The organism is Acinetobacter sp. CIP 102529 (genome assembly GCF_000368325.1).
Classification (GTDB): domain Bacteria; phylum Pseudomonadota; class Gammaproteobacteria; order Pseudomonadales; family Moraxellaceae; genus Acinetobacter; species Acinetobacter parvus.
Map to the genome: position 1 here is coordinate 1,042,381 of NZ_KB849355.1, position 41,299 is coordinate 1,083,679.

Genomic DNA, 41,299 nt, shown 5'->3' on the forward strand with positions numbered 1-41,299 from the left:
CATTAAAGTTCTGCCGCATTAGGGGCGTCGCCAAGTGGTAAGGCAGCGGGTTTTGATCCCGCCATCCGTTGGTTCGAATCCAGCCGCCCCTGCCATATAATAGATTATTCTTTAAACTACCCGTTGGGGAAATTTTTAGTTTCCTCTTTGCGCTTGGGTGAGGTGTTGTTTCGCTTAACCTCTATGAGGAAGAGTTATAGATTTTCCATACTTGAATCAAGCGTTGTTTCACTTGATTTCATTTTGAAGAATTATAAATTTTTCCTTTATATTTTGGCAAAGCGTTGCTTCACGTAATCCTCTTTAGAAAAATCATAGATTTTTCACTTGCGCTCGGGTGAAGCGTTGCTTCACGTAATCCTCGCTCAGGTGCTTCATGCCCAATCTCGTCGTTTTTAGTGGAAGTGCTCATCCACAGTTCGCCCAAAAAGTCGTAAGCCATTTGCATATCCCTCTGGGTGCCGCTGCTGTAAGCAAGTTCTCTGATGGTGAAATTTCAGTTGAAATCACTGAAAATGTACGTGGTAAAGACGTATTCATCGTTCAGTCCACTTGTGCCCCAACCAATGATAACCTGATGGAAATCCTGGTAATGGCAGATGCTTTGCGTCGCGCAAGTGCTGGTCGCATCACCGCTGTCATCCCTTACTTCGGTTATGCACGCCAAGACCGTCGTCCACGTTCTGCTCGTGTGCCAATTACCGCCAAGGTTGTTGCAGACATGCTGACCACTGTGGGAATTGACCGCGTGGTTATGATTGACCTGCATGCAGACCAGATTCAGGGTTTCTTCGATATTCCAGTGGACAACATCTACGGTACACCAGCGTTATTGGCTGACCTGCGTCAGCAGCAACATGACAACCTCATGGTGGTTTCACCTGACGTGGGTGGCGTTGTTCGTGCCCGTGCTGTTGCAAAGCAATTGGGTGACATCGACCTGGCTATCATTGACAAACGCCGTCAAAAAGCCAATGAATCTCAAGTGATGCATTTGATCGGTGACGTCAAAGACCGTGACTGTGTCATTGTCGATGATATGGTGGATACCGCTGGTACGCTTTGCAAGGCGGCTGATGCACTGAAACAGTTTGGTGCCCGCCGTGTGATTGCCTATGCAACCCACCCTGTTCTATCTGGCAAGGCACTTGATAACCTGCGCAACTCTGTGATTGATGAACTTGTGGTAACTGACACCATTCCTCTTTCAGATGAAGCATTAACCTTAGGTAAAGTTCGCCAGGTTTCCGTTGCCAGCATGGTTGCTGAAACAATTCGTCGTATTAATAACGAAGAATCTATTAGCGCAATGTTCGATAGTTATCTATAATACCCCAGCTTTTTTCAAGCCCTGCCTTATGGCGGGGTTTTCTATCACTAAACTGGTCGCAAGTTTAGTTTCTTAAATCTCAATGAGGATATGCCCATGGCAAACTTCGTATTAAATGCTCAAGCACGTGAAGCTGCTCAACAAGGGAAAGGTGCGAGCCGCCGCCTTCGTCACGCAGCGCAAATTCCAGCGATTATCTACGGTGGTAGTGCTGAGCCTGTAACTGTTACTTTAGAGCTTCGTGAAATCGTTAAAGCTTTAGAAAGCAATGCTTTCTTTGAAGAAGTAATCGAAATCAAAATCGGTGACAAAGTTGAAAATGTTAAAATCCAGGCATTGCAACGTCACCCAGCTAAAAACACTCCAATGCACGCTGATTTCAAACGCGCATAAGTGTTAAAGGCGTAAATTAGTGTCAAGTATTTCGCTAATTGTTGGTTTGGGCAATCCTGGAAAGGAATATGCCCAAACCCGCCATAATGCAGGTTTCTGGTTTGTTGAACAGCTTGCAGATCGTTATGGCATCAATTTAAAAGCTGACCCCAAGTTTCATGGATATAGTGGTCGTGGCCAAGTTGAGGGCCATGATGTACGTTTGCTCCTCCCTACCACCTTTATGAACCGTTCTGGTCAAAGTGTTGCCCCTTTCGCCAAATTCTATCAAGTTGCACCTGAGTCAATCTTAATTGCCCATGATGAACTGGATATGGACCCTGGCGTGATTCGCTTGAAAACAGGTGGCGGACACGGCGGACATAATGGTCTCCGTGATATCGTTCCCCATATTGGTCCCAATTTCCATCGTTTACGCATTGGAATTGGACATCCTGGTTCAAAAGAACGTGTTTCTGGTCATGTGCTTGGCAAAGCTCCCAGCAGTGAACAAGATTTAATGGATGCCGCAATAGCCCATGCCTTATCACAAGTCAAAATGCTTGTGAGTGGACAGGTTCCACAGGCCATGAATCAAATTAATGCATACAAACCCGCTTAAACTTAAACTGAAATTGTTGATCAATCACGCTTGCCATATTGCAGTTTTAGGCGCAAAATGCGCATCAAACCGCCTATAGCCTGCGGAAACGTGACAAGTCAACCATAAGATATCCGTCTTAGGTCTTACTCAGGAGACGCTAGCCATGCTATCTCGTTTATTAAAATGTAAAATTCACCGCGCGGTTGTGACACATGCGGAACTTCATTATGAAGGTTCCTGTGCAATTGATGGTGTGTTAATGGACTTAGCAGGGATTCGTGAATACGAAGAAATCCACGTATGGAACGTAACCAACGGCAAACGCTTCACAACCTACGCAATTCGTGGTGAAGATGATTCAGGCATTATTTCAGTAAATGGTGGTGCAGCCCATCAGGCTGATGTTGGTGACTTAGTGATTATTGCAACTTTTGGTGATTTCACCGAAGTCGAGGCAAACCTGCACAAACCTCGTTTGGTCTATGCAAACCCAGACAATACAGTGAACCACACTGCAAACTGTATTCCTGTACAAATTGCATAAGCAGAAAACATCACGATTCCTAAAAGCCAGTTTAAAAATAAACTGGCTTTTTTCATGCTATGAGAACATAACAAAATATCTAAAATTAATGCATTATTTTTACGCAACCCAACTTGTAAAGTATGTTGCAGTATTACTTTATTAAATATAGCTGAATACTTAATTTGTCATCACACCTAAAACAGAGGTGGTCCAAAGGTCCAGTCCAGATCAACCTCATCTGCTAAGAGTTGACCCAGTTTTTTTAAAGCATAACGAATTGAACGATGAATCTCCGCTTTCGGGTCAGTTAATGTTCCATCCAAATCTATCAGAATATTTTTGATCGTCATTCGTGCAATCTCTTAAAGCCTTACAACACAGTATCGAGAGTTGCTCAAAACTCCCCTATACTAGCCTAAATGACAACATAAAAGGAAATTGCAGTGCGTCCAACCGTACTTTGTTTTTCAGGTTTAGACCCATCGGGTGGTGCAGGTTTACAGGCAGATATTGAAGCGATTGGGCAGAGTGGTGCGCATGCAGCGATTGCCTGTACTGCCCTTACCATTCAAAACTCGCAACAAGTGTTTGGCTTTGAAGCCACCTCAAAAGAATTATTGCTTGCACAAGCCAATGCTGTGGTGGGTGATTTACCAATTAAATGTGTTAAATCTGGGATGCTCGGTACAACTGACAATATTGCTGCTCTGGCTGAGTTTCTACATGAACATCCTGATTATTTATATGTGCTTGATCCTGTACTTGTCGCCAATAGTGGCGGTTCTTTGGGTGATCAGGCAACATTGGTCAAAGCCTTTGTTGAGTTAATCCCTTTGGCAACAGTGATCACACCAAATACCGTTGAGTTAAGGGCTTTAACGGGCATGGATGATATTGAACAAGCCACTCAAAAATTATTTAAGATGGGCGCAAAAGCTGTACTAGTGAAAGGTGGACATGAAGATACGCCTGATCATATTCGTAATGTACTTTATGCTGACTGCAAAATGATTGCTGAAAGTATTTGTCCTCGTTTAGAGGGACAATATCATGGTTCAGGTTGTTCATTGGCGAGCTTTATTGCAGGTCGTTTGGCTTTGGGAGATTCCCTTAAAATTGCTGTCCAATATGCTGAAACGTGGTTATTTGGTGTATTAAAACAAGCTGAGACCCCTGTACTCAATGGGCAAAAGATTCCAAAGCGGTTTTAAAACTTAAATAATAATGAATAGAAATACATATATTTCTATTCATTTATTCAACATGATCTAACGACAATTCACACCATTATTCAAATCAAATACCTCACCACTTAAACAATTTGGAGCTGCTTGCGCCAGCCAAAAAACTGTTTCTGCAATTTCTTGTGTTTGGCAAAATTGCTGATTTAAAGTCGCTTCTTTTAACCGCTTTTGTCTTTCAATAGGAATCTTTTGCATCATCCGTGTTTCAACAGGGCCAGGTGCGAGACTAAAGGTTTGAATATTATGCTGGGCATGACTACGAGCCAAACTACGCATCCCATTAATTAGCCCCGCTTTTGAAATGCCATACCAGATATCAGGATGCCCAATTTGCCCAGCAATGGATGCCATACTAATAATGCGTCCAAATTTCTGATTTTTAAAAATATTCTCCGCCACATCGATACTCAACTGCATCGTATGAATCAGATTTATATTCATAATTTTTTGCATTTCTTCCCACGTATATGAAGCGGCTGTAAATGTATTCATATAGCCTGCATTATTAATCAGCACATCAAACTGCCCAATCTGCTGAATCACCTTTTCAATTTGATCATATTGCAACATATCCGCTTGCCAATGATGCAAATGAAGATGTGAATATTGTGGAGTATGTCGAGAAATATTATGTACCTCATAATTCTCATCCAAGAATTTTTGAGCAATCGCTTGCCCTATTCCTTGACTTGCTCCAGTAATCAATACTTTTTTCATGCCTAACCTATTATTCATCTAATTCAATAAAACGAGGCAATTGTTGAAAACTTGTTAACCAAGCCTGAACATATGGATATGGGGCTAATTCTATTTTTCCTTGATGCGCTAAAGCGATGTAAGGATAACAAGCAATATCTGCAATCGTGGCTGATTCACCAACCAACCAATTTCTTGTTTTCAAATGTTGATTTACAATTGCTAATGATGCATGTGACATTACAGTCGCATTTTCGATATCAATATTTGGTTTTTTAATCAGATGAAATGCTCGTGCTGCCGATAAAGTAGAAGCAATTCTTTGATTGGCAAAAAATAACCACTCTAAAACATGTGTCATTGCAATTGTTTCTTGAGGAAACCAAAGCTGATGAGCATCATATGTTCTAGCGAGATAGCACAAGATTGCTTGAGAATCATGGATATGCCTCCCCTGATCTTCTAGCACAGGAATCTGCCCTAAAGGATTCAGTTTTAGAAAATGTTCTGTCTTTTGCTCTTGGTCAGCTAAATTTATAGAGACTTTTTCGTAGTCTAAATTCAGAAATGAAAGTAATAATCTGATTTTGTAACAATTTCCTGAGATTACAGTATTATAAAGTTTCATTGTCATCTTCTTTTGTGGTTATATAATTTTAATGTACCGAACGATCGGTACAAAATCAAGTGGTATGAGTAATTTTATGGATAAACCGACTTTAATTCGATCTTTATTAAGTATTTTCAGAGAATATGGCTATGAAGGTGCTTCTTTATCCAAAATTTCTGAACGAACAGGTCTAGGTAAAGCCAGTTTGTATCATCACTTTCCAAATGGAAAACAACAAATGGCACAAGATGTTTTGAGCTATTTAGAACAATGGCGCGAAGATCATATTTTTATTCACCTACAAAGCAACGCATCACCTATTGAACGTTTAGAAGCTCTGACCTATTCATTAAAGCAAGTTTATGAAAATGGCCATGTAGCGTGTATTTTGGCAGTTTTAACCTTAAGTGAAGCGCACCAAATCTTTTTGCCTCAAATTCAACCCGTATTTACAAGACTGATTGAAAGTATCTCTGTCGTTTTACAAGATGCGGGAATATCAGAAGAACAAGCTTTCGAGCGAGCACAAGATACTGTGATACGTATTCAAGGATCTTTAATCCTATCTAGAGCATTACAAAGTCCAAAACCTTTTTTACAATTAATGGATAAGCTGCCTAAACAATTATTATCTTAAGATTATTTACCACCATTACTTGCATTTAAGCTTAATGTTGTTTTGACATTTTTTAATTGATTATGTGGTTGTAAATTAACAACTTCAATCACATAAAGATCTTGAGATAAAGGAATCCAGCCAATACTTCTGTAACTTTTATTTTTACCATCATGTCCTGTTGAGCATAAAGACTGAAATTGCTGATTAAAAACAATTTTATGATTTTCTTACAATAACCTGCAAGGTTATTGGTTGACCTAATTCTTTTCTCTTCTCTACAGGGATGTTGTTATATTTTATAGTCCCATCACAATATTGGTTAAAAGTATTTCCAACAACAAGATCATCAACTCGCTTTTGTGCTGATTCAAATTCAACAGTTAGGCTTAAGTGGTAAGACTTTGGTACATTTACCTTAAATTCAGTAGTTGCTAATGCTCCTGTATGAGTTAAATCAATCGGCAGATTTGAAAATAATGGAGGAAATACACAAAGATCTGTCATCCACATTGCCACACTTAAAACGGGCTTTTGACATAAAGCATAAGTAAATGAATTCATTTTTTTAATGTTTTAGTAATTTCAATTTTATAGATTTTATCTTTTATTTTTAAATAAAAAAGGCGCAATACGCGCCTCTTCTGTCACATTACAATTTATTCAGGGATACGTAAAACTTGTCCAGGAAAAATATCATCCGCATTTTTGAGTAATGGTCTATTCGCTTCAAAAATTTTATTGTATTGGTTTGGATCGCCATAATATTCTTTAGAAATCTTTGATAAATTATCACCTGATTTTACGGTATAAAATTTACTTTCTGGTTCAGGTACCTCAACCGTCATCTGATCATCGACCTGAGCAACGTGATCAATATTACCAACGGCAAGAACTATCTTTTCTTTATCTGCTTGGCTTTTGACTTGTCCTTTAATGATGGCTGTATCGGTATTTCCATTGTAGGTTACTGATAAACCTTCAATACCAAGACCTAAACTTTTAATCAAACCTAATAATTTATTGGCAATCTCTTGAGCTGAAGGCTCAACAGGTGTGGCTGGAGCAGGCTGAGGTTCTGCTGGTGCTGTATTTTTTTTACCGATGCCTTTAACAAAATCAAAAAGACCCATTTTTTATTTCCTCTGTAATTATTGATTAAGCATAGTCAAAACAGACTTACAATTAGTTATACCGAAAAAATAAAGCATGCGAGTTTCAATTTAACGAGGTCTTGTAAATATATGTATATGCAGTAAAACTGATTTTAAGCTTTCACATTTATATATTTTAAATATAAAAAGCCACCTTACGGCGGCTTTCAATTCGTTCAAAACTTGAAGCAATTTAAACATTTTCTCCCACAATATTGGTCATATAATCAATTGCAGATTGAACGGTAATAATTTTCTCAGCCTCTTCATAAGGAATTTGAGTACCAAATTCTCCCTCAAAAGCCATAATGAGCTCAACTACAGCCAATGAATCAGCGCCTAAATCATCTGTAAAGGATGCATTTGGTAAAACATCTTCTTCATTTACACGAAGTTGCTCAATAATGATCTCTTTAATACGGTTTGCTATATTCATAAAATTCCCTTTTGTTGTTATGGTTTAATACATTATTTTAAATAGCATAAAATTTATACACTCAAATAAATTATTTTCATATTTATAGTTTATTTTTTTGTAAGATATTTTTACATCTATTCATATGAAAAGTTGAACATATAAAAAAGCCACCGAAAAAGGTGGCTTTTAATCATGTGATATGATTAACCAAGTTTCTTAGTTACATAATCAATTGCAGATTGAACAGTCGTGATTTCATTAGAATCTTCGTCTGGAATCGTGATGTCAAAATCATTTTCGAAAGACATTACAAGTTCAACCAAATCTAAAGAGTCAGCACCTAAGTCATCCATGAAAGATGCTTCGTTTTTAATCTCTTCAGCACGCATACCTAATTGTTCAGCTACAGCTTGTTTGATGCGTTGTTCGATATCGCTCACAGGAATTCTCCTCATTGCTTGTGGCGTTTTAATTTGCCACTAGTTTAATTGAATATAAAAACTTTTAAAAGTTTATACATCACCACTTAGGCCATGTATAGACCACCATTTACGTGTAAAACTGTACCAGTAATGTAACTAGCCTTATCGCTAGCCAGGAAACTCACTGCATCAGCAATATCTTGAGGTTCACCTAGACGACTTAAAGCTACTTGATCAGTCATTTTTTTACGAATATCTTCGCTTAACTGATCAGTCATTTCAGTGGCAATGAAACCAGGTGCAACACTGTTCACTGTAATCTGACGACTCCCCATCTCTTTGGCTAAGCTACGACTGAATGCTTCAATCCCTGCTTTTGCTGCTGAGTAGTTCGCCTGTCCAGGGTTTGCAAAATGTGCAACCACTGAACTAATGTTAATAATGCGGCCAAAACGTGCTTTGGTCATACCTTTCAATACGCGCTTAGACAAGCGGTATACGGCTTTTAGGTGAATGTTGAGAATGTCATCCCAATCATCTTCAGACATACGAAGTAGCAAATTATCTTTGGTAATGCCTGCATTGTTGACCAATACCAACACTGAACCATATTTTTGCTCGATGTCTGAAACCAGCGCATCAATGGCCTCACCGTTACGGACATCAAGCACAGCACCTGTTCCGTTTTCAGCAAAGCTTTCTGTCAGTTTTTGTGCGCCTGATTCAGAGGTCGCAGTTCCAACCACAAAAAAACCGTCTTGAATGAGTTGCTGTGCAATTGCTGCGCCAATTCCTCGGCTTGCTCCTGTCACCAACGCAATCTTTCGTTGTTGTGTCATGCAATTTTTCCTTCTGCCACCAAGATCGCGCTTAGGGCATCTTCCATACGTGCTTTGCTATCAATTGCAAATGCTTTTTCTATGTTCGGTAATCGCTTAGCAAGATTGCTGAGCACCGTACCTGGCCCACATTCAACCACATACTGGATACCTTGATCCTGTAGATATTGCATGCTACGTGTCCATTGCACTGACTGGTACAACTGGGCAGTGAGCGCCTGACGTAACTGGGCAACATCCGTTGCGATTTCCGCGTTGACATTTTGTATTACAGGAATGCGGGGTAGCTCAATGGCAGTTTGTTCCAAAGCTTCAGCAAACTTTTCTGCTGCTGGTTTCATCAAGGTACAATGTGATGGTACAGAAACAGGCAATGCAATCGCTTTACCTGATTGCTCTTTTGCTTCAGCCATGACTTGCTGAACCAAAGCTGTACTGCCTGCAATCACCACCTGACCTTGCGCATTATAATTCGCCGCTTCAACTGAACCTTGGCCTACCGCAGATGCATTCGCTTTTTGGCAAAGCTCGATCACTTTGTCATCGGTTAAACCAAGAATTGCCGCCATTGCCCCCTCACCTTGAGGAACTGCACTCTGCATCAATTTACCGCGTAAATTGACCAGTTTCACCGCATCGGCAAGGGTCATGGCTTCTGCTGCAACAAGCGCACTATATTCTCCCAAAGAATGTCCAGCAAGGAATTTTGGTGCAACACCACCCAGTTCCAGCCAGACACGCCATAAGGCAATGCTGGCAGTGAGCAATACAGGCTGGGTATTTTCCGTTTGATCCAGCCCCTCACCACTTTGGGCAATCTGCCAAAGGTCAAAGTCAACTGCTTCTGAAGCTTCTGTGAATGTATCTTTAACGACACTAAACTGCTCTGCGAGTTCAGCCAGCATCCCTACTTTTTGTGAACCCTGACCAGGAAAAACAAATGCTGTTTTTGTTGCTTGAGCAGCCTGCTCAAGTCGCTTAGTCGACATATAAAAATCCTTAAAATGGTCTATCGCCAGTTTTATCAACACTCATGATTCTACATGAGAATGACAACAGACTCTTTCCCGATGCGGCAATTTACCATTGATTAAATCGTTTTTTAATTGCGAAAAACAACAAAAAAGGGAGCTTTCGCTCCCATTTTTCTATACTTTAAGCTAACGCTTAATGCATATAACTCAATTATTCAGCATCAGCTGCTTTAGCGAATAATTGACGACCACGGTAAATACCGTCTTTAGTCACGTGGTGACGACGATGAGTTTCACCAGTAGTTTGGTCTACAGATAATGCATTCTCGGTTAAAGCGTCATGTGAACGGCGCATGTCACGGCGAGAGCGACTTTTACGGTTTTGCTGAACGGCCATGATGGCTCCTTACAAAGATCGAAAAATGGATCAGAACAAATTCAGTTGTCTTAACTCAACATGATAACACAAATTGTGTTATGAGTTAAGTTTGCCTTTCAAACTTGCCAAAACATCAAACGGGTTATCCCGCTTTTCTTCGACAACGTCCTGAACGGCAGGTTGATGTTTATGCTCACAAACACCATGTTTGGGAGACAAAGGCATCAACAATAACAATTCATCTTCTAGCAATGCGAATAAATCAATCGAAGCAGGTGTATCAATACTCCCTTTTTTCGACGATTCACTTTCACCTAAAACGATGAAATCAGCATCCTCATCCAATCGCTCTATCAGTGACTCATCATCAATTAAAGCTAAATGAAATTCTGAGACTAATTCAATTTCAACAGATCCCAAACAACGTTGGCATTCCATTGGAACTTTAGTATCAATATGTCCATCTAACCATACAATACGATGATAGGCATCGATTGATAGCTTACAGTCTATGTTGATCAATTGATCACCAATTGAACCAACAGCTTCTCGAGCAATACGAGCAAAGCGAGACAATGGCAGTATTCCTGACCATGTATAGCCCTGTTCAGCCCATTTAAATGGCTCGATTTGGCTTGGAAAAGTATTTGCTGACATAAGAGGGTCTGTTGACAGTTCAAATATAGTTGCGACAGTGGACATTTTTTAGAGGATACAAGGCACGAATTGCGTAATTTAGCTTTCTAAATAAGCAATGCGTAACGCAGTAGCATCAAAAAATATCCCTGTCCCTACGGGTTGCTAGTAAAATTGCCCTATCCATCGTCATGAAACTTGTTAAGGGAGTCGCCATTAACTACGTTTCATTCCTTGTCTATGACAATTTTACTTTGCAACGCAAGTTACATTTGAACTGTCAGCAGACCCTGTGGGCGGCAATTCTACAAATTCATCGGTACTCTGTCAAAGATTAAGATACAATTTTGCACTTCTTTAGACAGAACTCGTGGTAACACAGCAATGTATCTGTTGCAGCCGCAACTTGAAGTAACAACTTCATCACTTGTTAGCCCCCATTCAATCACTGCTCCTATGTTAACACCAGATCAAGTGCAACGCTCATCTTGGCAAACGTTAACAACAGAACCAGAACAGGTTGATTGGCTTATTTTACACTTTAATCACTGGTTTTCCCACCATAATGTCATGCTTGTTAAAGGTGATTTTGAACCAGAATATTTCCCAGCGATAAATCAACAGCCTGCAAAAATCCAATTTGCACATGGTTTCTTTAACAGTGCCTTACATGAAATTAGTCATTGGAGTATTTCAGGTGAAAAACGTCGCCTTTTACCTGATTTAGGTTATTGGTATGCACCCGATGGTCGTACTGCAGAACAGCAAGCTTTATTTGAACAAGTTGAAATTAAGCCTCAAGCCATTGAATGGTTATTTGCAACAGCCTTTGGTCGAAAGTTTCGTGTCTCTTTAGATAACTTAACGGGTGATAGCGGCAATGGGACACAATTTAAAGATCATGTTTTTGCTCAAGTACAACGTTATTTTTCGGGTGAAGCCACTTTACCACGAGATGCTGCACTTTTTATTCACTATATCTGTGTTTGTACCCGTCATGGCTTACCATTACAACTAAATGAATTTAAACGTGAATTACTTGATTGAATGACAAAATTAACACATCTAAGACTTGCATCTTTAGTAGAACAAGTTTCATACTTAATTCAGCCATAAAGATCAGGGAGTTACAATAATAATGTTACATTTACATATTCATCCTGAAAATCCACAGACTCGCTTAATCACACAAGCCGTTGAACGTATTCGTGCGGGTGATGTGGTGGTTTATCCAACTGATGCAGCCTATGCGATTGGTTGTCAGATTGGAAACAAGAATGCGATGGAGCGGATTGCCCAGATTCGCGGTCTAGGTCCAAAACATCAATATGCGATTATGTGTTGTGATCTATCTGATATTGCGACCTATGCCAAAGTGGACAATGCCATGTATCGGCTGTTAAAAAATAATACGCCTGCTGTCACCACCTTTATTTTGCCTGCTACCAGTGAAGTTCCAAAACGTTTGATGCACCCTAAGAAAAAAACCATTGGTCTGCGCATTCCAAGTAATCCTGTTGCACAAGCTTTATTACAAGAACTTGGTGCACCGTTACTCACCAGTACATTGATCTTGCCCGATCAAAAAGATCCGCTTGATGATCCTTATGATATTGAAAACCAACTAGGTAAACGTATTGATGTGTTTATTGACAGCGGCTTTGGTACCTTGTCCACCACCAGTATCGTGGATTTATCGGGAGAAAATCCTGAAATTATCCGTCGTGGTGTTGGTGATGTCAGTGCTTTTGGATAAGCACTGACCCTTATTCAATCAAAAAATCAGACAACTTCTGTTTCTGAAAACCGTGTTCATCAAAATTATCAGGACTCAGCCATTGCTGATAAGCATTTTTTAATTCCGACCACTCATCATCAATCATCGAGAACCATGCCGTATTTCGATTGTGCCCTTTTAATATACAATCCTGACGAAACAATCCCTCGTATTGAAACACCACCAAATTTTGTAATGAATCTTTTAGGCTTTGCTGGCTCTGCGGTGCGGAATATGGCAGATAGGTCCAGCATCGTTCATCAGGTTCTGTCGATACCGCTTCCCATAACTGCCCTACCGCCTGATCTGTTATGCCATCAGCCCCATCGACCAGCTTGACATATCATCCCGATATATCACCCTGAACAGTAGAAGCAGTCACATTTTCATCAAGTGAAGAACCAGTCATTTGCCCAAACTGATTCTGTTGTGTTTTTAAATAATTTCTCATTGGCTGTTATCGTTTAATTAAAGCCTTTTTGGAAACCCATTTAAACATAGCTTTAGCTCTGTTCAATGTGAAATTGCATCACAATAAAAAATACCCTGAGAACTTTAAGGTTTTTGTAAGTGAGTAATTTATTAAATGTGCTATTTCGATTAGAATAGCCAAGCTCTTGGTAGCATTGTGTCGTCCTTGCACACAAAATTATATCTTTCATGCTTTTGAAAATTCGCGTGGCTTATAACGGTAATGAATCAAACTCTCCCCTCAGTTCTGGAGTCTACTCCATCCATTCGTGTGCTTGACGAGTGGCAGGAGACTATACCCGAAGATTTGTACATACCGCCTGCTGCGTTTGAAATCCTACTCGAACAATTCGAAGGTCCCCTGGATTTTCTGATTTACCTGATTCAAAAAAATGGCTTTGATTTATTGCAGCTCGACATCTCCCCAATCGCGACCCAATATCTTTCCTATATGGACAATATGAAGTCGCTGAATATTGAGTTGACTGCTGATTATATGGTGATGGCAGCACTACTTGCCGACTTAAAATCACGTTTATTACTTCCTAAAGCAAAAGTTGCGGATCAGTTTGAGAAAGACCCAAAACAGGAACTAATTGACCGTCTGGAAACCTATTTACGCATTAAACAGGCGGCTGAACGTCTGGGGCAAATGCCAATTTTTGAGCGGGATACCTTTAGTACCAATGTCAGTATTGGTCATATTGCCCCAATTTATGAGGGTTATGATGTCGATGCCCTGCGTGACGCATTATTCTGTATCTTTAACCGTCCTGAACCCATCACCCATGTGGTTGCACAAGAACCTGTATTGCTTGAAGAGCGTATGGCCTATATTGAAAGCCAGCTTGCATCTGGTGAAAATTTAAGTTTTATTGAACTGCTCAATCCCAAGCAGGGTCGTATGGGCATGGTGGTGACCTTTATGGCGGTGCTGGAACTGACACGTCAGCAAAAAATTCAAATTATTCATACAGGCATTGAAGCTCCTCTGACTGTTCAGGGGATTGCCGTATGAGTTTAGATCAGTTTGACACGAATGAGGGAATGTCACTTGAAGACATTCATCACGACGTTTTATTGCAGATTGAAGCAATTATATTTGCAAGTGACTCAGCCGTTTCACTTGCACGATTAAAAGAAGCCTTTCAGAACCAATACTCCAAGCAGCAATTACGCACGTTTTTACAACAGCTTGCGATGTTGCAGCATGGCCGTTCCATTGAACTGATTGAAACGGCACAGGGCTTTCGTTTTCAGGTGCGGGCAAAATACCGTAATATTATTGCCCAGGTGTGGCCTGAACGCCCAACCAAATTATCACCATCGTTGCTCGAAACAGTCGCCGTGATTGCGTATCATCAGCCTGTCACGCGTGCGGATATTGAACAGATTCGTGGTGTATCTAATAATAGCCAGATTTTAAGAAATTTATTTGACTGGAACTGGATTAAAGAAGCTGGTTTCAGGGATTTGCCTGGAAGACCTGCGTTGTTGATTACAACACCCCAATTTTTAAATGCTTTTGGTTTAGTGTCATTAAATCAATTGCCTCCCCTACAGAACGCCAAGGAAGCATTCATGGCTCTCGATGCACATGCACCGAAGTCTTGAGAGGTGAACTGTTGATCATTATGTCTAAGGTTGTGCTGTCATGAGTGAAAAATTACAAAAGGTGTTGGCGAGAGTCGGGTTAGGCTCACGTCGTTATATGGAAGAGGTGATTGCTGCTGGCCGTGTCAGCATCAATGGTCGTATTGCCCAGGTGGGTGAGCGTATCGAACCAACCGATGAACTGCGTATTGACGGCCGTAAGGTGCAGTTCCAGATTGAAGATGAAATTCGTCGTCGTGTGCTGATTTACTACAAGCCTGAAGGTGAGATTTGCTCGCGCAATGACCCTGAAAAGCGTCCTACCGTATTTGATCATTTGCCACAAATTGCCAATGACCGCTGGGTGATGGTGGGTCGTCTGGATATTAACAGTACTGGTTTATTATTATTCACGAATGATGGTGAACTTGCTAACCGTTTAATGCACCCTTCAAATGAAGTTGAACGTGAATATGCGGTACGTGTGATGGGTGAAGTAACACCGCAAATTCGCAATAACATGCTGAAAGGTGTTGAGCTTGAAGATGGTCCAGCCAAATTCGAATCATTCTCTGAAATTGGCGGTGATGGGATCAACCGTTGGTATCAGGTGGTGGTTAAAGAAGGCCGTAACCGTGAAGTACGTCGTATCTTTGAATCGCAAGGCCTAAAAGTCAGCCGCTTATTGCGTACCCGTTATGGTACGGTGATCTTGCCACGTGAATTACGTACAGGCCGCTGGATGGAATTAGATAAAACTGATATTGATAACTTGGCGAAATCGGTTGAGTTGAAGCCACGTCAGGGTACTGGTCTGTTTGGTATGGCAAAACGCCGTACTGAAAAAATGGCGGAGAAGCCATTGGCTGCACGCCGTGGTGGCTATCTACGTCAACAGCGTCGTGATGATGAGCAAGAACCACAGCAACGTCCACGTAGCAGTGAAAATAATAACGGTCGTAAAACCATCGGTTTTAATAAAGGTTTTAAGAAGTTCTAATTCTTGATCCTGAAAATAAAAAAACGCTCTCATTAGAGCGTTTTTTTATGGCTGAACTTTAATGATGGTGACTGATCCCCTGTGGAATCGCATTCAGCAGTTTCTTGGTATATTCATGCTGCGGATGTAAATACAATTCATCCGAATTGGCAATTTCCACCACTTCACCATGATTCATCACCATGACCTGATCCGAAATATACTTCACCACCGATAAATCATGTGAAATAAAGATATAACTCAGTCCAAATTCATCCTGTAAATCTTGCAGTAAATTCAGCACCTGCGCCTGTACCGACACATCCAGCGCGGAGACTGATTCATCGCAAATCAGAATTTCTGGCTTTAAGGTGAGGCAACGGGCAATCGCGATTCGCTGGCGTTGTCCACCAGAAAATTCATGTGGATAACGGTCATATGCATCTATAGGTAAACTGACTTTTTCCAATAGCTCGAGTGCAATTTTCTTGCGTTCAGCATCATTCTGTCCAATGCCATGAATACGCATCGGCTCCAATAAAATCTGCCCGACGGTAAAGCGTGGATTGAGTGAAGCGTATGGATTCTGGAAAATAATTTGAATTTTACGCTGATACTGTGAAAATTCTTTCTCAGTCATGGCAAGAATATCTTTACCACCAATCAAGGCTTGTCCACCTGTGGCTTGATACAGACGCATTAGCAATAGTCCAATCGTGGTTTTACCTGAACCCGACTCTCCAACCAAACCTAAAGTCTTACCTTTTGCCAATTGGAAAGATATACCTTTCACGGCCTGAAATTCATCTCGCCCCCATAAACCTTTACGACTATAAAACGATTTTTTCAGGTCTTTGACCTCTAAAATAATTTGTTCTTCGCCTGTAAGTCCTCGCGAACGCTGTTTCAGATTCAATTCGGACAAATTGGTTGCTTCGACCAGTTGTCCATTTTCGTCCTGTTTCATAAAATCGCTGGTGACGGGTAAACGGTATGGTCGGGTTGAAAGTTGAGGTCTACAGTGCAATAAGGCACGGGTATACACATCTTTCGGCTGTTCCAGTACTTGTTCAACGGCGCCACATTCGCGGATTTCACCATGACGCATGACGATCACTTCATCAGCAATTTCACCAACCAGTGCTAAATCATGGGTGATGAATAGCATCGACATTTGATGGCGTTGTCTCAAAGATTCTAATAGATCAATGATCTGTTTTTGAATGGTGACATCCAAAGCTGTAGTGGGTTCATCCGCAATCAATAGCTTTGGTTCACAAGCAATTGCCATGGCAATCATAACCCTTTGCTGCTGACCACCAGAAAGCTGACTTGGATACGCATCTATTTTTGTTTCAGGTGCAGGGATACCGACTTCTCGAAGTAACTCAAGCACTCGTACTCTAGCCTGCTTGCGCCCCATACCTAAATGAATCCTGAGCACTTCGGCAATCTGGTCACCGACTGTAAATACAGGATTCAGCGATGACATTGGTTCCTGAAAAATCATGGCAATGTCTTTGCCGCAAATTTGGCGGATTTCCTTTGCAGATAAATTGAGTAAATCCTTTCCCTCAAAGCTGATCTTGCTTTGATTAGCAATTTGGCTTTGTCCTTTCGGTAGCAAGCCCATAATCGCCAGTGAAGTCACGGATTTACCACTGCCCGACTCACCGACCAAAGCCACCGTTTTATTTTTTGGAATTGAAAATGAAATTCCTTTAACCGTTTCGATCCATTGTTTATTTTCACCTTTAAAGCTGATCTGAAGATCGTCTACTTGTAATAGCGGTGTTTCATTTTGAGGTTGCATATTTTTTCTCCGCTATTTCAACTTAGGATCTAAAGCATCACGCAATGCATCGGTAAACATTGAAAATGCCGTGACCAAAACCGCCATCGCAATCGAAGCCGCAGCCAGTTGCCACCATTTCCCCAAAATCAATTCACTTTGCGCTTCATTGAGCATACTGCCCCATGACACGACCCCAACAGGAACACCAAAACCCAGAAAGCTAAGGATCACTTCTGATTTAATGAATGACACCACCAGAATCGAAATCTGTACCAAGGCAATATGACTGACATTCGGGAAAATATGGACAAACATACGGCGCATATTGCTCACGCCAATGGCTTTGGCAGCCAATACATATTCACGCGATTTATGCTTCATATATTCAGCCCGAACCAAACGAAATACCCCAGTCCAACCCGTTAAGCCTAAGATTAAAACAATCGACAAAATTCCTTTTTGTTGGAGTACCGCAGCGATCGCGAGCACTAATAACAGATAAGGAATCGAAGTGAAAATGTTATAGAACCAGTTCAAGACATCGTCAATCCAACCGCCAAAATAACCTGCAATCGCGCCAAGAAAAGTACCAATCACCACTGCCAATAAAGCTGATAACAAACCGACCAGAATTGAGGTTTCAGCGCCCTTAATGGTTTTTAACAACACATCTTGTCCCCACTTATCCGCCCCAAAAGGCAAAGTGGTTTTTAGTTGCTGTTGTTGATCAAGTAAATGTCCGCCCAACTGCTGATTAATTGCCTGCATATCCGCAGCCAACGGATCAAGCATGCCATAGTTGTCTATGGCTGAACTGCCGTGCTGTTCCGCCTGAATTTCTGCATTGAGTTGTTGAATCACGTCTTTGAGTGGATCAACAGGATTTTCAGGCAAAGTTACTGTGCTTTCTGTAATTGCCTTAATTTGATCTGATTCAGTATCAGCACCTAAAAATGTCGGTGGTGCATAACTGACTGCCACTTCTTTATTCCAATTAGAAGCAATCACGCCTGTCATGGATAAAGCCAGCAAAATGAAATAAAACAGTACGATCACAAACGAAACAACTGCAATACGATCTGATTTCAATCGATTCAAGGCCAAATGCCAGAGTCCTGTTGACGCAGATGATTCATTTGAGGAGGTTTTGCCTTTAAAAATTGTACTGAGCATCGTCATCCTCCTATTTCAACTGAACACGAGGGTCGATGGCTTTGTAGATCAGATCAGCAATCAAATTAAAAATCATGGTGACGGCTGCCACATAAACAGTAATCGCCTTAATCACAGGAAAATCACTACGTTCCACCGCAATAATAATTTCACGACCAATCCCTGGAATCCCAAAGAAACGCTCAATCAAAAATGCACCAATTAATAAAGCTGGCAAGCTTGCCATCACTTCGGTGACAATCGGAATCGAGGCATTACGCAACACATGAATGCCCAAAACCCGTGTTTCAGGCACACCTTTAGCACGGGCCGTCCGCACATAGTCCTGATGAATTTCATCCAGCACAAAACTACGATACAGACGTAAGGTTGGTGCAATGCTCACCACCAGCATAATCAGGATGGGTAATAAGGAATAATAGAATAGATTTTCGCTAAAGCTGTCGCTCCAGCCCTGCACAGGAAACCAGCCCAACTGATAGGCCAAGACATACTGGAAGATAATGATATAGACCAGAATACTGATCGACATGCCGACAGTGCATAGCATCATCACCATACGGTCTGTCAGTGAACCACGTACCGATGCCACCGCCAAGGCCAGTACAATCGAGATCACAGTTTGTAAAATCACCAATGGAACCAGCAAGGTCAGCGATGGCCCCAAACGGGTCAGGATAATCTGCGATACTGATTCGCCTGTACTCCAGCTTGCGCCATAATCAAAAGTCAGAATCTGCTTGATAAAAATCCACAACTGCATATAGTACGGCTGATCCACGCCCAACTGTTTACGGATATTTTCAATCTGTTCTGGATTGGACATTTTGCCTGCCAGAATATAGGCAGGGTCGCCACCAACCCAGTTAAACAGGAAAAAAATCAGCAAAATGACCCCCAACATGGTCGGAATCATTTGCCAGAGTCTACGCACGACATAAGCGAACATCTTGGTACATCCTTATTTGACGCGTTGTCCTGTAATCTCATTCAGAAATGCCTTGTTGTCAGGCGCCCTACCCAGAAAATCTTTCACCAATTCAGCCGCTTTTTTCTGGCTGCCTTGTGACAAAACCGTTTGACGATAACGTTGCCCAATTTCTGGATTATTCAGGTTATCCCCAAAGGCAGATAACATATCCAGTGCCAACACTTCTGACCACATATAACCGTAGTAGCCCGCCTGATAGCCCATTAAATGCCCGAACTGCCCTGGGAACTGAGTATTTTCCACATAGCCCAAAGCAGTTGCCGATTCCATTTTTTTCCAGACATCCAATGGTTGCAGCTGGCGAGGGTCTTTATCATGCAATGCCATATCATATTGCGCATACAGGGTTTGGCGAGCATAACGTGCGCCACGTCCATAATTATGTACCGCATTTAAACGTTCAATCAGCGCATCATCAATACGTGGACAGGCTGGATCACAATAGTCTGCCACTTTAGACAAGGTTTCCTTACGTCTCGCCCATTCTTCATACATCTGCGAGGGTGCTTCAACAAAGTCACGCTCGACTGATGTTCCAGACTGTCCCACATAACGGGTATCGGACAAAATGCCATGCAAGGCATGTCCAAACTCATGTACAAAGGTTTCCAGCTCATTGCTGTTTAAACCTTTGCGATTAAAATTGGTCACTAAAACCGAAATTGGTTTACGCCCTGTTAAACTACTGCCGCCATACACGCCCCATACCGCAGCATGCCCATATTTGCCCTCACGCGGGAATTTATCCATATACAAACCGCCAAGCAGTTGTCCTGTTTTCTGATCGGTCACATCGTAATATTCAACTTCATCCTGCCATGTATCCACTTTGGCAGGCTTAAACTCAATGCCATACAGATTTGAGGAAATCGCAAACAACCATTTCTGTGCAGCTAAAGTTGGGAAATAATCACGCAATTTTTCCTGATCAATCTGGTATTTGTCCTTACGTAATTTCTCTGTCCAATAACCCACGTTCCAGCGTGTAATCTCTGCCTGTTCTAAAGAAATATTTAGAGTTTTTGCCTTAAATTCCCTTAATTCCTGCATTTCCTTTTGCTCAAGTGGCGTCACAATCTGGTAAATATTATTCAGGAAATCATTCACTGTTTTTGGATTTTTCGCCATGCGTTTTTTTAAGGCGAGATCGGCATAGCTTGGCTCACCGAATAACTGTGCCTGTTCATAACGGAGGTCAATAATCTGTTTGAGCAAGTCCAGATTCTTTGCTGTACCCCGTCGGGTAAAAGCAGTCTGGTAGCGTTTACGGGCTGCATCACTCTCAGAAAGTTCCATAAACGGTTGATAGGCAGGATAATCAAATCCCAGCAAATAATTACCCTTATCATTTTTCTTGGCATTGGCAAGATAGCTTTCTGGCAAGCCTTTTAACTGATCTGGGGTAAATTCCAGTTTTTCAGGATTATCATTGATATTACGGGTAAATTGCTGTGAGAGTTGGGTTTGCAGGTTACGGATTTCCTTTAAGCGTATTCTTTTTGCAGGCGGTAATTGCACGCCCGTATTTTCAAAGTCAGTTAAAATGTCCTGACGGTATTTCACATCAATTGGATCAGTCGCCTTGCTGTTTTTAATGCGTTGATAGAGTTTTGGATTCTGATATAAATCGGTCTGTAGCTGTTCCATTTTCACAATACAGTCATCTGCCGCCTGACGAAACTTTTCATCAGGATAGACATTACGATATAAGCTGATCGGATTAGTCAAGTCCTCAAACATCGCCATAAAGGCATCCCATTCTGCTAAAACAGGTGCGGCATTGGACTCCGCTTTGACTGGTTTTTTTTCGAGTTCGGTGATTTGTTGCTGGAGTTTTTGAATACTGGCATCACACCATTGCGGCTGATCAGCGAGTTTTAGAATAGGTAAGGTAGCGCGTGCTGGTTCTGCCCATACCGCTTGATTCATCCCGCAAAGACCAATAAAGCATAGCCCCAAGTTCGTTAATGTCTTTTTTGCCACACGCTTTCTCCAATTCATTTCAATTCTGTTCAATTCACTCTAATACTAATTTTTAAAAGACTCTTACTGTCAGAATCTAAATCAATATTTACTATCGTGGAGGCGGCATGGATGCCGCCCTGTCGGACTGCGGTAACAGGGACGTACCGTCAGTCCGACAAAGGATTTTTGCTTACTTTTCATCCTTGAAAAGTAAGGCGAGCCGCAGGCTGATAGCAAAATTAGATATAAACTCGGCAAGACTCCATGATGCAGACACAAAAATTATTTCCTTTCCTCAATATCAATATACATCCATTCCGCAGGCAAAATCGGATGCTTTTTATAGCCAATCACACGGGGCTGAATCAGAACATTACGATAACGACTGGAAATCATTTGCACAGGCGAATAAAACTCTAAAAGCCGTGCCATCTTCCGATATAACTGATCTCGTTCAGGTCCATTAGACAGTTTAAGTGAATGCTCATACAAACGGTCATATTCAGGCAACTTAAAACAGGAATTATTGGTGGCATTGACATTTTTGCCATAAAACAACTGCATAAAATTATCGCCATCAGGATAATCCGCAATCCATGCAGAACCCTTAAACATGGTTTTACATTGCTTTTCTGCTTTTAAACCCTCAGCAAAGGGCACAGGTTTGGACACCATATTCACTTTAATACTGGCTAAATCTTTCTTTAGTAATTCAGCCATTTGCATACTTCGTGCGCTATTACTGGATGGCATAAACTCTATCAGCAAGGGCTTACCATTCGGTAAACTACGCCAGCCATCCATGCCAATTTTATAATGATACCGATCCAGCAATAAATTGGCCGCTTTCACCGAATACGGCACACTGCCCTTATAATCGGGATCATGCCCTGCCACGCCGTAAGGAATCGGGAACTGTAAACGCTTGGCATCCCCTTTCATTAAAATCTGAATATCTTTTTCAGGTGAATGTGCCATGGCCATCGCACGGCGTAAGGCAATTTTTTCCTTACTCAATCCACCGACCATAGGGTTTTGCATATTCCAGTATAAATAATCAATCGAGGGATCAGAAATTCGGGAAAGCTGAATACCCTTTTGCTCAAATTCAGCTTTTAACTTACTATCTTTGAGTGCCTGAGCAGGCAAATCTCCTGTTAAGGTCAATAAATCCAGTCCATCTTTCTGAAACGACAACCACCCCGACTGTGCTTCCTCAATCACCTGAATATCCACCACACCAATCTGTGGCATTTTCTTGCCTTGCATTTGCTGGACAATTTTCTGATCGTCTGGATTGCTGGCCTTAAAATCCCAGACAAAGCCACGATAGTCAGGATTGGCTTTTAAAATAATCCGTGAAGCAGGTGTCCAGCGGGACAATAAATAAGGCCCTGTGCCAATCGGATGCCCCATGACAAAACCAGCCTTGTCCCGATAATGTTCAATCACTTCACGGGCGACTGCCCCTGTTGGCTGATGTGCCAGCAACATCGGAAAATTATGATTTGGTTCAGTCAGGCGAATCACCAGCGTATAACGATCAGGCGTTTGCAAGCCTGCAATCGGCTGATCGTAATTAAACTTCCCCGTTTTATTCGCTTGCTGGATGGCACTGTCCATTCCTGCGATGCGTCCCTCAAATAACCAGCTACTCGGTGAATGCAGTTGCGGATCAAGCAACCGCTTAAAGGAATAAGCATAATCTGCTGCGGTGAGTTCTCGTGGTTTCCCCTTAAACACAGGGTCTGGAGAAAAATAAATACCTTTTTTAAGATGGATGGTATAGGTCAAGCCATCCGCACTGACTTCTGGCAAGGCAGCCGCAGCATTAGGAACCAGCTTGGCAGGTGAAGCCAGATAATCATAGGTATATAAGGTATCGAAAATGGAATACAGTACATGCGCTGAATACAAATCCTGAACTGCGGCAGGATCAAAACCTGTTTCCGCCACAGGAAAGGCATAGCGCAGCACCTTGTTTGGATCGGCTGGACTTTTTGCCATTGTGCCATTGCTTATGCCAATCGAGATTGTGCCAAGCAAGACCGCCATCCCATACTGCTGCAATGAAATTTTAAAATTCTGCTTCATACGTGTTCACATTATTTCTTTTGTGTTGGAACAATATCCAGATATTGCCAATTGGTACTCATAATCGGATGTGCCTTAAAGCCCTGAATTTCAGGCTGAATGACCCAGTTACGGTTACGGGTATCCTGTAGCACCCACGGATTGTCCGCTTCAATTTGTCGGCTCATTTTTTCATAAAACGGCATACGTTGATCAGGCGGTAATTTCATTGCATTTTGATAGAGCGCATCATAGGCTACGGATTGATAACAGGATAAATTGCCTCGACCAACATTCGCCCCATAAAGTAGTTGAGCAAAATTTTCTCCCTCTGGATAATCGGCGTGCCACGCACCGCCCCACATCATATATTTACATTGAAAAGCAGCCTTGAGGTTGTCAGCAAAATTACTGACCTTAAAATCTGCCCGAATCCCAATCGCATCCAGCCCCTTTTTCCACAGTTCTGAATAAATCACAGAAGACGAACTACTTTCAGTATTAATTTTAAGGGTTAAAGGCTTGCCATTTGGGAACGTGCGATAACCATCTGCCGCCTTTTTATAGCCAAAATGATCCAGCAACTTATTCGCCAAGACAGGGTTATAACCAATGCTACTGCGATAATCTGGATTATGACCATTGACGCCAGCAGGCACCAGCATTTCAGCCTTAACCGCCTGCCCTTTACGCAGAATACGAATATACTCATTCATATTCAATGACATGGCAATCGCCCGTCTTAATGCAATTTTATCCAGACTACTGCCACCCACCACAGGATCACGCATGTTAAACATGGTGTAGGTGACTTCTGCTTCCTTATTGGCATACAGGCGAATGCCCTTTTTCTGCATCTCCGCATTCAGTTGATTGTTTTGGTCTAAGGCTTTGGCAATAGCATTAGCCGTTAAGCTATCAAAATCAAGTTGTTTGGACTGAAATGCCAGCCAGCGTGATTGTTCTTCTTCAATAATACTGACCGTCACTTTGCCAATTTGTGGCATGTGTTTACCACTCATTTGCTTGACCAGTTGATTATCCCAAGCCGTGCCTGTGGATTTAAAATTCCAGATAAAACCACGATAATCAGGATTGGCGACCAGCTCGATTTTACTGCGAGGAACATATTTACCCAGCATATAAGGCCCTGTGCCGACAGGGTGCATACCGATACGATCTTTATAGTATTCAACTACTTCCCGAGCCGTTGCGCCAAAGGTGCTATAGGCAAGAATATAGGGGAAATTATAATCAGGCTGGGTGAGGGTAAATTGAATGGTATATTTGTCGAGGGCTTTTACTCCCTCAATCGGTGCATCGTAATCAAATTTTCCTGTCTTGTTGGCTTGCTCCACCAGTGCATTTGCACCAAGCAATTTATTGTCAATAAAGGAAAAAGATGGCGCATGATTCTTTGGATCAAGAATACGCTTTACCGCATAGACATAATCCTCAGCGACCAGTTCCCGTCGCTTGCCTTTAAATGCAGGATCATCGGTAAAGTAGATGCCTGGCTTGATTTTAAAGGTGTAGACCTGTCCATTTTTTTTGATCACTGGCAAGCTCTGAGCTGTTGCAGGCACTAGCTTGACTGGATTTGCCAAGTAATCATATTGAAGCAATCTTTCAAAAATTACATCAGCAATATTACCACTATAAAAATTGGAGGTTTTCACCATATCAAAACCATCATCAGGTGCAGGAAACGCCACCCGCAGCACCTTGTCAGCTTGGGCAGGAGTCTTTGCATGGCTGACTGGCATCCCTGTAATCATGACCGCAATTAAGGCGACCTTTAAAAATTGAGGCTTCAATGTAATGCTCATATCCTGATTTTTAATCCATATCCAGCTTTTCGCCAGTATTCAGGTGTATTGATGAATTTGCTTTTATGGACTCCATCATTCTATATTTTTGCAAAAGAATCAATGAATTAATATTTTCAACATTTGATTAAAATATGATATTGTTTTATAATAAGTTTTTATTTCATTAATCATTGTCAGAATTAAAACTTTTCCAATTCAATCCATTCTGCTTCAGGAAAATGCTTTGCCAAATAAGCTTTTAAATAATCTGCGGTATCTTTCGAAATAAGCGGATCTTTCGACTCATCCTTTAAGTTATATACCAAAGCATGCAAACTCAAACCACGATGTTTTAAAGCCTCCAGACTCAATAAAGTATGATTAATACTACCCAAACGTCCAGAAGTGACCAGAATCACAGGAAATTGATGTTCAGCAATATAATCAATAGTCAACAACTCTGTGGTTAAAGGCACCATCAAACCGCCCGCACCCTCTAACAATACTACATCAAAACGCTGAGCAAGCTCTTTAGTTGCAGCTTCGATCTTGGCAAAATCTAACTCACGCCCATCCAAACGTGTAGCTAAATGTGGCGAGGCAGGATAGCTAAAAATTTCAGGCATGGTCAATTTTTCATGATCTTCCTGAAACCAGCCACTGCCCATAATTTCACGATGCTTTTCAATATCTTCTGAACTATCTACATTCCCAGTTTGTACCAACTTCTGGGTGATAACACGCTGCCCTTGTTCAGTCCAAAGTTTGGCGAGATAACCAGTGGCATAAGTTTTCCCAATTTCTGTATCAATACCGCTGACAAAATAAATTGCTGCACTCATGCTATTCTCCGTGCAATCACATAAATCGGATGATAAGTCAGACGGAAACCTTGCTCATCATGAAACTGTTGATAATCTGAATAAAACTGCTGTAACGATTGCTTGGTCCAGCGATGCGATTTTGCTGTTGCAGTCACCCCCGTCGCTTTTAAATGCTGCAATACAGATTTTGGATGATCAAAATATAGATGTTTTTGCTCTTCTTCTATAAACACAATCTCAAAGCCACTTTCTTCAAGTTTCTGTTTCAGTACTTCACTGGAATAATAATTTAAGCCTTGCCCAGTCAGCTTTTTGATTTCAATTAAATTATTTTCACCAAATGTAGAGAAACCCAAATAGCCTTTCGGTTTTAAAGCATCATGAATTCGGTGCAATAACTTAGGTAGATCAGTCATCCACTGTAATGCTGAACTAGAAATCACTGCATCTAAGGACTGTGGTAAAGTCAGCTGTTCAATATCTCCGATCAACCAAGCTATATTTTGAATCGTTGAAAAATGCTGTTCAACATCAGCATATAAATCATTTAAGAATAGCTGTTCAAACTGAAAATGAGTCTGAAATAAATGCGTTAGATTGCCTGAACCACAGCCAATCTCAAGCACAGAGGCTAAGTTCTGCGGACAATACACTTTAAGATATTCAAATAACTGTGCACTAATCTGTTTCTGTACCACAGCATGTTCGACATAGCTTTGCCCTGCTTTGGCAAAACGTTGGGCAACCAGTGCTTTATCGATGCTCACAAACACTCCACTAGTTGTTGCAGTTCATTTTTTTGCACCAAAGCGGTGAGCGAGATACGAAGACGTGAGCTATTTTGTGGCACCGTTGGTGGGCGTACTGGCATGGCATAAAAGCCTTGTTGTTGTACATAGCGTGCTTTTTCAATGGCCGCTTGGCTTTCACCCAAGATAATTGGAATGATATGACTGCTGGATGGACTCGAAAAACCTTTTGCAATCACCGCTTGCTGTAAATATTGACTGATCTCAGCCAAGTGCTGACGCTGTTGCTGCATGTTCAGCACTTTATTAAAAATAAAATCTGACCATGCCATCGAGATTGGAGGCAAAGCAGTACTAAAAATCAGTGGGCGCATTTTATTGATTAGATAATCACGCATGATTGAATCACAAATGATATAGCCGCCCACAGAAGCAATTGCCTTACCAAAGGTTCCAACCAAGAAATCAATCTGATCCAATACGCCATATTGTTCAGCACAGCCCAGACCTTGCCCCCCCCTGACACCGATCGCATGTGCTTCATCAACATACAACATGGTTTTAGCAAATCGCTGTTTTAACTGTGCCAATGCTGCTAGATCAGTCTCATCACCATCCATACTAAAGATACTTTCAGTCACCACAATAATGCGTTCAATTTGCTCATCTTGATGATACTTTTGCAATAATTGTTCCAGATGCTGCAAATCATTATGACGATAACGCACATATTGAGCATTCGATAATCGAATGCCATCAATCATACTAGCATGCACCAGTTTATCGGCAAGAATAATAGTTTTGCTATCCGCTAATGCAGGCAAAATACCGATATTCATGTGATAGCCACTATTGAAAAGCAATGCAGCACGACCGAAAGTCTTGCTTAGGCTATTTTCAAATTGTTCATATTCTGCAAAATTACCCGTGAGCAAGCGTGACGAAGATGAACTAAAGAGCGCCCGTTCAATTTTCAGCGTATCGAGAAATTCTTCTCTTAAACTTAAATCAGCGGCCAAGCCTAAATAATCATTGGATGCTAGGTTCAACATGGTTCGATCTTGGATGGTAATCCATTTTCCCTGCTGTTGATTTGCAGTAAATTGACGAAAATTACCTTGCTGTTTAAGCTGGTCAAGCTGCTCGGCATAATGATCAAGCAAGGACATTGCTATGCGCTCCTTGCATATTTTTTACCACTTCACTCATCTGTGCTAATAAATAATGGAGTTCCTCATCTGTGATCACATACGGCGGCATCACATAGACCAATTTTCCAAATGGTCGCACCCAAATACCCCGTTCAACGAACTGTTGCTGCAAGGTTTTCATATCAACACTAGAGGTTAATTCAACCACTCCAATCGCACCTAATACACGTACATCTGCAACATGATCAAGTTCTACTAAATCACTTAATTGCTCAACAAGGATCTTTTCAATACGTTGAATATTGCTCTGCCAATCTTGCTCAACCAATAATTGGGTACTTCTTAAAGCAACAGCACAAGCCAATGGATTCGCCATAAAGGTTGGGCCATGCATAAATACGCCTGCTTCGCCACGACTAATGGTTTCAGCCACTTGTTTAGTCGTTAATGTTGCAGACAAAGTCATATAACCACCTGTTAAGCCTTTACCAATACACATGATGTCTGGCTCAACTTGCGCATGTTCCCAAGCAAACATTTTACCTGTACGTCCAAAACCTGTCGCAATCTCATCAAAGATCAGCAATAAATTGTATTGCTTACATAAAGCTTTGGCCTGACGTAAATATTCAGGATGATAAAAACGCATCCCACCTGCACCCTGAACAATTGGCTCGATAATCAATGCGGCAATACTCTGATGATGCTGTTCGATCTGCTGTTTGAGCTCTTGAATATCTTGTGGATCCCATTCACCATCGAAGCGACTTTGTGGCGCGGGTACAAAGATTCGATTCGGTAAACTACTGCCAAAAATCTGATGCATTCCTGTGACAGGATCACACACAGACATCGCATTCCAAGTATCACCATGATAGCCAGAACGTGTAGTAATAAAATTGGTTTTCTCAGGTTGATTCAATGCAGCCCAATACTGCACTGCCATTTTTAAAGCCACTTCAACTGAAACCGAACCTGAGTCAGCATAGAAAATTTTATCTAAACTCGGCGGCGTAATTTTTAATAATAATTTGCCCAATCCAATTGCAGGTTCATGGGTTAGACCACCGAACATGATATGCGCCATGCTCTGCAATTGATCTGTAACCGCTTGGTTCAGTTCAGGATGGTTATAGCCATGAATCGCACACCACCATGACGACATGCCATCAACCAAAGTTCGACCATCTTCTAATTCAATTGTTGCACCGTAAGCACGTTTGACTTTAAAGCTTGGTAGTGGATTTAACATTGAAGTATAGGGATGCCATATATGTTCTAAATCAAATGGGTCTGTCATCCTTTACCTCTGTAAATTCAATATTTAACGATGTGCTCTACAGTGTCATTCCGAGTACTCACCCAATTTCAGGATAAGCCTTCAGCTGTACTTACTTTTCAAAGATGAAAAGTAAGCAAAAATCTTTTGTTAGGCTGATGGCACATCCTTGATGCCACAGCCTAACGGCGACATCCATGTCGCCTCCACGATAGCGAATATTAAAAGTAAATTTCAATAATGATTAGAACGTTCAATAAATCTCAACAGCTTTTTATCTTAAACTTGTCAAAATCTAAAATAAATTGCGATAACTTTCATTCCACCGCAAGATTAAACAATCGGCTGAATAAAATCTTCAATTATTTGCACAGTCTGCTCAACCATAAAACATGGAAAACCATGTGATGCTTGATCAAAAGAAATTATAGACAGGTTCTTTGTAGCTAAATTCTGGATATTTCGCATAATCTGGTAAGGAATTAATGCATCACTCTCTGCGAACACATGCAACTGTCTACCTTGATAATTTTTATACATCTCAACCAGATTTAATTGCTCTAGCAACTTTAAACCTTGTCTAAGCAATGCAATCGGTTGTGGACGAATCAATCTCTGCATAGCCACGAAGTCTTTTTTTGCCGAACTTGTACCTTGACAGACCAATAAGCCAAAACGTTTTAAGGTGGTAATCGCATCCTGTTCAAATGACTGTTTAAATGCAAAGAAAGTTTCAATTGGCATCGCGGTGGTCCAATCTGCTTGAGCCACAAAACATGGATTCGACGCTAAAGTGATTAAAGCTTTCTGCTCATTGTATTGTTGTTGGATTTGATTAACCAGTAAGGTTGCCAGTTGTCCGCCAAGCGACCACCCAACAATCACATCAAAATTACGTGCAAACTCAACTTGTTGTCCTAACACTTCATTATCCAAAGCATTAAAAATATTAATTCGCTCAACGCTATGTCCGTTTTGTTCTAAAGCCTCATGTAAAGGTTTTAATAATTCGGCACCACCGCCCCATCCAGTAATGAGTAGAATCTTTTTAGACAAATGCATCCCTTTACACTGATCAACTACTTTGTATAAAACATCGCATAGATTGGTTATTTTTTCTAGCTGACACGATTCAATTTGCTAAAATATGCGCTATTATTCCAACGATACTTTGAGATCACAATGATGAATACGATAACGTCCAAAGTTCTTATTTTATGCAGTTCTCTTGTTTTGCTCAGTACACCAAGCCTAACCACAGCACAAAGCACATTATTCTCCAAACAAGATACCGCTCAAAAGCAATGGGTGGGACAATCCGCGCCTGATTTCAAGTTGCAAGACCAGAAAGGTCAATGGCATACCCTCAGCCAATATAAAGGCAAATGGATTGTGCTATATTTCTACCCAAAAGATAACACCGCTGGATGTACTCAAGAAGCGAATCAATTTAAATCACTTTATCCTCAATTCTTAAAGTCGAATGCAGTAATTTTGGGTGTGAGCTTGGATGATGTTACATCACACCAAAAATTTTCACAAAAGCTCGGTTTGCCTTTCCCAATTTTGGCAGATGAAAAAGGCGAACTTGCTGGAAAATTTGGCATTGTTAGAAACCTTGGGATTACAAAAATTGCTAAACGTGAGAGTTTTTTGATTAATCCTCAAGGTGCAATTATGTATCACTACACGAGTGTGAATACGCAAACGCATGCGGATCAAGTATTAAAAGATTTAAAAGAAGCCCAAACTAAAAAATAATTCATAAATAAAAAACTCAGCATCTGCTGAGTTTTTTATTTATTCGTAAATCTTAAATTTGCGATTGAATATAATTTTGCAAACCAATTAATTCAATTAAACGCAATTGTTTTTCTAACCAATAGGTATGATCTTCTTCTGTGTCCGAAAGCTGCTGACGCAACATATCACGACTGATGTAATCACCTTTATCTTCACAAAGCTTAATGCCTGTCGCTAGTTTTTCACGCACATGGTATTCAAGTGCTAAATCAGCTTTTAAACAACTTACGACATCTGTACCCACATTGATGTCTTCACGATTCATATTAGGTTGAGCACCCAAAAATAAAACACGGCGAATGATTGAATCAGCATGTGAAGCTTCTTCTTGCATTTCATGGTCAATACGCTCGTAAATCTTGCTCAAGCCCCAATCTTCATACATACGGGAATGGATTAAATATTGATCACGAGCAGCCAATTCACCGCCAATGAGCATATTTAAATAGTCGATGACTTCTGGATTGCCACGCATAATACTTACTCCTATCGAATGACAACATTATGGTCAATTTACACAATAATTGCAAAACCAAAAGTGTGTAAGTTTATGATTTTTATAAAATTAAAATGAGAAACATACGCATTTACAGTTTTAATTCGCTCAATTTATCTAATTAAAATAAGCCTTTGCACATTGGGCATAGCTTCACAACTCAATGAATTTAATCAAAATCCTTTATTTAGTTTTTTGTAACGGTTAGCAATGCTTCTTATTCCACTGCAATTTTGATCAAAAAACATTAAAAAATGACTGCTCGGCTGTTGTTTGTTTACACAAAATTCGGTAAATAACATCAATCACAAAAACACAATGCGGAAATAACAATGGATAAAAGTAAACCAATCTTGGTCACGGGTGCTACGGGTTATATTGCGGGCTGGATTATTGAACGACTGTTGAATCAGGGTTACAACGTACATGCTACGGTTCGAGATCCATCTAAGAAAAATAAAATTCAGCACCTGTATGATCTAGCAGATAAATCATCAGGACAAATTCAGTTTTTTAAAGCCGATTTACTTGAATCTGGTTCTTTTGATGAAGCCATGCAAGGCTGTGAAATCGTGATCCATACCGCCTCGCCTTTTGTTGTGACCAACTATAAGGATGCAGTAAAAGATATCATTGAGCCTGCGGTAAAAGGAACAGAAAATGTACTGGACAGTGTCAATCGCACTGAATCAGTCAAACGTGTGGTGCTGACCTCAAGTATTGCCTCAACTTATGGCGATGCGGTGGAGATTCAAAATACCGCGAATAATGAGTTTGATGAAAGCCACTGGAACAATACCAGCAGTGAAACCCATCAACCATACCCCTACTCGAAAGTTGCCGCAGAACGTAAAGCCTGGGAAATGGCAGAGCAACAAAATCGCTGGAGTCTTGTCTGTATCAACCCTGCACTGGTGATGGGACCATCACTCACTGATGCAAGTCAGTCTGGCAGTATTGAAGTACTACAACAGTTTGGCAATGGTACCACTCTGTTTGGTGTACCACCAATGTGGAACGGCATTGTTGATGTTCGTGACGTTGCCGATGCACATGTTGCTGCGGCACTCAATCCTAAAGCACAAGGTCGCTATATCATTTGTGGTGGCACATTAAGCCTACTAGAAATGGGCCAGGCATTAACGAAAAAGTTTGGCTACAGATACCCTTTCCCACATTTTACTGTGCCTAAGACAGCATTTTCTTTAGTTGCACCCATATTTGGGCATTCCCGTCAATTTGTAAAACTGAATATGGGTTATCCAATCTACTTTAATTCACAACGTAGTGTGAATGAGCTAGGTATTCAATATCACGATATTCGTGAAAGTGTATGTGAACATTTCCAGCAATTGCTTGATGATGGGATTGTGAAAAAATATATTTAACAATAAAAAGCCTATTCAACCACATCGGTTTGAATAGGCTTTTTTCTTATACTTTCAAGTATTAATCATCAAAATAATCACTATAAATTTCACATAGTCCATCATGAAACCCCCAGCCAATATTATCTGTATCGTGACAAATTTTTGCTGCTCTTTGTTGAAATTGACTTTCTACATTGAGCTGCTTCATCCATTTCATTGCCTGAGCAAACATTGACTCCATGCTATTATAAAATGGCTCATTGATATCACCATACATGTTGGTAAATTTTACTCCAATTTCAACATAATAGATTGCAAGATCAACTAGATGTATATTTAATCCATTGAGTTTTTTAAAGTCCATAACCGCTTTTCGTGCGACAGATAACCTTGCATCGCCAAATCCATGTTTGGGCAAAAATTCATCCTGAATTATTTTTTTATATTTAGAGAGTACGTCATTTGCCCCCTCTGCACTTATCTGTGAATCATAAAAATCTCTGACTACTGAGAACTGTTGATATAGTTTAACAATTTCTTGAAGCAATTCTTTTTCAGGTTTTGTGACCAGATGGGCTTTCAATGCTTTAATACTCATTCAACACCTCCGTACTGCGCCAAGAACTCTAAAAACTCTTGTTCATTCATTACCCGAATGTCCAGTTTCTGCGCTTTATCCAACTTGCTTCCTGCTTTCTCACCAGCTACCACACATTTTGTTTTACTGGAAACACTACCACTGACACGTGCACCCAAAGCTTGTAACTTTTGTGTCGCCTCATCACGCCCCATACTTTCCAGTGTACCTGTCACTACCCAGCTTTCACCATTCAATGGTTGACGTGTTGGAGCTGTCGGTGCATCCCAATGAATTCCTGCTGCCAATAAACGATCGAGTACTTCAATGTTATGTGGTGCTTGGAAAAAGTCAGCAATCCATTCTGCTGTAATATCACCGACATCTGGCGTTTTCTTAAGTGCTTCAACATCGGCAGCTTTCAACGCATCCAAAGTTTGGAAAGTATTGGCTAACATGCGTGCTGTAGTTTCACCTACACCACGAATACCTAAGCCATAAATAAAACGTGCCAAGGTAGTTTTCTTGCTCGCTTCGATGGCATCAATCAAGTTCTGAACGGATTTTTCACCCATTTTCTCGATGGTCAATAAGGTGTCACGATGTTCATGTAAATGGTAAATATCAGCGACATCTTTAAGTAAATCGAGATGCAGAAGTGACTCTACCCAACGATCACCCAAGCCCTCAATATCCAAGGCTTTACGCGAAACAAAGTGACGAATGGCTTCGATCCGTTGTGCTGCACAATACAGGCCACCTGAACAACGTGCCAAGGCCTCACCCTCAGGTATAACAACAGGCGATTCACATACAGGACAATTCGTCGGGAGATGGACGATCTCCGCATTGGCAGGTCGGAACTCAACCCAAACTTTCTCAACTTTTGGAATCACATCGCCAGTACGGTAGACACTAACGGTATCGCCAATACGCACATCTAAACGATGGATTTCACCAATATTGTGTAAGGTCACATTAGATACCGTTACACCACCAACAAAGACAGGTGTTAAACGCGCGACAGGAGTAAGCGTACCAGTACGTCCCACTTGCCAGTCAATATTTTCGACTTTGGTCAGTGCCGCTTGTGCGGGGAATTTATAAGCGATTGCCCAGCGTGGTTCACGACTTAAAAAGCCCAATTGTTGTTGCTGTTTAAGACTGTCGACCTTAATCACCATACCATCAATTTCAACTTTAAGATCTGGACGTTCTTGTTGGATTTGTTCATAGCGTTGCTGTACCTCCTCAATCGAGGCACAGAGAAATTGACGTTCTGCGATTTCAAAACCAAATTTGGTTAACCAGTGCAGGCTGTCATGCATGGTCTCAAGGCCATGATTGGGCTGACATTGCGCAATACCATAAGCATAGAACGCCAATGGACGTGAAGCTGCAATGTTTGGATCAAGTTGGCGCAAACTTCCTGCTGCTGCATTCCGTGGATTGGCAAAGGTCTTATCGCCTTTGGCTTCCTGATCTGCATTGAGTTTTTCAAAGCCTTGCTTTGGCATCAATACTTCACCACGAACTTCCAGAAACTCTGGAATGGCTTGATGCTGACTTGATAATACTTTCGGCAAATTTCGAATGGTTTTAACATTCTGGGTAATATCCTCGCCTGTCTCACCATCACCACGGGTCACGCCACGAACCAAGACACCATTTTCATACCACAGTGAAATCGCTAAGCCATCGAGTTTAAGTTCAACGTCATACTGGACTTTTTGATTGGGTAAACGTTCATCAATACGACGGGCAAAGGCAAACAGATCTTCCTGATTAAACACATTGCCCAATGACAACATTGGCACTGCATGGGTCACGCTTGCAAATTTTGACAAAGCTTGACCACCAACTTTATTGGTCGGTGTATCCGCCTGAATGCATTCTGGATATTGTTGTTCTAAGGCTTTCAGTTGATGAAATAAATGGTCATATTCACTATCAGAAATGCAAGGTTGATCCATTACATAATAAGCATGATTATGTTTTGCAATCAGTTGAATTAACTGACGCATTTGCTCAATAACTGAGTTGTGTTCCATTTAGATTTCACCATATAAAAGGGCGGAAAACCGCCCTATAACTTTTACTGAATTTATTATAAAAGATTGATTAAACCGTTGCTTGATTTGGACGATAATCAATCACATGATGACGCCAATGCTCTTTCAACTGCGGCGTGAATTCAAGATTGTTTTCATCGTAAACTTTACCATCAATCTCACGCGCAATTAAGCCTGCAATGCTGGTCATCATGTCATAGCCTGTCACCGCCTTGCTGTTTGGCAATGCAAGGAAAAATGCCAGACCCTGCACCTGTTCCGCAGACAATGTTTCCAGGTCAAAGCCCGCTGGGCCATTATCTGTGACGCGTAATACGGAGAACATCAATGGGCTTGGCTCATCGGTGTTTTCATAACGATGGAAACATGACATTTCGCCAAAACGCAGGCCATATTTCAGCAATACCTTTAATGCTTTATCACCAGACAAAGCACGACGTGGATTTGGATAAACATTCAAAGCAATAATTTGCTCTGCTGTTGCCAAAGCACTTTCATCATCATAGCGTTGCTGTTCATGCAAATGCACATCCAGAATATTACTTTCGCCATCAAACTCAGCAATCTCAACTGTTTCAATATTTGGGTTTAAGCTGAGCTGTGTTTCAGCTTTCTCATCCTGAGCTTTTTCTGGCGTTGCTAAAAGTGCTTCAACTTCGTCTTGAGACTGCGATTCTAGCACTGTCTCTTGTTTATTTGCATCCGAAGTGAGCTCAACAACTGGCTCAGGTTCAATCACAACATCAGTTTCAGTCGCTTTTACAATATTTTCCGCAGTAGCTATTTCAACTGGCGCTTTTGCTTCAATCGGTGCCGTGTTAAAACTTGGTTCAACACGGTTGGTTGCAGCGGTAACCACATCATTTTGCAAAATCTGATCCCTTACATGACGAGGAATCACAGGTTGCTGACTTTCAGGGTTAACATGAAGATCTGCTTCTAGTGAAAGCTCAACTGGTTTTGGTTTTCTTAAAATCATGATCAAACCAACGAGCATAATCACAACGGCGACAACAATGCCTATTATTGTATTCATTTCCATACTAGGACTCCGCAACTAACCCGTATTCTTTTGCCTGTTCTAAATCCACAGTCACTAATTTTGATGTGCCTGGCTCTGGCATGGTCACTCCAAGTAAATCAGTTGCCATTGTCATTGCCAATTTATTATGTGTAATGTAAATGAATTGCACTTGTTCAGAAAGCTCTTTTACCAAATTACAATACCGCTGTACGTTGGCGTCATCAAGTGGTGCATCCACCTCATCCAATACACAGAAAGGCGCAGGGTTCAGCCTAAAGATAGCAAACACCAACGCCAATGCCGTTAGGGCCTTTTCACCACCTGACAATAATGCCAGAGAACTGTTACGTTTACCTGGCGGACGCGCCATTAATTTCACCCCAGACTGCCAGTCATCCTCAAGGCTGAGGGTCGCCTCACCGCCATTAAACACTTTTGGAAACAAAAGTTGCAGCTCTTGATTCACCTGATCAAAGGTGGTCATAAACAGCTTTCGTGTTTCCTGATCAATACTCTTCATGGCATCCTTGAGCTGATCAACCGTATTTCGCAGATCTTGCATCTGATGGTTCAACTCATCAAAACGTTGCGACACTTCTTCGTATTCTTGTGAAGCTGCCAAATTCACAGCACCGATTTTCTCAAATTGTTGCTGGGCTTTTTCAAGTTTTTGCTGATGATCTTTCATTTCTATCGTCAGGTCAGATAAAGCTTCCGCATTGAGTTCTTTCAGCTGTTCCAGATAATGTTCACGATCTGATTTTGCTGCCTGCCAAGCCAAGCGCTTTTGTTCCAGTTGCTCACGCACCTGCTCATCTTTTTGCTGTGCCTGATGACGCTGTTCAGTCAGTTGCTGCTGTTTCTCTTGTACTTGATTGAGTTCCAGCTGCCATTCATTCCAGGTTTTTTGCAGTTTTTCGGTTTGCTGCAATTGCTCGTGGAATTGCGACTCCAAGTTCGGCAGCTCAAGCTGAATCGGATCAACAAATTTCCTCGCCTGCTCAATTTGTTCGATGATTTGACGATACTGCGTTTTCAGGAACGAGATATCTTTTTCCAATAACTCAATTTGCTGATTGGCTTGCGAGGTCTGGCGACGCAAAGCTTCACGTTGCTGTTGCTGTTGGGTCAGCTGTTGCTGTTGCTCATCCAATTGTTCATTTAGATTTTCGACCTGAAACTGCAAAGTTTTATAGTTGGGTAACACTGCTTCCAATTTAATTGCTAAAGCATGCAGGTCAATTTCCAGATCATCCCGCTGCATGGCATCTTCTTCAAGCTGCACATCCAGTTGTTTCAGTTGATCGGCCAATTGCTGCTGCTGCAACACAAATGCCTGTGCAGTACTTTGCAGTTTGGCAATTTGCACATCGAGTTGTTGTAATTCTTTTTGCTTCTGCTTCAAACCTTGTTGTTGCTGTTGCAACGTCTGTTGTTGCTGTTGCAAACTTTGCTGCTGTTGTGAAAACTGGCTTTCCAGATCAAGTAATTGTGGCTGCTGCTGTGCCAGTTGCTGCTCAATTTCTTCTAAACGCACTTGATGACTGAGCATCCCTTGTGCAGTCTGGCTCTCTTCATCGTAGTGCAACGCAATAACCCAGTCCGCACCGACATGATAACCATCCAGCGTTAAAATGGATTGTGCCTGATTGAGATCCGACTGATGATGCAATGCTATTGCCAAATTTTCTGCCACAGCAACATTGGCCCACAGTGAAGATTGTGGTGCTTCAATCCATGCACTTAAAAAAGCGAGTCCTGCAACTTGAACAGGCGGCCGTTGTGATGATTTTAACTGTCGTGCGATACCTTCTTGAAAGGCTTGATCTTTCTCAATCAAATGCGCTTGCAACCACTTGGCTAAGAACTTCTCAATAATGCATGCATGCACTTTAGCTTGAGCAGTTAAACGCAAGTTTTGCATTAATCGAACGATATCTTGGTTCTGTTTGGGACTCTGCTTTGCCACCAATTGATTCAGGTTCTTGTGTTCAGCCAATAACACCTGAATCTCTGTTTTTAAACTCTGTACATCAGTCTTGTTTAACTGTTGCTGATCCTGCTGGCTTTGTAGATTTTGCTGTAACTGTTCAATTGCTGTTTCCAGCTCAACAATCTCTTGTTGCAACTGCTGCTGTAATTGTTCCAGTTGCACCTGTTCATCATCCTGAACCTGAGCACGAATCTGGCTGCTTTGAATTTGCAAGGTTTGCTTTTGCTGTTCAATCCGCAGTACATTTTTGCTTAGTTGCTCAATCTGTGCCGCCATTTGCAGCTTTTGTTGTTGCTGCTTTTCAACTTGGGTTTTAAGTTGTTCAAATTGCTGTTGTGCCTGCTTTTGCTGTGCCTGAACATCGGTAAAATTTTGCTCGGCGGCTTGGGTCTGCTGTTCCAGCTCAAGCAATTTCTCATTTTGCTCATCAAACTGCGTGGTTAAGGTTTCAACCTGCAACTCGGATAACTGCAAACGCTCCTTGGTTTGTACTTTTTGCTGTTCAAGCTGAACCAAGCTGCTGCTGTTTTGCTGCAATAAACTCTGTTTTTGCTCCAGCGTCATTTTCAATTCAGCTAGTTTCTTCTCTGCCTGTTGCCACTCCTGTTGCAATGGTGAAGACTGCTGAATCAACCGCTGGAATAAAGCACTTGTGGCTTCAAGATCATGTTCAATCGTATGTGAATCTGAACGAACCAACTTAAATTGTTCACCTAACGTGGTCATTTCAACTGTATATTCTTGTTGTAGCTTTTGACTTTGATTGGCTTGGAACGAAAGGATTTCGATTTTTAAGATTCGGATTTGGCTTTCTAAAGTTTTGTATTGAATTGCGGCTTCAGACTGACGCTTCAAGGTTCTGAGCTGCGATTTCAGCTCTGCCGCTATATCCTCCAAACGAGCTAAGTTTTGCTCAGTATGTTCTAAATGCTGCAAAGTCTCACGACGACGTGCCTGATAACGGGAAACCCCAGCGGCTTCTTCAATAAATATCCGCATTTCTTCTGGTTTAGCATCAACCAGACGGTTAATCATGCCCTGCTCAATCACCGCATAAGAACGTGGCCCTAAACCTGTACCCAGAAAAATATCGGTAATATCACGGCGGCGGCAGCGTGTGCCATTGAGGAAATATTCAGACTTACCTTCACGCGTAACCTGACGACGCACCGCAAGCTCGTTATAGGCATTATAAGCGCCACCCAACTTGCCATAGGTATTGTCAAAACGAAGCTCTACACTGGCAAGACCGACAGGTTTACGCTTGGATGTTCCTGTAAAAATCACATCCTGCATGCTACCACCACGCAACTGACGTGCATTAGATTCGCCCATCACCCAGCGAATGGCATCAATGACATTGGATTTACCGCAACCGTTCGGGCCGACGACAGCAGTACGGTTGGCCTTAAAATTTAAAGTGGTACTATCGGCAAAAGATTTAAAGCCTGAAAGTTTTAAACTGCTTAAACGCATAACGCCGTGTTTTGACCTAAAAAATTAGCGGCGTGAGCGTCTTGCCCAAGCCAATTCAATCTGTTTCATACGTGTCAGAGATTCCAACACAAGGTTGCGCAAGTGTCGACAAAAATCTTCCATAAATAAAGCGGCTTGTTGTGATTTTCGGATCAAAATAGCATCAATCACCAGCTTGAACAGGGTAAACGACTCCTGTAGCTCGCGACGTGAGGTGTTTAAGGTTAAAAAATAGCTACGGCGTAACGATGGCAACAGTTCCTTGTAGAACTGCATCATGTAGGGATTCGCCACCATCTCCTGCTGTTCAGCCAGATATTTAAAGATAGCATCATAAAACTTCTCAATATCCCCAGCACGGACAAACTCCATCAGTTGGTCTAACAAGGCCTGTAGCTGTTCTGCCTCATTGACCCGCCAGGTCTCACTAATCCGCTGCACAATATGGCCCAACACCATCACATTGGTGTCAAACAGTGCCTTGACCTGCTGAGCCGACATTTCAGAGACAATTGCGCCACGGCGTGGAAAAATTTCAATTAAATAGGTACGTTCCAGCAGCAACAATGCTTCACGGACAGAGCCACGGCTGACATCCAACTCTTTCGCAATGCGCAGCTCCTGAATACGTTCGCCTTCAACCAGCTCGCCGCTAATAATTTGTTCACTAATGTATTTTGCAATCTGTTCAGAAAGACTATCAGCCTCTTCGAGATTCATGAGCCCCTCGCTATCTTTGTTATACGCATTGTTCAATGCTGTTTGCGCTTTTTTGTTTTAACTGATTTCGTTGTATAAATTCTCTCTGTACACGACAAAAATAGATAACTCATTGAAATAATGTCACAATAATTGTTTTCTAACGACGAATACTATGACACATCTCAATGAGTTATATCTTATCTTAAACAAATCTCTAAAATGGAACAAGTCACATTTAAAGTGCTTTTCGCTCATCATGCTTGCGATCATTTTAAAGCAAACGTGCAATCTTTCTTCTGCATCTAAAGCCTTGCCCATCAAGTGCTTACCACAAT

Annotated in this window: 40 protein-coding genes, 1 tRNA gene and 3 pseudogenes; 15 read left to right on the plus strand and 29 right to left on the minus strand. The window is 41.4% G+C overall.

Translation table 11 applies throughout. The features are described 5' to 3' along the window. Nucleotides 1–20 precede the first annotated feature (20 nt). The 5 genes from F972_RS10240 (at nt 21) to panD (ending at nt 2,850) form a co-directional block, all read left to right on the plus strand. A tRNA-Gln gene (locus F972_RS10240) sits at nt 21–95 on the plus strand. Nucleotides 96–376: 281 nt separating this feature from the next. Continuing rightward, on the plus strand, nt 377–1,330 hold the full coding sequence (locus F972_RS10245; RefSeq protein ID WP_004676510.1) for a ribose-phosphate pyrophosphokinase: 954 nt from the start codon (nt 377–379) through the stop codon (nt 1,328–1,330). A gap of 96 nt (nt 1,331–1,426) precedes the next feature. Then, nucleotides 1,427–1,723 carry a 50S ribosomal protein L25 gene (gene rplY / locus F972_RS10250; RefSeq protein WP_004676507.1) on the plus strand — a complete coding sequence of 99 codons (297 nt, stop codon included), beginning with the start codon at nt 1,427–1,429 and terminating at the stop codon, nt 1,721–1,723. A 19-nt stretch (nt 1,724–1,742) separates the two neighbouring features. Next, on the plus strand, nt 1,743–2,324 hold the full coding sequence (gene pth, locus F972_RS10255; protein WP_004682853.1) for an aminoacyl-tRNA hydrolase: 582 nt from the start codon (nt 1,743–1,745) through the stop codon (nt 2,322–2,324). A gap of 145 nt (nt 2,325–2,469) precedes the next feature. Further along, nucleotides 2,470–2,850, plus strand: a complete 381-nt coding sequence (gene panD / locus F972_RS10260) for an aspartate 1-decarboxylase (RefSeq protein ID WP_004655255.1) — start codon at nt 2,470–2,472, stop codon at nt 2,848–2,850. 182 nt (nt 2,851–3,032) lie between these two features. Here panD and F972_RS16055 read toward each other — a convergent pair. After that, nucleotides 3,033–3,182: pseudogene (locus tag F972_RS16055) on the minus strand (hypothetical protein); the annotation flags it as partial. 93 nt (nt 3,183–3,275) lie between these two features. On the opposite strand from F972_RS16055, the gene F972_RS10265 reads away from it, so the two are divergent. Further along, nucleotides 3,276–4,043, plus strand: a complete 768-nt coding sequence (locus F972_RS10265; protein ID WP_004761829.1) for a hydroxymethylpyrimidine/phosphomethylpyrimidine kinase — start codon at nt 3,276–3,278, stop codon at nt 4,041–4,043. Between the two features lie 57 nt (nt 4,044–4,100). Here the strand turns inward: F972_RS10265 and F972_RS10270 are convergent, their stop codons facing one another. Together F972_RS10270 and F972_RS10275 are read right to left on the minus strand one after the other, a co-directional pair. Continuing rightward, on the minus strand, nt 4,101–4,793 hold the full coding sequence (locus F972_RS10270; protein WP_004676499.1) for an SDR family oxidoreductase: 693 nt from the start codon (nt 4,791–4,793) through the stop codon (nt 4,101–4,103). 10 nt (nt 4,794–4,803) lie between these two features. Continuing rightward, entirely contained in the window at nt 4,804–5,400 is a 597-nt protein-coding gene (locus F972_RS10275) for a glutathione S-transferase family protein (protein WP_004676497.1), read from the minus strand. Between the two features lie 76 nt (nt 5,401–5,476). Between F972_RS10275 and F972_RS10280 the strand changes: the two genes are divergently transcribed. After that, on the plus strand, nt 5,477–6,019 hold the full coding sequence (locus tag F972_RS10280; protein WP_004676494.1) for a TetR/AcrR family transcriptional regulator: 543 nt from the start codon (nt 5,477–5,479) through the stop codon (nt 6,017–6,019). 198 nt (nt 6,020–6,217) lie between these two features. Here F972_RS10280 and F972_RS16315 read toward each other — a convergent pair whose 3' ends face one another. From F972_RS16315 to F972_RS10320, 8 genes are all read right to left on the minus strand, one after another. Next, nucleotides 6,218–6,562 (minus strand): hypothetical protein, encoded by a 345-nt coding sequence (locus F972_RS16315; protein WP_004676492.1) that lies wholly within the window; start codon nt 6,560–6,562, stop codon nt 6,218–6,220. 95 nt (nt 6,563–6,657) lie between these two features. Further along, on the minus strand, nt 6,658–7,131 hold the full coding sequence (gene lysM / locus F972_RS10290) for a peptidoglycan-binding protein LysM (RefSeq protein WP_004676490.1): 474 nt from the start codon (nt 7,129–7,131) through the stop codon (nt 6,658–6,660). Between the two features lie 214 nt (nt 7,132–7,345). Next, entirely contained in the window at nt 7,346–7,588 is a 243-nt protein-coding gene (gene acpP / locus F972_RS10295; RefSeq protein WP_004676488.1) for an acyl carrier protein, read from the minus strand. Between the two features lie 185 nt (nt 7,589–7,773). After that, a complete protein-coding gene (gene acpP, locus F972_RS10300) occupies nt 7,774–8,010 on the minus strand; it encodes an acyl carrier protein (RefSeq protein ID WP_004655272.1) in 237 nt (78 codons plus the stop codon). 86 nt (nt 8,011–8,096) lie between these two features. Continuing rightward, the gene (gene fabG, locus F972_RS10305; protein WP_004769681.1) at nt 8,097–8,831 is read right to left on the minus strand and encodes a 3-oxoacyl-ACP reductase FabG; all 735 of its coding nucleotides are present in this window, start codon (nt 8,829–8,831) and stop codon (nt 8,097–8,099) included. Then, a complete protein-coding gene (fabD, locus tag F972_RS10310; protein WP_004757343.1) occupies nt 8,828–9,820 on the minus strand; it encodes an ACP S-malonyltransferase in 993 nt (330 codons plus the stop codon). The genes fabG and fabD overlap by 4 nt, the downstream gene beginning before the upstream one ends. A gap of 196 nt (nt 9,821–10,016) precedes the next feature. Continuing rightward, nucleotides 10,017–10,202 (minus strand): 50S ribosomal protein L32, encoded by a 186-nt coding sequence (rpmF, locus tag F972_RS10315; RefSeq protein WP_004638135.1) that lies wholly within the window; start codon nt 10,200–10,202, stop codon nt 10,017–10,019. 78 nt (nt 10,203–10,280) lie between these two features. Beyond that, a complete protein-coding gene (locus F972_RS10320; protein ID WP_034427529.1) occupies nt 10,281–10,841 on the minus strand; it encodes a YceD family protein in 561 nt (186 codons plus the stop codon). 363 nt (nt 10,842–11,204) lie between these two features. Between F972_RS10320 and F972_RS10325 the strand changes: the two genes are divergently transcribed. After that, nucleotides 11,205–11,867 (plus strand): elongation factor P hydroxylase, encoded by a 663-nt coding sequence (locus tag F972_RS10325; protein WP_004757339.1) that lies wholly within the window; start codon nt 11,205–11,207, stop codon nt 11,865–11,867. A 91-nt stretch (nt 11,868–11,958) separates the two neighbouring features. Next, complete coding sequence (locus F972_RS10330) at nt 11,959–12,576, plus strand: L-threonylcarbamoyladenylate synthase (protein ID WP_004757337.1); 618 nt, start codon at nt 11,959–11,961, stop codon at nt 12,574–12,576. A 10-nt stretch (nt 12,577–12,586) separates the two neighbouring features. Here the strand turns inward: F972_RS10330 and F972_RS10335 are convergent. Further along, nucleotides 12,587–13,048, minus strand: a pseudogene (locus F972_RS10335) (hypothetical protein). Nucleotides 13,049–13,291: 243 nt separating this feature from the next. Here F972_RS10335 and F972_RS10340 point away from each other — a divergent pair. The 3 genes from F972_RS10340 to rluB are packed head-to-tail and all read left to right on the plus strand — an operon-like array spanning nt 13,292 to nt 15,661. After that, on the plus strand, nt 13,292–14,086 hold the full coding sequence (locus tag F972_RS10340) for a segregation and condensation protein A (protein ID WP_004757336.1): 795 nt from the start codon (nt 13,292–13,294) through the stop codon (nt 14,084–14,086). Beyond that, on the plus strand, nt 14,083–14,682 hold the full coding sequence (gene scpB, locus F972_RS10345) for an SMC-Scp complex subunit ScpB (RefSeq protein WP_004757335.1): 600 nt from the start codon (nt 14,083–14,085) through the stop codon (nt 14,680–14,682). Before F972_RS10340 ends, scpB begins: the two co-directional genes overlap by 4 nt. Before the next feature lie 40 nt (nt 14,683–14,722). After that, a complete protein-coding gene (gene rluB, locus F972_RS10350; protein WP_004676474.1) occupies nt 14,723–15,661 on the plus strand; it encodes a 23S rRNA pseudouridine(2605) synthase RluB in 939 nt (312 codons plus the stop codon). A gap of 58 nt (nt 15,662–15,719) precedes the next feature. Here rluB and F972_RS10355 read toward each other — a convergent pair whose 3' ends face one another. The 11 genes from F972_RS10355 to F972_RS10405 all read right to left on the minus strand — a co-directional run bounded on the left by F972_RS10355 (nt 15,720) and on the right by F972_RS10405 (nt 30,513). Then, nucleotides 15,720–17,453: an ABC transporter ATP-binding protein gene (locus F972_RS10355; protein WP_004757334.1), complete on the minus strand. Its 1,734-nt coding sequence runs from the start codon at nt 17,451–17,453 to the stop codon at nt 15,720–15,722. 12 nt (nt 17,454–17,465) lie between these two features. Then, nucleotides 17,466–18,608 carry an ABC transporter permease gene (locus F972_RS10360; RefSeq protein WP_004757333.1) on the minus strand — a complete coding sequence of 381 codons (1,143 nt, stop codon included), beginning with the start codon at nt 18,606–18,608 and terminating at the stop codon, nt 17,466–17,468. A 10-nt stretch (nt 18,609–18,618) separates the two neighbouring features. Further along, nucleotides 18,619–19,557, minus strand: a complete 939-nt coding sequence (locus tag F972_RS10365; RefSeq protein ID WP_004682879.1) for an ABC transporter permease — start codon at nt 19,555–19,557, stop codon at nt 18,619–18,621. Between the two features lie 12 nt (nt 19,558–19,569). Next, nucleotides 19,570–21,600: a M3 family metallopeptidase gene (locus tag F972_RS10370; protein WP_051061216.1), complete on the minus strand. Its 2,031-nt coding sequence runs from the start codon at nt 21,598–21,600 to the stop codon at nt 19,570–19,572. Nucleotides 21,601–21,846: 246 nt separating this feature from the next. Next, the gene (locus tag F972_RS10375) at nt 21,847–23,658 is read right to left on the minus strand and encodes an ABC transporter substrate-binding protein (protein WP_004769685.1); all 1,812 of its coding nucleotides are present in this window, start codon (nt 23,656–23,658) and stop codon (nt 21,847–21,849) included. Nucleotides 23,659–23,669: 11 nt separating this feature from the next. Beyond that, on the minus strand, nt 23,670–25,415 hold the full coding sequence (locus F972_RS10380; protein ID WP_378251351.1) for an ABC transporter substrate-binding protein: 1,746 nt from the start codon (nt 25,413–25,415) through the stop codon (nt 23,670–23,672). Between the two features lie 233 nt (nt 25,416–25,648). Further along, nucleotides 25,649–26,290, minus strand: coding sequence for a dethiobiotin synthase (gene bioD / locus F972_RS10385; RefSeq protein WP_004682886.1), 642 nt, complete (start codon nt 26,288–26,290; stop codon nt 25,649–25,651). Continuing rightward, nucleotides 26,287–27,039 (minus strand): malonyl-ACP O-methyltransferase BioC, encoded by a 753-nt coding sequence (gene bioC, locus F972_RS10390; RefSeq protein WP_004682887.1) that lies wholly within the window; start codon nt 27,037–27,039, stop codon nt 26,287–26,289. Before bioC ends, bioD begins: the two co-directional genes overlap by 4 nt. Continuing rightward, complete coding sequence (locus F972_RS10395; protein ID WP_004682888.1) at nt 27,036–28,190, minus strand: 8-amino-7-oxononanoate synthase; 1,155 nt, start codon at nt 28,188–28,190, stop codon at nt 27,036–27,038. Before F972_RS10395 ends, bioC begins: the two co-directional genes overlap by 4 nt. After that, entirely contained in the window at nt 28,177–29,472 is a 1,296-nt protein-coding gene (bioA, locus tag F972_RS10400; RefSeq protein WP_004769686.1) for an adenosylmethionine--8-amino-7-oxononanoate transaminase, read from the minus strand. The genes F972_RS10395 and bioA overlap by 14 nt, the downstream gene beginning before the upstream one ends. Before the next feature lie 312 nt (nt 29,473–29,784). Continuing rightward, a complete protein-coding gene (locus F972_RS10405) occupies nt 29,785–30,513 on the minus strand; it encodes an alpha/beta hydrolase family protein (protein ID WP_004682891.1) in 729 nt (242 codons plus the stop codon). Between the two features lie 120 nt (nt 30,514–30,633). On the opposite strand from F972_RS10405, the gene F972_RS10410 reads away from it, so the two are divergent. Continuing rightward, the gene (locus F972_RS10410) at nt 30,634–31,212 is read left to right on the plus strand and encodes a peroxiredoxin (protein ID WP_004682892.1); all 579 of its coding nucleotides are present in this window, start codon (nt 30,634–30,636) and stop codon (nt 31,210–31,212) included. A 52-nt stretch (nt 31,213–31,264) separates the two neighbouring features. On the opposite strand, the gene ftn is transcribed toward F972_RS10410, so the two are convergent. Then, a complete protein-coding gene (ftn, locus tag F972_RS10415; protein WP_004663600.1) occupies nt 31,265–31,729 on the minus strand; it encodes a heteropolymeric bacterioferritin subunit Ftn in 465 nt (154 codons plus the stop codon). Nucleotides 31,730–32,082: 353 nt separating this feature from the next. On the opposite strand from ftn, the gene F972_RS10420 reads away from it, so the two are divergent. Continuing rightward, nucleotides 32,083–33,138 (plus strand): SDR family oxidoreductase, encoded by a 1,056-nt coding sequence (locus F972_RS10420; RefSeq protein WP_004682893.1) that lies wholly within the window; start codon nt 32,083–32,085, stop codon nt 33,136–33,138. Between the two features lie 61 nt (nt 33,139–33,199). Here F972_RS10420 and F972_RS10425 read toward each other — a convergent pair whose 3' ends face one another. The 5 genes from F972_RS10425 to F972_RS10445 all read right to left on the minus strand — a co-directional run bounded on the left by F972_RS10425 (nt 33,200) and on the right by F972_RS10445 (nt 40,982). Beyond that, nucleotides 33,200–33,718: a DUF6155 family protein gene (locus F972_RS10425; protein WP_004769688.1), complete on the minus strand. Its 519-nt coding sequence runs from the start codon at nt 33,716–33,718 to the stop codon at nt 33,200–33,202. After that, nucleotides 33,715–35,748 (minus strand): NAD-dependent DNA ligase LigA, encoded by a 2,034-nt coding sequence (gene ligA, locus F972_RS10430; RefSeq protein WP_004769689.1) that lies wholly within the window; start codon nt 35,746–35,748, stop codon nt 33,715–33,717. Before ligA ends, F972_RS10425 begins: the two co-directional genes overlap by 4 nt. A 70-nt stretch (nt 35,749–35,818) precedes the next feature. Then, complete coding sequence (locus tag F972_RS10435) at nt 35,819–36,811, minus strand: cell division protein ZipA C-terminal FtsZ-binding domain-containing protein (RefSeq protein ID WP_004757322.1); 993 nt, start codon at nt 36,809–36,811, stop codon at nt 35,819–35,821. Nucleotide 36,812: 1 nt separating this feature from the next. After that, the gene (gene smc / locus F972_RS10440) at nt 36,813–40,262 is read right to left on the minus strand and encodes a chromosome segregation protein SMC (protein WP_004769690.1); all 3,450 of its coding nucleotides are present in this window, start codon (nt 40,260–40,262) and stop codon (nt 36,813–36,815) included. 24 nt (nt 40,263–40,286) lie between these two features. Continuing rightward, entirely contained in the window at nt 40,287–40,982 is a 696-nt protein-coding gene (locus F972_RS10445; protein ID WP_004769692.1) for a GntR family transcriptional regulator, read from the minus strand. Nucleotides 40,983–41,136: 154 nt separating this feature from the next. Between F972_RS10445 and F972_RS15900 the strand changes: the two are divergent. Continuing rightward, nucleotides 41,137–41,299 (plus strand): annotated as a pseudogene (locus tag F972_RS15900) (IS4 family transposase); the annotation flags it as partial.

Bases quoted from the DNA above. Each gene is read 5' to 3' on its own strand.
- F972_RS10320 (WP_034427529.1), bottom strand. From the start codon at position 10,841: ATGTCAGCAAATACTTTTCCAAGCCAAATCGAGCCATTTAAATGGGCT.
- F972_RS10245 (WP_004676510.1), top strand. From the start codon at position 377: ATGCCCAATCTCGTCGTTTTTAGTGGAAGTGCTCATCCACAGTTCGCC.
- ftn (WP_004663600.1), bottom strand. From the start codon at position 31,729: ATGCGTGGCAATCCAGAAGTCATCGACTATTTAAATATGCTCATTGGC.
- F972_RS10380 (WP_378251351.1), bottom strand. From the start codon at position 25,415: ATGATTACAGGGATGCCAGTCAGCCATGCAAAGACTCCTGCCCAAGCT.
- rluB (WP_004676474.1), top strand. From the start codon at position 14,723: ATGAGTGAAAAATTACAAAAGGTGTTGGCGAGAGTCGGGTTAGGCTCA.
- smc (WP_004769690.1), bottom strand. From the start codon at position 40,262: ATGCGTTTAAGCAGTTTAAAACTTTCAGGCTTTAAATCTTTTGCCGAT.
- fabG (WP_004769681.1), bottom strand. From the start codon at position 8,831: ATGACACAACAACGAAAGATTGCGTTGGTGACAGGAGCAAGCCGAGGA.
- F972_RS10395 (WP_004682888.1), bottom strand. From the start codon at position 28,190: ATGTCCTTGCTTGATCATTATGCCGAGCAGCTTGACCAGCTTAAACAG.
- F972_RS10325 (WP_004757339.1), top strand. From the start codon at position 11,205: ATGTATCTGTTGCAGCCGCAACTTGAAGTAACAACTTCATCACTTGTT.
- F972_RS10360 (WP_004757333.1), bottom strand. From the start codon at position 18,608: ATGCTCAGTACAATTTTTAAAGGCAAAACCTCCTCAAATGAATCATCT.
- F972_RS10270 (WP_004676499.1), bottom strand. From the start codon at position 4,793: ATGAAAAAAGTATTGATTACTGGAGCAAGTCAAGGAATAGGGCAAGCG.
- F972_RS10365 (WP_004682879.1), bottom strand. From the start codon at position 19,557: ATGTTCGCTTATGTCGTGCGTAGACTCTGGCAAATGATTCCGACCATG.
- F972_RS10280 (WP_004676494.1), top strand. From the start codon at position 5,477: ATGGATAAACCGACTTTAATTCGATCTTTATTAAGTATTTTCAGAGAA.
- F972_RS10435 (WP_004757322.1), bottom strand. From the start codon at position 36,811: ATGGAAATGAATACAATAATAGGCATTGTTGTCGCCGTTGTGATTATG.
- F972_RS10410 (WP_004682892.1), top strand. From the start codon at position 30,634: ATGATGAATACGATAACGTCCAAAGTTCTTATTTTATGCAGTTCTCTT.
- rpmF (WP_004638135.1), bottom strand. From the start codon at position 10,202: ATGGCCGTTCAGCAAAACCGTAAAAGTCGCTCTCGCCGTGACATGCGC.
- F972_RS10375 (WP_004769685.1), bottom strand. From the start codon at position 23,658: ATGAAGCAGAATTTTAAAATTTCATTGCAGCAGTATGGGATGGCGGTC.
- F972_RS10340 (WP_004757336.1), top strand. From the start codon at position 13,292: ATGAATCAAACTCTCCCCTCAGTTCTGGAGTCTACTCCATCCATTCGT.
- scpB (WP_004757335.1), top strand. From the start codon at position 14,083: ATGAGTTTAGATCAGTTTGACACGAATGAGGGAATGTCACTTGAAGAC.
- ligA (WP_004769689.1), bottom strand. From the start codon at position 35,748: ATGGAACACAACTCAGTTATTGAGCAAATGCGTCAGTTAATTCAACTG.
- F972_RS10275 (WP_004676497.1), bottom strand. From the start codon at position 5,400: ATGAAACTTTATAATACTGTAATCTCAGGAAATTGTTACAAAATCAGA.
- rplY (WP_004676507.1), top strand. From the start codon at position 1,427: ATGGCAAACTTCGTATTAAATGCTCAAGCACGTGAAGCTGCTCAACAA.
- F972_RS10370 (WP_051061216.1), bottom strand. From the start codon at position 21,600: ATGAATTGGAGAAAGCGTGTGGCAAAAAAGACATTAACGAACTTGGGG.
- acpP (WP_004676488.1), bottom strand. From the start codon at position 7,588: ATGAATATAGCAAACCGTATTAAAGAGATCATTATTGAGCAACTTCGT.
- F972_RS16315 (WP_004676492.1), bottom strand. From the start codon at position 6,562: ATGAATTCATTTACTTATGCTTTATGTCAAAAGCCCGTTTTAAGTGTG.
- F972_RS10425 (WP_004769688.1), bottom strand. From the start codon at position 33,718: ATGAGTATTAAAGCATTGAAAGCCCATCTGGTCACAAAACCTGAAAAA.
- lysM (WP_004676490.1), bottom strand. From the start codon at position 7,131: ATGGGTCTTTTTGATTTTGTTAAAGGCATCGGTAAAAAAAATACAGCA.
- panD (WP_004655255.1), top strand. From the start codon at position 2,470: ATGCTATCTCGTTTATTAAAATGTAAAATTCACCGCGCGGTTGTGACA.
- F972_RS10405 (WP_004682891.1), bottom strand. From the start codon at position 30,513: ATGCATTTGTCTAAAAAGATTCTACTCATTACTGGATGGGGCGGTGGT.
- bioD (WP_004682886.1), bottom strand. From the start codon at position 26,290: ATGAGTGCAGCAATTTATTTTGTCAGCGGTATTGATACAGAAATTGGG.
- fabD (WP_004757343.1), bottom strand. From the start codon at position 9,820: ATGTCGACTAAGCGACTTGAGCAGGCTGCTCAAGCAACAAAAACAGCA.
- F972_RS10355 (WP_004757334.1), bottom strand. From the start codon at position 17,453: ATGCAACCTCAAAATGAAACACCGCTATTACAAGTAGACGATCTTCAG.
- F972_RS10420 (WP_004682893.1), top strand. From the start codon at position 32,083: ATGGATAAAAGTAAACCAATCTTGGTCACGGGTGCTACGGGTTATATT.
- F972_RS10445 (WP_004769692.1), bottom strand. From the start codon at position 40,982: ATGAATCTCGAAGAGGCTGATAGTCTTTCTGAACAGATTGCAAAATAC.
- F972_RS10330 (WP_004757337.1), top strand. From the start codon at position 11,959: ATGTTACATTTACATATTCATCCTGAAAATCCACAGACTCGCTTAATC.
- bioA (WP_004769686.1), bottom strand. From the start codon at position 29,472: ATGACAGACCCATTTGATTTAGAACATATATGGCATCCCTATACTTCA.